Here is a 57,671-nt window from a genome sequence, read left to right on the forward strand (position 1 = left end):
GGGGAGGTAATGATCCAGACTCCAGAAAACCCATGCTTTGGGATGATTTTAGTTATGAAGATGAGGTATTTAATGCCGATGGATCTACTCATGAGCCAGATAAAGTAGCAGTAAATGTAAGTTTATTCAATCATTACAAAAAGCTAATACATATAAGAAATGAGCACCTAGAGTTGCAATTAGGATCTTACAAAACGTTACTTACAGATGATAAGAATAAGGTTTTTGTATTTGAAAGAGCCTATGAAAATCAAAAAATAATAGTTGTCATTAATAATAGCAATAAAGCGCAAACTGTTTCTATTTCAGATTTAAAAGGAAAGTGTTTTAAAGATGTTCTAAATCAAACAACGATAAAACCGAATAATGATATTGTGGTGGCAGAAAAATGGGGATTAATATTAAAAGAATGTCCCTAAAATTACACTTAATTTTTAAAAAAGCAGAAAAAATGAAACTCATTCAAAGTATTTTTTTACTATTTCTCATAGCCTTATTTTCATGTGATAGTGAAAAAACCATAAAAAATATTTCTGAAGTTTCTCTTTCTAATACGTCTTTAGAAAGAGTAGAACCTTCTAATTGGTGGGTTAATTTTAAAGACACTTCGCTTCAACTTTTGGTAAAAGAAGAGAATATTGGTAACGCAACTCCAAAGATTTCTTATGCAGGTGTTACCATTCAAAAAGTAAATAAAGCGAAGAGTAAAAACTACCTATTTATCGATTTAAACATTGATAAAAACACAAAACCAGGAAAGTTTGATATTCTTTTTACTTTTGAAGATGGAAGCAAAAGAACACATACGTATCAACTAAAAGAAAGACAAAAACCTGCAGAAGCTTATAAAGGTTTTGATAGTTCGGATGCTATTTATTTAATCACTCCTGATCGTTTTTCAAATGGGGATGAAACAAATGATATCAACAAAAACTTAAAAGAAACAACGATTGATAGAACGGACGGTTATCAACGACATGGAGGCGATTTACAAGGAATTATCAATCATGTAGATTATATTGCCGACCTCGGTTTTACAGCAGTTTGGCCTACTCCTGTTTTAACAAATGATATGCCCAAAGGTTCTTATCATGGGTATGCAATTACAGATTATTATCAGGTAGATCCTCGTTTCGGGACATTAGAGGATTACAAAAAGTTAGCAGATGATTTAAGAAAAAAAGGAATGAAATTAATCATGGATCAAGTGGCAAATCATTGTGGTTTAGAACATTGGTGGATGAAAGATATTCCTTTTGATGATTGGGTGAATCATCAAAAAAACTTCGAGAAAAATATTGAAAACTGGACGGAAAAAACCAATATTAATTCCAATCATAGAAGAACTACAAATCAAGATCGCTATGCTTCAAAAATTGATAAAAAAGGCAATAATGAAGGTTGGTTTGTGGCTACCATGCCAGATTTAAACCAACGAAATCCATTTATGGCAAAATACATCATTCAGAATAGTATTTGGTGGATCGAAACAATTGGTTTCGGTGGAATTAGACAAGACACCTACCCTTATCCAGACAAGCAATTTATGAGCGATTGGGCGGGCGCGATTATGCAAGAATACCCTAATTTTTCTATTGTTGGTGAAGAATGGAGTTATAATCCGTTATTAATTGGGTATTGGCAAAAAGGCGCTAATAATAGAGATGGTTACGAATCTAATTTAAAATCTACCATGGATTTTGCCATGCAACAAAATGTTGTAGCAGCTTTAAAAGAGGAGGAATCTTGGGATAATGGTTTGGTGAAAATTTATGAGGGCTTGGCAAATGATTTTCATTATGCATCGCCTAAAGATATTATGATTTTTCCAGACAATCATGATATGAGCAGAATTTACACACAATTGAATGGAAATGTTGCAGCTACTAAAATGGCATTGTCTATTTATTTAATGTTGCCAAGAATTCCACAGATTTATTACGGAACAGAAATATTAATGGACGATTTTAAGAATCCTGGAGATCATGGTTTGATTCGGACTGATTTTCCTGGAGGATGGAAAGATGATAAGACCGATGCGTTTTCAGGAAATGGATTGTCTGATGCTCAAAAAGACATGCAATTTTTCATGACCAAGGTATTGAATTATCGTAAAAATTCTAAAGCAATACAAGAGGGTAAAACGATTCATTTTGTGCCTTTTCAAGGAACTTATTTTTTATTCAGAATTTTAGAAGATGAAGTTGTGGTTCATGTTATCAATAAAAATGACCAACCAATAACCATCGATTTAGGACGATATTCAGAAATAGGATTACAAGGAAAAACGCTAAAAAATATAATTACGGATGAAAATTTTATTTGGAACCAGGAAATCACGTTATCAGGAAAAGGTAGCTTTATGTTCACAACAAAAATATAATATGAAAAAGATGCTTCTTTTTTTGGCTGTTTGTAGCTTGTTTAGTTCTTGCGATTTAGCAGGTAAACATGAATTGAAAACTTTGAAATCCGCAGTGGTAAAAAATGCCGTTTTATCATCTGGGAAACTAATCAGAATAGATAGTTTTCCGTCTAAATACATTACGCCAAGACCTGTAGATGTTTGGTTACCAGAAAATTATTCATCAGAAAAAAAATATGCCGTTTTATATATGCATGATGGTCAAATGCTATTTGACTCCACAGCAACTTGGAATAAACAAGAATGGATGATTGATGAGGTAGCTACTTCTTTAATGACACAAAAAATCACGAAAGATTTTATAGTGGTGGGTGTACACAACATAGCAGAAATTAGATGGCAAGATTTATTTCCAGAAAAGGTAGTTAATTTTTTATCAGAAGAAGATAAAAGCACATTAAAAAATATATCAGGAAAACCAAATGCTATAGAAAAACTATTTGGAGATGAATATTTAAAATTTATCGTTTCTGAATTAAAACCTTACATCGACGCTACATATGCCGTGTATGATGATAAAGAAAATACATTTATTGCAGGCTCTTCGATGGGTGGTTTAATGTCTATGTATGCAATTTCAGAATATCCTGACATATTTCAAGGAGCGGCATGCCTTTCTACGCATTGGGTGGGGGCTTTACCAAGGGAAAACAATCCATATCCAAATGCTATTTTTAAGTATATGGAAGCCAATATTCCGGCTTCAAAAAATCATAAAATCTATTTTGATCATGGAGATAAAACGTTAGATCAATATTATCCGAAATACGGCTCTAAGGTGGATGCTATTTTTACTAAAAATGGGTATTCTGTAGCTAATTATAGAAACTTATTTTTTCCAGGTGCAAATCATTCAGAGAAATCTTGGCAATCTAGAATACATATTCCGTTAACGTTTTTATTAAAAAAATAATACTTTATAAAAGATTTAAAATTATTACGAATGATCAGTTCGAGTCATTTCGATTTTTCTACGAAATGGTTTCAAGAACTTTTAAAAACTACACATGAAAAATTATAGAATTCTTTTTTTACTACTTTTTATCTCGGTTTTTTCTTTTGCCCAAAATTCAAATCGAATTTTTAAAAGTGCAAAGCTTCAAAAAGGTACTATTTTAAAAGTAGAAGTAGATGAAGGAATGTATCTAATTAAATTTTACACAAATAAAATTATAGAAACTTCTTTTATTCCAGAAAATGAAACATTTTCAAAATCATCTCACGCAGTTGTATTAGAACCTATAGCTTTAAAACCAACATTTAAAGAAACTGAAAATGATGTATTTTTTTTCTTGGATGATTTGAAATTGACCATTCAAAAATCGCCATTTCAACTTCAATATTTTTATAAAGACCAACTCATTACCTCAGAAAAGAGAGGGTACTTTAAGTCGAAACATGAACCTATGGATTTGGTAAAAGGCAATCTTGTTGCCGACCAAACCGAAAAGATAGAATTTAATTTAACTTCAGATGAAATTTTATATGGGGGAGGAGCAAGAGCTTTAGGCATGAATAGAAGAGGTAATCGATTGCCTTTATATAACAGAGCACATTATGGGTATGAAACACATTCAGAATTAATGAATTTTACCATGCCAATTGTAATATCCTCTAAAAAATACATGCTTCACTTTGACAATTCGCCAATTGGTTATGTAGATTTAGACAGTAAAAAAAAGAACTCTTTAATCTATGAAACCATTTCCGGACGAAAAACTTACCAAGTAATTGTAGGTAATTCTTGGATTGACTTAATTGATAATTATACCGATTTAACAGGGAAACAGCCTTTACCAGCAAGGTGGACTTTAGGTAATTTTTCGAGCAGATTTGGCTATCATTCACAAAAAGAAACAGAAGAAACTATTGAGAAATTTAAAGAAGAAAAAATTCCTGTAGATGCTGTAATTCTTGATTTATATTGGTTTGGTAAAGAATTAAAAGGAACTATGGGAAATCTGGAGGTGTTTACAGATTCTTTTCCTGATATGAAAGGAATGATTTCTCGTTTAAAAAATAAAGGTGTAAAAACAGTTTTAATAACAGAACCATTTGTTTTATCAAATTCTAAAAAATGGACGGAAGCTGTAAAAAATGAGGTTTTGGCTAAAGACTCTATAGGAAACCCTGCAAAATATGATTTTTATTTTGGTAATACAGGCATCGTAGATATTTATAAAAAAGAAGGTAAAAATTGGTTTTGGAACATTTATAAAGACATTTTAAATTTAGGTGTAAAAGGTTTATGGGGAGATTTAGGCGAGCCAGAAGTGTTGCCTTCTTGGGTACGTTTTAATGATCATAAAAAAGCAGATGAAATACACAATATTTATGGACATGATTGGGCAAGATTGATTTTTGAAGGATATCAAAAAGAATTTCCAACGGAAAGACCCTTTATTTTAATGCGAGCAGGATCTTCTGGTTCGCAACGATTTGGTATGATTCCTTGGTCGGGAGATGTAAACAGAACTTGGGGAGGTTTGCAGTCTCAGCCAGAAATTGCCTTACAAATGGGCATGCAAGGTTTGGGCTATATGCATTCTGATTTAGGCGGATTTGCAGGTGCAAATTTAGACGATAATTTGTATACCCGTTGGTTGCAATACGGAGTTTTTCAGCCAATTTATAGACCTCATGCGCAAGAAGATGTGCCAAGTGAACCTGTTTTTAGAAGCGAAAAAGCAAAGATATTAGCAAAGAAATCTATAGAATTACGGTATAAATTATTGCCTTATAATTACAATGTAGCATTCCAAAATAATCAAAAAGGAACACCATTAATGCGCCCTATTTTCTTTGAAGAAGACAATGCAAATTTAATGACAAATTCATCCACTTACTTATGGGGAAAAGATTTTTTAATTACACCCATTTTAAAAGATTCTATCACATCAAAAGAAATGTATTTTCCTAAAACAGCCAATTGGTTTAATTTTTATACGGATGAACAAGTGCAAGGCGGACAAATAAAAACAGTAAAAGTTGAAGAAAATTCCATTCCCACCTTTGTTAGAAGTGGTGCATTTATTTTGATGTCAGAACTCGTACAAACTACAGATGCTTATAAAGCAGATCAATTAGAACTTCATTATTATTTTGATGCTTCGAAAAAAGAAAGTAAAAGACAATTCTATCATGATGACGGAATTACAGCAAATGCTTTTGAAAAAGGAAAATTTGAAATTTTAGAATTCGTAGCAGAATTTTCTAAACGGTATTTAAAAATAAATTTAGAGGCAGCATTGGGCAGTAATTGGAATTCATCAAAAAAAGAAATTACTTTGATACTGCATAATATGAATTGGGACCCCAATAAGATAAAAGTGGATGGAAAAAGACAAAGAATTTCATCAGAAAATAATACGCTTAAAATTCCTATGAAATGGAATACAAAAAGAAACCTTACAGTAAAAATTAGATTAAAATAACCTCCAATTATGAAAAAAATATACATTTTTATATTCGTAGCAATTTTAGCAATTCTCATTGGTTGTGCAACAGAAAAAGCTCCACAAAGGGAATTAACATTAAAAACGGTACACAAAAAAACAGTTGTTTATCAAGTTTTTACACGTTTGTTCGGGAATACAAATACAACGAACAAACTTTGGGGAAGTATTGAAGAAAACGGTGTAGGAAAATTTAACGATTTTACAGATAAGGCACTTTCAGAAATAAAAGATTTAGGAGTTACACATATTTGGTATACAGGTGTTCCGCATCATGATGTAATTCGAGATTACACAGCATATGGTATTTCAAATGACGATCCGGATGTTGTAAAAGGGATTGCAGGTTCTCCTTATGCTGTAAAAGATTATTATAATGTAAATCCTGATTTAGCTGTCAATGTAGCAAATCGTTTGCAAGAATTTGAAGCGCTAATTGAGCGTTCTCATAAAAATGGTTTAAAAGTAATTATTGATATTGTTCCCAATCATGTAGCAAGAAATTATCAAAGTATTTCAAAGCCAGCAGGAACAAAAGATTTTGGGTCAGAAGATGACATATCTAAAGTTTATGATGTAAATAATAACTTTTATTACGTACCGAATGAAGTTTTTGAAGTTCCTGATTTTTTGAATGGTTATTTGCCTTTAGGAGGAAAAAAGCATCCTTTATCCGATAAGAAATTTGATGAAAATCCGGCAAAATGGACAGGCAATGGATCGCGTTCGCCAAAGCCTAACTTTTATGATTGGTATGAAACGGTTAAAGTAAATTATGGAGTTTCTCCTACAGGAAAAAAGGATTTTGATACATTACCACCAGGATTTGAAAATAAAGATTACAAAAAACATTTTGAATTTTGGCAGGATAAAATCATCCCAAATTCTTGGATAAAATTTAGAGATATTGCTTTGTATTGGCTGTCTAAAGGAGTGGATGGTTTTCGTTTTGACATGGCAGAAATGGTTCCTGTAGAATTTTGGAGTTTCATGAATTCATCGATCAAAATGAAAAATCCAAACGCTTTTTTATTGGCAGAGGTTTACAATCCTAATTTGTATAGAGATTACATTAAAAAGGGTAAAATGGATTATTTGTATGACAAGGTTCAATTGTACGATACGCTAAAGAATGTGATGCAAGGCAGAGGTTTCACAGATCATATTCCGCCGATTCTAGAAGATTTAAAAGATATTGAGCACCATATGTTGCATTTTTTAGAAAATCATGATGAACAGAGAATTGCAAGTCTAGATTTTGCAGGCAATCCAGAAAAAGCGAAGCCAGCAATGGTGGTTTCTGCAACGATTTCAACGGCACCTACCATGATTTATTTTGGGCAAGAATTTGGAGAGGATGGTTCTGAAAATGCTGGTTTTGGAAACCCTTCAAGAACATCAATTTTTGATTATGTTGGAGTTCCTTCAGTACAAAGATGGGTAAATAACAAAAAATTTGATGGAGGGCAATCAACTCAAGAAGAATTAAATTTAAGAGATTTTTACAAACGTTTGTTAAACTTTACAATTAATAGTGATGCTTTGATGGGGGAATATCAAGATATCCATCAGTTTAATAGAGAAAATACACTTCATTATAATGCAAAAACGTTGTCTTTTGTAAGATATTCGGAAGATGAAAAATTAATTATTGTTTTAAATTTTGATGCCCAAGATGCCCAAAAATTTGTTTTAGAAATCCCCGAAAATATTATTAAAAAATGGAATTTAAAAGATGGATCCTATCCACTAAAAGACCAGTTATATCAAAAAGAAAATGTTACTTTAGAAGTACATCAATCTAAAGGGTTTGTAGCGATGAAGTTAAAACCATTAGAGTCAGTTATATTAAAACTTCAATAAAATTTTAAGATGAAAAAAATCATATTATTTTTCACTTTTTTAGCTTTTTTAAGTTGTAAAGAAAAAGCACCAGCACAGCTATCTTTGACAGGAAATACACAAAAAGAGTTTGTTTGGGAAGGAGCAAATATCTATTTCTTGCTTACAGACAGGTTTCATAACGGAGATAAAAGCAATGACCTTAATTTTGAAAGAAATAAAGAAGCTGGGGTTTTGCGTGGTTTCGAAGGAGGGGATTTCAAAGGAATTACCCAAAAAATTAAAGAAGGTTATTTTACAGAATTAGGAATTAATGCTATTTGGATGACACCTGTAGTAGAGCAAATTCATGGTGCTACAGATGAAGGTACAGGAGTTTCTTATGGTTACCATGGTTATTGGGCAAAAGACTGGACAAAGATAGACCCCAATTACGGAACGAAAGATGATTTAAAAGAATTGGTTGCCATTGCACATAAAAACGGAATACGAATCTTGTTAGATGCGGTGATTAATCATACCGGACCAAGTACAGAAAAAGATCCTGTTTGGCCCTCTGAATGGGTAAGAACTGAGCCGCAATGTGAATACAATAATTATAAAAATACCATTTCTTGTACATTAGTAAAAAATTTACCAGACATTAAAACTGAAAGTAATGAAGAAGTAGCGTTGCCACCACAATTGGTTAAAAAATGGAAAACAGAAGGTCGTTATGAGCAAGAAGTAAGAGAATTAGACGAGTTTTTTACGAGAACTGGCCATATAAGAGCACCTCGTTTTTATATTATGAAATGGTTAACAGATTATATTACAGAATTCGGAATTGATGGTTACCGAATAGATACCGTAAAACACACAGAAGAATTTGTTTGGCAAGAATTTAAAGAAATATGTGATGCTACTTTTGCGGAGTACAAAAAAGATAATCCTGAAAAAGTTATAGATAATAATGATTTTTATTTGGTAGGTGAAGTGTATAATTATGCAATTTCTAACGGAAAAGCTTTTGATTTTGGGGATAAAAAAGTAAATTATTTTGATAAAGCGTTCCATAGTTTAATCAATTTTGAAATTAAATGGAATGCGAAACAAATGGCAGAAAAGGATATTTTTAATAAATATGATTCCATTTTACGAACAACATTAAAAGGATATGGAATTTTAAATTATATGACCTCTCATGATGATGGTCAGCCTTTTGATAAAGACAGAGAAATGCCCATAAAAACGGCAACCACATTATTATTAACCCCGGGAACCTCGCAGGTTTATTATGGAGATGAATCTGCAAGAGATTTAACAATTAATGGGGCTATTGGAGATGCAACTTTACGTTCTTTTATGAATTGGGATGACATTAATAAGAATAAAAATACACAACATATCTTACAGCATTGGCAAAAATTAGGGCAGTTTCGGGCAAATCACATGGCTATAGGAGCAGGGAAACATCAACTTATTTCTGAGGAAAATGGATTGGTTTTTTCAAGAATTAGAAAAGATGATAAAATAATTGCAGGCATAAATTTACCAAAAGGCAAAAAAGAGCTTACTGTATCATCCATATTTAAAAATGGCGAAAAATTAAATGAGTTCTATTCCAAACAAACATTAGAAGTTAAAGATGGAAAAGTTATTGTAAATTCAGAATTTAATATTGTTTTATTAGAAAAGAATTAACACTATTCTAGCCATCGGTTCAAAAAAAAATTAATTTTTGCCTATTTTATTAAATTCATTGATAAAAACATAGGCCCAAATGAGTACGCATATTCCTACAAAAACCGAAAAATAAAGAACTATATCATTTGCGCTCATTTCTTATCAATTTTAAGTAAATAATAAGGCCTAATAAAGTTGGTGCCCATAGACCAATAAAGATGCCATGTAATTCTTTTCCGGTTAAGAAAAGATACTCTGAAGTCAGTATAATTAGAGCGCATAAGCCTAATATTAAGACATTGGCAATTCCTAATTTTCTAATTAAATTCATATAGTTGTTAAATATTTGGTAAAGTTAATCAAAAAATTTCAGAAAAATAAATGGTTTAAAATCTTATTTGCTAGACTTTTATTCCTTATTTGTATAGGTAAACCTTAATATTGTAACAATACACAACTATTGTAATTTGTTAGTTATAAGTAATTTGCGTAATATTGACAACCAAACATCAATATATATGTCATTTAATTACTTAAGAAAGCTCATATTTGGATTTATGTTTTTTTGTTGTAATAGCATTTTTTCTCAAGAAGTTCCTCCAATAAATATTTTTTCCACGGAAGATTATGGAGCTGAAAATCAAAATTGGGCAATTTCTCAAGATTCAAATAAACTTATTTATATTGCAAATAATAAAGGTTTATTAGAATATAATGGCGCAAACTGGCAATTATATCCTACACCTAATGAAACCATTATGCGTTCTGTGAAATGTCTAGATGATAAAATCTATACAGGATTTTATATGGATTTTGGCTTTTGGACCAAAAATGAATTCGGACTTTTAGATTATACCTCTATTGTTAAAGAGAATGATATTGAAATGCTTGAAGATGAGCAGATTTGGGAAATATTTGAATTAGATGGTTGGTTGCTTTTTAAGTCTTTACAGCGAATTTATCTATACAATTTAACCACTCAATCTTTTAAAATAATAAAGGCAACAAAAAATATTATAAAATTATCTAGAGTAGAAAATGTAATTTATTTTCAAGAATTAGGAAAAGGAGTTTTTCTGATAGAAAATGGAGTTCCTAAATTGGTTTCGGATGATGAAGTTTTAAAACAAAATAAAATTGTCGAAATATTTTTAAAAAATGATAAATTATTTTTTATCACTCAAAAAAAGGGTTTTTTCTTTCTTGATGGTCAAAAGTTAAAAAAATGGAACACTCAGATTGATGAATCGCTGGCAAAAAATACGATTTATAGCGCAAGACAATTAAAAAATGGGAATCTTGTTTTAGGTACAATTTCTAATGGTTTTATAAAATTAGATAAAAACGGAGAAATTAATTACCAAATGACGCAAGGTTTAGGGTTAAGTAATAACACAGTTTTGTCTATTTTTGAAGATATAGATGAAAATATTTGGTTAGGTTTAGATAACGGAATTAATGTTATAAACCTTTCATCTCCTTTTAGGCGTTTTGTGAATAAAACAAGTTATTGGGGTACAATTTATGCATCCATAGTTCACAAAGATTATTTATACATAGGCACCAACCAAGGTTTATTTTATAAGGAAAAAACATCTGAAGACGATTTTAAATTTATAGACAATACCCAAGGGCAGGTATGGAATATACAAGAAATAGACGGTGCTCTTTTTTGCAGTCATGATTCGGGTACATTTGTTATTGAAAACAAGAAAGCAAAATTTATTGAAGGTACTCAAGGAACTTGGGGCGTAAAAAAAATAGACGAAAAAACTTTAATACAAGGAAGTTATGATGGATTGTATGTTTTAACAAATGATGGTACATCTTGGAAATTAAAAAATAAGCTACAAGGATTTTCTAATTCTAGTAAGTATTTTATTGTAAAAGAAAACCATAAAATTTTTGTAAATCATGAATATAAAGGTGTTTTTAAATTAGAAATTGATAAAGAGTTTCAAAACGTAACAAAAATTAGCAAAGATAATTCGGTCGCAAAAGGCATTCACTCAAGTTTAATTGAGTATAATAATAACATTTTTTATGCCTGTAAAAGAGGAGTGTATCGCTATATTGATGAAAAAGATTATTTTGAATTAGACACTATATACAGTAAATTAATTCCAAAAGATAAATTTCTTTCTGCAAAATTATTGTTAGATACCTCTAGTAATAAATTATGGTCCTTTACAAAAGATGATATCCGCTATTATGCGCCTGGCAAATTAAGTTTAAAACCAAATTTAGAAATTATTCCAATAAAGGGAGATATTTATAAAGGCGCTTCGGGTTATGAAAATATAATGTTTTTAGAAGATAAAAAGTACTTGATAGGTACTTCTGACGGTTATGTAATATTAGACTTAAATAGCATCACCGAACCTAAAAATTTTAATACAACCATCAATAGCGTTTTTTATAATAAACTAGATGGAATACAAAATAAGGTCAGTTTGTTAAAAAAGAGGTTATTTCAAAAAGATGAAAATAATTTAGGCTTTGTGTATAGCATCTCTAATTATAATAAAACTTCTTCTATTAAATATCAATATAAATTAGATGGGCTTCATGAGAAGTGGAGTAAGCTTTCTAAAAATAATTCTTTTTTGTTTGAAAATTTACCTTCTGGTGAATACATCTTTAAGGTAAGAGGATCTATAGATAATAAATTAAGTGACAATATTGCAGAATACGCCTTTAAAATATCCAAGCCATGGTATCTTTCAAATGTATTTATTTTTATATATGCTCTTGTTTTTATCATTTTATTTTTTACCATCCACTATGCTTCAAAAGTGTACTACAGAAAACAAAGAAAAAATTTATTAGAAAAAACGCAACGAGATTTAGAGTTAAAAGAACTTGAGAGTTCCCAGAAAATTATAAAATTAAATAATGATAAATTAAGAAGTGATATTGAAAGTAAAAATCGAGAATTAGCGACTTCTACAATGAGTATTATCAAGAAAAACGAATTTTTAAATTCAATTAAAACAGAACTTATTTCAAAAGGAAAAGAAGGTATCGAAAAAGTGGTTAAGATAATTGACCAAAACTTAAACAATACGGATGATTGGAAATTGTTTCAAGAAGCATTTAACAACGCAGATAAAAATTTTCTTAAAAAAATAAAATCCAAACACTCAGAATTAACCCCGAATGATTTAAGATTATGTGCATATCTTCGACTTAATCTATCTTCAAAAGAAATAGCACCATTATTAAATATTTCACCTAGAAGTGTAGAAGTAAAACGATACAGACTTCGTAAAAAAATGAATTTACCTCATAACACCAATTTAACCAATTACATATTAGAAGTTTAAAAGTAGTAAAATGGGACTCTAAAATCCTAAAGAAAGGTTAAAAAAGTTTAATAAAGGGTAAAAAAGCCATACATAACTACAACATTTCCACAACAGGATCATTATAATAGCTTTTTTTTAGTATTTGGTCTGTTTAGTTTAGCAAAGGCTTTCCTTTAATTTACAGTGTTTTGTATTGCTTTCTTGCGATGTATGTTTTTTGTTCAGGCTTTTTTGTTAATTTAACAAAATATTAGCGGTATTTTTGTTAAAATTATAATCCAAAAAAAACTTTATTCATGAGAAAAAAAATGATGTTGCTACTCTTTTTACTCGCTGGTTTTTGCTTAAATGCACAAACTATAGATGTAAAAGGTGTTGTTAAAGATGCTAAAACTGGAGATCCACTTCCAGGAGTTAGTGTAAGTATTAAAGGAACTATTTCAGGAACAGAAACTGATTTTGATGGACTTTTTATTCTTTCAAAAGTAGAAAAAGGAGCTGTATTAGTATTTAATTACTTAGGGTATGCCCAAAAAGAAGTAACTGTAAATCAACCAAACCTAGAGGTTACATTAGAAGAGTCGGCAGAGTCTTTAGATGAAATTGTAGTGGTTGGTTATGGTTCGCAGAAAAGAAAGGATGTAACAGGTTCTGTATCTATTGTAGGTGAAGCAACTTTAGAGGCTTTAAGGCCAGTAGATGCAACAAGTGCATTGCAAGGAACAACCTCGGGTGTTGCTGTAAACCTTTCATCAGGTGCACCTGGTGCTAAAGTAAATATTTTAATTAGGGGTGTTAGTTCTAACACAAACAATCAACCTTTAACAATTGTTGATGGTTATGAAGGAGATTTAAATAGTATAAATCCGAATGACATTGAAACTATTACTGTTTTAAAAGATGCACAAGCTGCAATTTACGGTATTAAAGGTGCAAACGGGGTGGTTTTAGTTACTACTAAAATTGGTAGAAAGAATAAAAAACCAACTGTTAAATATGATACTTATGCAGCTGTACAACAAACGACTAGGAAATTAGACTATTTAAATGCAACTGAGTACGCGTTGGTTTTAAATGAAGCGTATGCTTCAAGTGGTCAAACATTGCCGTTTAATAATGTAGGGCAATTAGGTAGAGGTACCAATTGGCAAGATCAACTATTTAATGATGCTATTTTAATGAATCATAACATTAGTTTATCTGGCGGTGGAGAAAATGTAAGATATTTTGTAAGTGCTTCTCGTACCGAGCAAGATGGTATTATCGCTAAAGAGAAATCTAATTTTGTTAGAAATAATATCAAATTAAATTTAGCAGTAGATATCAATGAAAAACTTAATTTTTCTTTAATTGCAAACTATTTTACTAGTCAATCTCAAGGTTTTGACGGTTCACTATTATTTAATGGTTTAAATTATGCACCAACTTTTGGTTTAAACGAAGATGATACAAATAACTTTTTAGGAATAGAAGTTGTGAATCCTTTATCATTATTAGACAATACATTTGGTCAAAATAATGGAAACGGAATTGAAGGGAATTTTAAGTTGGAATATAAACCAATTGAAGGTTTAAATGTTGTATCCCGTGTTGGATATAAGATTTACAATGAAAAGCAACGTTCATTTACACCGATCCAGGAGTATGGTTTGGCAAAAGTATACAACCAAACACAAAGTTCTGTGTATCAATTTAAAGCTACATCAACAAGAGTAGTTTGGGAAACTTTTGCTACCTATGCTAAAACTTTTAATGAAGACCATAATGCTACTTTTACGGCAGGTACAAGTGTTCAGAATGATTTATTTGATGGTATTTATGCTACAGGTTTTGATGTACCAAATAATTCTTATGCCTTTGCAGATATTAGCTTAACAAATTCTCAAAGTGAGCAAAGAAGCATAAATACTGGTAATGGTGATATTAGACTTACTTCTTTTTTTGGTAGAGCTCAATATGATTATAAAGGAAAATATTTATTTTCTGGATTAGTTAGAAGAGACGGCGCTTCAGTTTTTGCTGAAGACCAAAGAGTAGATAATTTCTGGTCGGTAACAACAGGTTGGAAAATTTCTGACGAAGACTTTTTAAAAGATAATAAAACCATTAGCTTTTTAAAATTAAGAGGAAGTTATGGTACGCTAGGAAACCTTGTTGGAGATAATTTATTTAGATCCTTATTAAATGGTGAAGCAGAATATGTATTTGATGGAAGTCTTGTTGATGGTACTGCTCAAGGAGGTTTACCAAACCCGATTGCAACTTGGGAAACAGCTGAGAAATTAGATATTGGTTTAGATATTAATTTATTTGATGACAAGTTATCTTTCGTAGCAGATTATTTTGTAGAAACTAGAAAAGATTTATTAATTCAAAATTTTCCAGTCTCTGGTTTATTAGGTTCTGGAGCTCCTGGAGGAGCAAATCCAACTGTAAATGCAGGTACATCTAGAAATACGGGTGGGGAATTGGCCATTAATTATAGAGCTTATTCATCTGAAGATACTTCTTTAAACTTCTCGTATAACGTTACCTATGTAAAAAATGAAGTTACTGACGTTTTAGACAACGCTTTTGTAGAAGGTGGAGCCTTTGCTATTGGAAACTTACCTCCATCAAGAATGGAAGTTGGTCAACCAATTGGGTACTTTTTAGGGTTACAAACCGATGGTATTTTCCAATCACAAGCAGAAATAGATGCGCATCCTTCTCAGTCAGGATTAGGGGCTTCTAGCACTGCTCCTGGTGATATCAGATATAAAGATACGAATGGAGATGGTGTTTTAAACTTTGAAGATAGAGTGAATATTGGAAATCCACAAGCAGATTTTTATATGGGCTTTAATATTTCTGGTACCTATAAAAATTGGGATTTTGCAACCTACTTATATGCTGAATTAGGGAAAGACATGGTTAGAAATTTTGAACGTTTTTTACCAAATGTTAATAAACCAGCTTCTTATTTAGGAAGATGGACCGGACCAGGAACAAGTAATTCTATTCCTAGATTAACAAATGATGCAACAAATAATCAACTATTTTCTGATTTCTTTGTAGAGGATGCATCATTCTTACGTTTACAAAATATTCAAATCGGATATAACTTTTCTCCAGAAACCCTGAAAAAAGTAGGTTTGGCCAAAGTGAGATTGTATACATCAATCAACAATTTATTTACATTAACTGAATACACTGGATTTGATCCAACAGTGAATGGAGGTGCAATTGGTGCTGGTATAGATGGAGGTACTTATCCATCAGCAAGACAATTTTTATTAGGTTTAAATGTTGAATTTTAATACATAAAAAGATGAGAAATTACAAACAAAAAATAAAATTAGGATTCATCTTTATGGCAAGTTTATTTGTTATAACTTCATGTTCAGATGAATACTTAGACAATTCTAAACTTTATGCAGAAGATTCTGAATCTTTTTTCAATTCAGAAACCGATTATTACAATGCGTTAGTAGCAGCGTATGATCCTTTACAATCTTCATATATAAATGTATTGATGGGAGAAATAGCTTCTAATAATACCTTATGTGGTGGTGAAAGTGCAACAGACGTTCCTGGATTTCAGCAGATTGATGATATGATTCATACTCCGGTGAACGCTCAACTACAAGCTCTTTGGAGCTGGATGTACGGAGGTGTTAACAGAGCTGCATACATTATAGAGTTTCAAGATAAAACAGAATTTGCTGGCAATGAGATCATCATTGCGGAAGCTCATTTTTTAAGAGCCTACTATAATTTCGAATTGGTAAAATGGTTTGGAGACATTCCTATTAAACCAGAAGGTCGTTTTGTTTTAGGGGATGAAAAATCAATTCCAAGATCGCCTAAGGCAGAAGTTTATGCTTTAATAGAACAAGATTTAAAAAATGCAGTCGATAATTTGTCTTATACAGCTCCTCAAATTGGGAGAGCAACAAAAGGATCTGCACAAGCTTTATTAGGTAAAGTATATTTATTTCAAGATAAATTTTCTGATGCAGCTACTGTATTAGAAGATTTAATTCAGAATGGTCCTTACATGTTAGAGCCGGATTATAACAAAATTTTTGAATTTGCAGGTGAAAACGGAGTAGGTTCTGTGTTTGAAATTCAGTATACAGACATTCAAGGTGCTGGTTTTGGTTGTTTACAATGTAGTGAAGGTAATGTTGCTGTAGGTTTTCAAGGAGTTAGAGGGTATAAAGGAGACTTGTTTACATCAGGATTTAGTTTTAACGTGCCAACGCAAGATGTAGTAGATGAATTTGAACCTGGAGATATTCGTAAAGACGTAGCTATTTTAGATATAGATGCTTGGGCTGCATCAACAGGAGCTGAATTTACAACAGGCTTTGAGCACACTGGTTATTTTAATAGAAAATACATTCCAAGAGTTCGAAGTGAAAATGCTGCAGGAGATTTAAACTTAACAAACCCAAATAATTACAGAGCAATTCGTTTTGCAGATGTGTTATTAATGGCAGCAGAATCTCTTAATAGAAAACCGAGTCCAGATGATGCACAGGCATTGATATATTTAAACTTGGTAAGAGAAAGAGCGTTTGGTAATACAGACAATAACATTACAACAACGGGTACTAATTTAACAGCTGTAATTTATAAAGAGCGTAGAGTTGAATTAGTTGGAGAAGGTCATCACTTTTTTGACTTGGTAAGAACAGGAAGAGGAACACAAATACCAGGGTTTACAGCAGGCAAAAATGATGTATTTCCTATTCCTTTAGAAGAAATACAATTTTCTCAAGGAAATTGGTCACAAAATCAAGGATATTAATTTATAGAAATATGAAAAAATTGAAAACAATATATAAAGCATTGATAATTTTTTTAGTGATCAATGCATGTACAGAAGATAGGTCGTTAGACTTTATCAATAACATTGCAGCCCCTTCAAATGTAGCTGCTGTGTATAATTTAACGCAAGATAACTCAGGGATGGTAACAATTTCACCAACTGCAGAGGGAGCAATATCCTTTGATGTTGATTTTGGAGATTCTTCTGAGACACAAACAGGAATTGAACAAGGTAAGAGCGTTCAACATACATACGTAGAAGGTACGTACCAGGTGAAAGTTGTAGCGTACAACTCTAAAGGAGATGCTACAGAAGTAACGCAAGCATTAGTAGTTTCATTTAATGCACCAGAAAATTTAGTAGTAACTATAGAAAATGATGCCGCCAAATCAAAACAAGTAAACATAACGGCGATAGCTGATTTTGCTGCGACCTATGAATTTTATTCAGGTGAAGAGGGAGTAGATCAACCAGTAGCAACGGCTAATATTGGAGATCCAATAAATTATCAGTATGCAGTTGCAGGCAGTTACGCTGTAAAAGTAGTGGCTAAAGGAGCTGCGATTGCTACAACAGAATATGCAGTAGATTTTGAAGTTACTGAAATTTTAGCACCTATACAATCGGCAATTACACCGTCTGCTAGGAATGCTGAAGATGTAGTTTCTATTTATACCAGTGTATACACGAATATAAACGCTGATATTTTACCAGATTGGGGACAAAGCCAATTTGGAAGTAGTTATGCGGAATTTGACTTAAATGGAGATAAAATGTTACAATACATTAATCTTTCTTATCAAGGTCTTGCTTTTGATGGAGATATTCAAGATGTTTCAGATATGGAATTTTTACATTTAGATGTTTGGACTCCAGATTTAACGAAGCTAAAAACTTTTCTAATTAACGCTTCAGGAGAGGCATCAATAGAAACTGAATTAAAAGTAAATCAATGGAATAGCATTACTATTCCGCTTTCTGCATTTTCAGATCAAGGTTTAACATTAGATACAATTCGTCAGTTTAAGTTTGAGTCCGAAGGACCATGGCCAAGAGAAGGTTCGGTATTTGTAGATAATATTTATTTCTATAAATCGCCAACTCCAACAGGTACTCCAATAATTTTTGATGATTTTGAAGGAAATGGAAACATTACTACTTGGGCAGGAGATGATTGTGGGATTAATACAGCCTTTGCAAATCCTTTTAAAGGGGCGTTAAATGATTCTGATACGGTATTAGAGTATAATGATACTGGAGGACAATATGCAAACATCCGTTTTGATAAAGATTCTAATTTTGATTTAACAGGCGGTAATAGCACTTTTAAATTAAAAATTTATATGCCTTCTTCAAGTATCACAGGAAGTCAAACGAATCAGATTTCTTTAAAATTACAAGACGGTACAGCTGCTGAACCTTGGGCCTTGCAATCAGAAATTGTAAAAACGGTTGCATTAGATACTTGGCAAGAAGTTAGTTTCGATTTTGCAAATGATGTAGTAGGTGGGCAACAAAATCCTTTAGATAGAACAGATTTTAACAGAGTTGTTTTACAATTAAATTCAGAGAATAATAACGATGCTGTAATCGCTTATATAGATGATTTAACCTATGGTACTATGGCAGCGGTAGACACTGCTCCTTTTGTTAAGGATGATTTTGAAGGAAATGGCACGATTACAACTTGGGCTGGAGATGACTGTGGAATAAACACTGCGTTAGCAAACCCTGTTAGTGGTGCACTAAATAGTTCAGCAACAGTTCTAGAATATAATGATACTGGAGGACAGTATGCAAACATTCGTTTTGATGTAGATCCTGATTTCGATTTAACAGCGAAATCCAAGTTTTCATTAAAAATTTATGTTCCTTCATCAAGTGTTTCAGGAAGTCAACCCAACCAGATTTCTCTAAAATTACAAGATGCAAATGCGAATCCTTGGGAAAGACAGTCAGAGATTATAAAAGAAATTGCCTTAGATACTTGGCAAGAAGTTACGTTTGATTTTGCAGTTGATACGGTATTAGGACAAAGTGATCCATTAAGTATTACAAACTTTAGTAGAGTTGTTTTACAGGTGAATTCTGAGAATAATAACGACACTGTAATTGCATATATTGATGACATTAATTATTTTAAATAAAAAATGATAAAAATGAAAAAAACAAGAAATATTTATTTAATGTTATTTTCTGTGATTTTAACCTTTTTAGGTTGTCAAGAAAATGATTATAAGTTTGGAGACATCGTAACTCCAACGAATATTACAATTACTGCAGACGTAGTCGGAGCAGATGCTGATAATCCTTTCGGAGATGGAAGTGGTACCGTTAACTTTACGGTATCAGCTGCTAATAGTTCTTCTTATGTGTTTTATTTTGATGGAGCTCCAGAGGCTGCACCATCTGGTACCATCACAAAAAGATTTTCTAAAGTAGGTGTAAACACCTATACCGTTATTGTGAAGGCAAATGGTACAGGTGGTGTATCATCCACAAAGTCAATAGATGTAGAGGTTTTTAGTTCTTTTTCTGATGTAGAAGCCGAAGACTTTTTAAGTGGGGCTAATGTGGGCGACAGTAAAAAGTGGTACTGGCAAGCGGATCAAGATTTGCATGTTGGTTTAGGACCCGTTGCTGATGATTATGGTAATGGTGAGTTTGCTTACGAAGCTTGGTGGAATGGAATTAGAGCTTGGGATGCAGAAAAATCATGTATGTATGATAATGAGTTTGTTTTTACAAGAACAGCTAATGGTCTTACTTTTGAGCAAACTACTGGACCCGCTTTTGTACCTGGTACCTATGCAGGATATCTAGGTGTTGATGGAGATCAATGTCATGATGAATCGGTTACACCTAATATTTACGGTGTAAAAACAGTATCTTTTGGGCCTTCTACTTCAAAAGCAGCTTTAGAAGGATCGTATAACGAAAATCCATATAGAGGTACAACATTTGATATTTCTGAAGGTGGTTTTATGGGATGGTTTGTAGGTTCTGGAACGTATGATATTATTTCAGTTTCTAGTACAGAATTAATCGTTAGAGTAATAGAAGATCCATCTTCTGGAACTGGCGCTGCATGGTATCATAAATTTACATCGACAAAACCAACTCAAAGTGCAGGTTATACTTTTAATGATTTAGCTTGGGAAGATGATTTTAATACTGATGGAGCACCAGATGCAACAAAATGGACGTATGACCTTGGTGCAGGTGGCTGGGGTAATGGAGAGCTACAAACGTATACAAATGAATCAGAAAATGTTATCGTAGAAAACGGTTCCTTAAAGATAATAGCAAAAGCCAATGGCGCAGCGTATACCTCTGCAAGATTAAAATCTCAAGGTTTATACGAGTTTACTTATGGTAGAGTAGAAGTAAGAGCTAAACTACCGGCAAGTCAAGGTACTTGGCCTGCAATTTGGATGTTAGGGTCTAATTTTACAACAGTAGGTTGGCCAGAATCTGGAGAAATAGACATTATGGAGCAAAAAGGACAGGATAAAAATACTGTTTTAAGCACGATACATTATCCAGAAAATTCTGCTGGTAATGGTCCATCTCAATCAATAGAATTGTCTACTTCAACTACAGAATTTCATAATTATTCGGTAGAATGGACAGATACTAAAATAGAATTCTATGTAGATGATGTATCCTATCACGTATTAAGCAATGACGAGTCATTACCTTTTAACGCAGATTTCTTTTTAATATTAAATGTTGCCATGGGAGGTACTTTAGGTGGAGATGTAGATCCTGGTTTTACAGAGGATTTAATGGAAATAGATTACGTTAAAGTATTTCAATAAAAGACTCATAATTTATGATATTAAAAAGGTCGAGCTTTATGCTCGACCTTTTTTTATGCAATGCCACAAGTAAAATTTGATTGTATACCAATTCTGTATTGAAATGACCGCAATAAAACGCTATTTTTTCTCTCTATGTCAACAGAAATAGAAACTGTAACGAATGTGATGCTTTATTTTTCTATTTTCTATAAAGAAAAAAAATCATCATTTAAGGTTACAGTAATTTCAAAACAGAATTGGAATTATTAAATACATAATTCCAATTTGATTAATTGTACTAGTATTTCTTATAATGCGATGTAACTAAATTGATTTTTTTTTGATTCATTTAAATTATAACAGAATGAACATAAGCTTTGTTACCGTCATTTTTTAATACAAATAGACGGAAAAGAAACGATTTGTAGCTGTTTTATAGGTTTATAAAGTTAAACAGTATTCAAGCTATTAAATTTAGTCTAAATATTGATATATTATCTTAATTTAAATCTATTTTTATAGGATGCAATAAGAATTGTACTAATGACAATTTACGGGTATTTAACCATCTCCAAATTTAAATTTCATTGCCTCTTATGAGCAAGTTTTTAAAAAAATCTATCTAAATGGAAGGTAATTTTCATCCCTTAATGAAAGGTTTTTTTGTTTGGGAATTAAACTATTGATACAACTATATTTGAATTCTACATACAAATGTTCGCATAAACATCAAATAAATTAGTGTTGTCCGATAAAAGATAAAAAGACCGCTTTCGCTGTTAGAATCAAGAACAAAGACTTGAATGTAACTAACTGAAAAACAAAATTATTACGAGTTTAAATTTTTCGATACATCATAAATTCTAAAGCGGTTTTAATAGCAAGGTATACTACTTTAAAAACTCTTTAAAATCAAGACTATCAATACTTTAAAACACTTTAGCTAATTTTAATCGGACAACACTACAAATAAATATAAAATTTTGACTCTGCACAAGATTGATTTTATTCAAAAAAAAAGTAAGTCTATATTTTAATTTGATATCGTAAGAACTGCAAATCTCATATCTATAGGGATAAAAATATGATACTCATGATACATATTCATATCTCAAAATACTATTTTAAATGCACGTAATTCTAAAAGTAGGTATGCGCTTTACTTTTATTATTGATTCATTTTATAATAAGTTTAATGCCCAAAATACATCTGATAAAGTATTTTCTGTATTATGATTAACAATCCATTGTATTTATAGAAAAATGAATTTAAGATATACAATGATCTAAATCAATAATTCCGAATTTTTACAATCTAACAATATTGTTAAAAAAAGCAATAATTCTGTTAAATTAGACTATAATATTTCGAAATTAACTATACAATACCACTACATTTTATTTTATTGAAATAAAAAACATATAGTAATTATGGCCTTAAGTCCTTTATTTGCAACAAATATTGGTGTAATTTGTTTTGTATAACTTTTGTTGAGGTTGCTTTTATCAAATTCGTAAAAAAATTGAATTAGTTTTATCAAAAATATATTAATTAAACTTATCCAGTCAATTTTGCTTGCCGTAAGACATAATCGTTGAGCACAATTTTTAATTCTAAAAAGAAAATTATGAAGAACACTTTTTTGAGATTATTACTTTTGTTATTTACTTTTAGCTTTTATGCACAAGGGCCAAAGGTTTCTGTAATGAAAGATTCTAATGGTATGAAATTAATTATTGATGGAAAACCAACAATGATTAATGGTATAAATTGGGATTACGTTCCAATCGGCTACAATGTATTAGACGCTAAATTTTGGGAAAAACCAGATGACATTATCAAAGCCGGTTTAGATGGTGAAATGCCTTTATGGCAAAATATGGGGGTTAATGCGATTAGAACATATATAGGAATGCCTCCTAAATGGATCACATATATTTACGAAAACTTTGGTATTTATACCATGATAAACCATCAATTTGGGGCTTATGGTTTAACCTTAGATGGTGTTTGGTATCCACAAACTGACTATGCAGACCCTAAAGTACGTAAGCACTTACTGGATGCAACTTTAGAGATGGCTAAAACCTATGAAAATACGCCAGGTTTATTACTATTTATGTTGGGTAACGAAAACAACTATCACTTAACATGGGAAGGCGCAGAAACTGATGAAGGTGTAATTATAAGTGATGACGATCCAGCAAAAAGAGCACAGGCAAGAGCGATGTATAAGTTATTTAACGATGCCACTGTAGCGATGAAAACAATTGTAAAAAATCATCCTATTGGTATTTGTAATGGGGACTTGTTGTATTTAGATATAGTTGCAGAAGAATGTAAGGATATAGATATTTATGGTACAAATATGTATCGTGGAGAATCTTTTTATGATGCTTTCGATAAAGTTAGTGCAGTGTTTAATAAGCCAATTTTGTTTACAGAGTTTGGTTCAGATGCTTTTAACGCAAGAGACAATAAAGAAGACCAATTAATGCAAGCGTATTATATGGTGAACAACTGGAAAGAAATTTATGCAAATGCCTATGGATTAGGTAAGGCAGAAAATTCTATTGGTGGTTTTACTTTCCAATCTAGTGATGGTTGGTTTAAAGCTGGTTTTAATGAAAGAAAAAATGCAGATGTACACGATACGAAAGCTTCTTGGCCAAGTAATGGGTATAATAGAGATCAAGCAAAGCAGGATGACAAAAATATGAATGAAGAGTGGTTTGGTATTGCTGCAAAAGGCCCAACCGATGTTAGGGGTCTATATACTTTATACCCTAGAGCTGCGTACTATGCTTTAAAACAAGCACATTCTTTAAACACTTTTAACACTACAAAAGAATCTGTAGAAAATCACTTCAAAAATATTAATTTAATGGATGCTGTTCTTAAGGCTAGAGGCGATAAAGCAGCAATGGGAAGTGAGAAAAAAATTGAAATAAGTAATTTAAGAGCAGAGTTTACAACCTTTAATACGGGAGGCTCTTTAGTAACAACACCAGAATTTGCAGATGGTTCAGGAGATGTTTATCCGGATAGAATAGGGTTCGATCATATGCAATCTTATTTTGTAGGTGTTAAAGGGCAACCTTCTGCTAATATTAAAGCCGAAGTTAATTTTAATATTCTAGGTAATGTCGCGGGCAATCCTATAGATGATATTTTCTATGAAAATGTAGGTAGACCAATTCAGGTTGATTCTCCTAACGGAATTTTAACGCTAGTGGACAATAATAGATTAAGAGTTTATAATGCAGAATTCGAATGGAATGCCGAGGATTTTGATATGAGAGGTTTTTACAGAACGGGTCACTATCACTGGGGTTATGAAGGAGATTTTTTCGGAATTTATCCTGAAGCATATTATGGACCGAATTTAGATATTTACAACGGTGAAATTTTAGGAGTTGAAGTAGATGGTAAAGGGGCTTTATCTGGATTAAAAGCTGCCTTTGGACCACAACTTTGGTGGGGAGCAAACCCTGCGGTATTATTAAAATATCAAAATAGCTTTAAAGGTTATGACTTCTCTGCTGTTTATCATAAAGATATCGTGTCAGGTGGTGGTTTTGACGAAAATGGAAATAGGGTATTAGACCCAACTCAATTAAGAACAGGGGTGATACCTGCAATACCTACTGAAAGGGCTACTGTAGCAGTGCAAAGAAAAGGAGATCACTTTGGTTTTCAGCTTGGTGCAATTTTTGGAGGTAGACCTTTAAATGGAAGTGCTTACCAAGATATAGATGATAATGGTCAGGTGGTGACAGATAAAATTCAATCAAAAGACAATTGGGGTGGTAAGGCAAAAATTACGTATAGTAATGGAGGTTTTAACTGGTATGCTCAGGGTTCTGTTATGGGCTTAGTTGCCAATGGTGGAGGAGATCCAACATTAACTTTTACTGGTTGGAAATTGAAAGATTCTGGAAGTGGGAACATGCAAAACATTTTATCAGGTATATCATATAATTTCGGGGGTAAATTTCAAATTGCACCAAATTTTATGTATCAAAAACCATTGGTTGCAGCAATGCCAAATGGAGGTGCTGCTCCAGGTAGATTAAGAAATTTTGTTGATGATCCTTTTGTAGTAAGAGCAGGAAATAGAGAAATGACAGCAGGAGAAATCTTATTCACATTCGATCCAACTCCGGCTACATATATGTATGAGTTTGATAATGATATGGCAGAAGATGCTAAATTTGCAATGAATTTAGGTTTTGTATATCGTAGTTTACCAACTACGCAAGATGCAGCAATTGGTTTCTTAGCAAATCGTTCTTCTTTTGCATTTGCACAATCGGCTCCAGCGGCAGACTTGTGGGAAATTAATTCAAGAATAGTCTCTAAGGCTAGACCAAGTTTAGGATTAATTGCAAATCTTTACTATGGTACAGGTCAAGCAAATGGAGATAGCGAGAGATTAATTTATAGAGGTGGTGCAGATTTAAGAATGATTTACAACAAGATGAAAATTATGGGTATGGTAAAAGTTAATGATTGGGGTCCTTTTGATTATCATAGAGATTTCAACTTAACATTTCCATTACAATTAATGTTAGATATTTCTACATCTGTAGGTAAACCAAATTGGCTTATTTTACCAGATACTAAAGTTGGTCTTAGAGGTACATGGAGATCCTTAAACGAGTTTTCACCAAGGTATTCACCAACCCAAACGGCAGATGCCTTTGCGACAGAAACTAGATTAAGTCCTGTAGGTTTTCCAAATGGTTCTGAATGGGAAATTAGAACTTATATTCATATTAATATAGGAAAATAGAAAATTTCAGTAAATGAAAACAAAAATAGAAACATATTTAAAGTCCTCGTTTTTTATAATGTTGATGATAAGTTTATCTAGTTGCGAAAGAGATATTTCAGTAGATGCAACGATAGCTTCTTATCCCTCAACGGCAGAAGTCTTTATAGATGGTTTTAGTGGAGGCTTGGAATATTATCCGTATGCTGATTCTAAATTTACTGCTTTTTCAGTCGATACTGAAACTAAATACCTAGGAGCTGCTTCTATGCGTTTTGATGTACCAAATGTAGATGATCCGGAAGGAGCATACGCAGGTGCAATCTTTAGGGATGATAATGGTGGTAGAGATTTATCTAATTATGATGCACTTACTTTTTGGGCAAAGGCAACAACAGCAGCGACTATTAACGATATAGGTTTTGGTCAAGATTTTGGAGAGAACAAATTTCAAGTAAGTAAAAGGGGTTTGCGGTTAACTACAAACTGGGTCAAATATACGATCCCAATTCCAATACCTTCTAAACTTACCAAAGAAAGTGGTATGATGTGGTTTGCGGAAGGTCCTGAAAACGGAGATGGCTATACTTTTTGGATAGATGAATTGAAATTCGAGAAGCTAGGAACTATTGGGCAGCCAAGACCTGCAATTCAGAATGGTCAAGATATTATTACGGATTCTTTTATAGGAGTAAATGTAACGGTTGCAGACTTAGTGCAAACCTTCAATTTAGGTTCGGGCATAAATGAAACGATAGCAATAGCGCCTAGTTATTTTGAATTTTCATCGTCAGATTCAAGCGTTGCAGAAGTAAGTTCATCGGGTTCTATACAAGTACTTTCGGATGGTTTAACAGTAATTAGTGCTACTTTAGATGGGTTAGATGCTTTAGGTTCTTTAACCATAAATTCAAGCGGTGCTTTTGTTTTAGCACCAACTCCAGAAAGAGATCCAGATAAGGTTACTTCTATTTTTAGTGACTACTATGAAAATACTACAGTAGATTTTTATAATGGATATTGGCAACCCTACCAAGAAACTTTATCAGCTGATTTTAGCATTGATGGTGATCATATTTTAAATTATACAAACTTCAATTTTGTTGGAATTCAATTTGCCAACCCAACGATAGATACAACGGTAAAGTCTAATTTACACTTTAATATGTATATTCCAGGAGAGGTTCCATCTAATTTTGACTTTTTAATATCCATCGTAGATTTTGGTCCCGATCAGGTTGGTGGTGGAGGCGATGACAGCAGAGAGCAATTATTTATAAGAAGGTCTTCTAGGGTTGTCGCAAATGAATGGATGACTTTTGAATTTCCTTTAACCTCAGGAAATAGATCAAATGTTGGACAAATAATTTTTGAAAATATTAATTTTTCATCATTAAGAAATATTTATTTAGATAATATTTATTTTTATGAGTAATCAATATTATGCTGTTTTTAAGCATAATTTTAACATACAAAATATATAAAACATAAAAAAAAATGAAAAAAACGAAATTTATAAATGCGAAAATAACTCTTTTATTGGGGTTGGGTTTTATACTTTTTACAAGTTGTGAAAGAGAGATTTCAGATCAAGCCCTTCCTGCAACATTTAACTCTTCAGGTGAAATATTTGGAGATGCTCCTTCTGGCTTAACAGACGATTTCTTTATTTCTTTCGATCCTGCGGGTGGCGCAAATACAGAAGGATTTGGAACGGATGAGACTATATTTTATGAAGGTACAAGTTCTATCAAAATAGCTGTACCAGCACCAAATGACCCAAATGGAGGTTTTATTGGTGGAATTTTTAGAGATAGAGGAGAGGGTAGAGATTTATCTGGTTATGATGCATTAACATTTTACGCCAAAGGTTCTACAACAGGTACCATTGGTCAAGTTGGTTTTGGAACAGATTTCTTAGACGGTCAATATCCTGTTACTCGTTCTAATATTCAATTAACAACAGATTGGAAAAAATATGTAATTCCAATACCAGATCCAAGCAAATTGACTCAAGAAAAAGGAATGTTTCTATTTGCAGCAGGTGGATTAGATATCATCGATAACGTTCCTAATGGAAATGAAATTGGTTGGACTTTTTGGTTAGACGAAATCAGATTCGAAAAATTAGGTACAATAGGTCAAGCAAGACCAATGATTTATAATGGTCAAGACGTGGCTGAAGATGTTTTTACAGGCTCTCAAATATTCTTAAATGATTTAAAAGAATCATTTCAGTTAGGTACAGGAGAAGTAGTTACTGTGAATCCTTCTTATAATTATTTTACATTCAGTTCTTCTGATTCTAATATCATAAACACAGATAATTTATTATTCGACCCATCAGGTAATCCCTATGTAGAAGTACTTGATGCAGGGAGTACTACTATTTCAGCAACGTTAAACAATGTGGCTGCAGAAGGTTCGTTTACAGCCAATTCTTTAGGGGAATTTGTGACAGCTCCAGATCCAACAAGGCCACAAGAAGATGTAATTTCGATATTTAGTGATGCTTATCCAGGAGGAGTAACAAATTTAAATATTGCCGCGTATAACGATAGTAACATTACTATTAGTGCTCCCATAGCTAACGGTAACCAATATATAAATTATGAAAACTTAAACTTTGTTGGTTTGGGTTGGGATGGAACTGTAAACGCATCTCAAATGACACATTTACATGTAGATGTGCAAATAACGAGTTCAAATGCTAAAAACTTTATAGTAGAAATTATTGATTTTGGACCGAATAATGAAAATAATGGTTTTGGAGGTACGGATGATTCTGCAGGAGGCTTTTTAGTCTCAAGTAATCAGTTAATTGAAGGTCAGTGGATAAGTTTAGACATACCTTTAACTTCTTTTACAAGAAGTACTGGTGGCGGTGGCGGTGGTAGACCCAATGTGAGTAACATAGGGCATGTTGGTTTTGTATCACTTTCTTTAGATTCTTTTTTAATCGATAATGTATATTTCTACAAATAATAACGGACTCTTGCTTATTTATAATTAAGTAAATTTAATTTAAAACAAATGAAAATAAAAAATATAATATTTAAAGTATCGGCAATATTTTCAATAGCGTTATTGATGAGTTGTGATACAGACGAAACGCAAACAGTAGCAACGCTTAATACGTTGGTTTGGGCAGATGAGTTTGATTCAAATGGAACTCCAGATGCAGCAAATTGGAATCTTTTAACTGGTGATGGCACGGCACAAGGTATTCCTGGCTGGGGTAATAATGAATTACAGAGCTATACGGATAGAGCGGATAATGTTACAGTTCAAGACGGAGTTTTAATTATTACAGCAAAAGAAGAAAATTATGAAGGTAAAAACTATACTTCTGCAAGAATTACTACCAAAGGAAAACTCGATCAACAATATGGAAGATTCGAAGCAAGAATAAAATTACCTACAGGTAAAGGTATTTTTCCAGCATTTTGGCTTTTAGGTGATGATGCTAATGGAAGTCTTGTTTGGCCTCAAATAGGTGAAATTGATATTATGGAATATTTAGGTGATGAACCTACTTCTGTTTTCGGTACCATTCATGGACCAGGTTATTCTGGAGGAAATTCCATTACAAAGAAATATGATATCTTAAATGATAGGTTTGATAATGGCTTTCATGTATTTGGTGTAGAGTGGACTCCAAACAGAATTAATTGGTATGTAGATGGAGATTTGTATCAATCAATTACGCCTGCAGATGTTGATAAAGAAACAGGAGGAGCAGAATGGGTGTTTAACAGACCCTTTCACATCATACTAAACGTTGCAGTTGGTGGTAATTTACCAGGTTCACCAGATTCAAATACCATTTTTCCACAAAGAATGTTAGTGGACTATGTAAGAGTTTATAATTAATAAAAAAAGATATGAAGGATATATTCAAAAAAATAAGTGTGTATACACTGTCAATTTTGTCGTTTTTTGTAATGGTATCATGTGAAAATAACGACGATGGTGTTACCAATCCTGGAGAAATAGGATCTGCAGTTACAGCTAGATTTACATTGGCAAAAGAAGGTAAAACAGTAACCTTTATCAATATTTCAGAAAATGCTACAAATTATATGTGGAATCTAGGAGATGGTACAACATCAACCTTAATAAACCCTGAACGAAGATACGATAATGGCACTTATACAGTTACTTTAACAGCTTCTAATGATCATGGCGAGTCGAGTACAGCAAGTAGTTCTTTTGTAGTGGATGGTTGTATAGATGAAACATCCGAAAATGTCGATCCAGCTAATGGGGATTTAAATATGACTTTTTTAAATGCCAATGGAAATGGGGCGTTTGGTGCTTTTGGAAATATTGGAGGCGGTATTGTTAGTAATCCAGTTTTAGATGCTGTAAATTCAAGTTGCAATGTTTTTCAGTATGTAAAAGCTGCTGGGTGCGAAACTTGGTCAGGTGCAGGTTATGCATTAAATACGGCCCTAGATTTTTCAACCATGACCAACAAGGTGTTTAAAATTAAAGTGTTGGCACAAACTCAAATTACAGAGGTTACTTTGCTTTTAGAAAGAGAACCTTTTCCAAATAATAATCCATTTGTTCAACGTGTAGCTAGTATCACTCAAGTTGGCGAATGGCAAGAGTTAACATTCGATTTTTCTGATGTAAATTCGGGTGCATTTAAAAATATGATTATCTATTTCGAAAGAGATGCAGCTTGTGATGGAGATGTTTACTATTTTGATGATCTCATTCAAGCACAATAAAAAATCAATATAGAATAGAATATCGTTAATTTTCATTAGGGGTATTCTATTTTTTAAAAATATTTTCGCTAAAAATTTTTATTTAAGTCTTTTTTTAAGTTGCTTAAATTTAATTCTTTTATAAAAAAATAGTTCTTAAAAATTTCATTAGAACTACTTTCAAAGGGAAAAATATTAATATAATTAAGATAAAATACATGAGTAAAACTGTTTCTTACCAAGACAATGTATCCTCTAAAAGTGTCGATGGGATTACTGGGGAGTTAGTGAATTATCAAAACGAATCTTATTACAAAATATCCAATAGCCATGCAATGCGGCCGTTTTTTATGAGCGTTGTATCAGATTCCAATCACTGGATGTTTATTTCTAGTAATGGAGGTCTTACGGCAGGAAGAAAAAATGCAGATTTTGCACTTTTTCCATACTATACGGATGATAAACTAACTGAACTAGCAGAAACTACAGGGTGTAAATCTATTTTTAGAATTCAAAAAAATGATAAAACATATCTATGGGAACCTTTTTCAGAAAGGCAAGCTGGTTTGTATACTATCAGAAGAAATTTATACAAGAATATTTACGGAAATAAAATTGTTTTTGAAGAAATAAATGAAGATTTAAACTTAATCTTTAAATATCAATGGAACTCTAGTGACGAATTTGGTTTTGTTAGAAAAGCTACATTGATTAATAATGCAGATGAAGATTTAGAGATCTCTTTAATAGACGGATTACAAAATCTTTTACCTTATGGAGTAGGTTCTGATATTCAAGGCATTCGAAGTAATTTAGTAGATGCCTACAAAAAATGTGAGTTAGAAGCAGATTCTGGTGTTGGTATTTACGCATTAAGTGCAATTATTGTTGATAAAGCAGAGCCAAGTGAGGCTCTAAAAGCAAATTTGGTTTGGTCTTTAGGATTAGAAAATCCTACCTATCTGCTATCTTCTTTGCAATTAGATAATTTTAGAAGAGGAATTGACATACATCAAGAGGTAGATATAAAAGCAGAAAAAGGTGCTTACCTTTTAAATGCTACCATTCAATTGCCGTCTAAACAAGAAAAAACTTGGTCGCAAGTGGCAAATGTAAATCAAACAGTTTCTGATGTTGTCAGTATTTCTGAAATGATTAAAAGTAATAATCATGTAGAAGAAACTTTGAACAAAAGTATACAAGAAGGGACTAAAAAATTAATCAATTTAGTAGCCGCTTCAGATGGTTTACAATTATCAAATGACGAGTTAGTTAATACAAGACATTTTTCAAATACACTTTTTAATATTATGAGAGGTGGTATTTTTGATGATAATTATAACATTGGTAAACAAGATTTTATTACATACGTATCAAAAGCAAACAAAAAATTATTTACAAAAATAAAAGCATCTTTACAGAATCTACCAAATGAATTTACGGTAGAATTTATTAAAGATTTAGCAGATAAAGATGAAGACAAAGACTTTAAAAGATTGTGTTTAGAGTATTTGCCATTAAAATTTAGTAGAAGACATGGAGATCCGAGTAGACCTTGGAACAAGTTTTCTATCAACACAAAAAGTGAAGTTGATGGTTCTAAACTATTAGATTATGAAGGGAATTGGAGAGATATTTTTCAAAACTGGGAAGTATTAGCAAATTCATATCCTCAATTTATTGAGAGTATGATTCATAAGTTTTTGAACGCAACAACTTTTGAAGGATATAATCCTTATAGAGTTACGAAAGATGGTTTCGATTGGGAAATTATAGAAGAACATGACCCCTGGTCTTACATTGGGTATTGGGGAGATCACCAGATTATTTATTTATTAAAGTTTTTAGAGTTTATCGAAAAACATTACCCGTCTAAGTTAGCAGAATTATTTAATGACGACATTTTTGTATATGCAAACGTGCCGTATAAAATAAAATCATATGCAGACATTGTTAAGAACTCGAAAGATACCATTGATTTTGACCATCAACTAAATGCTAAGATTGATGAGAGAAGAGCAAATATTGGTGCAGATGGTTCTTTGTTAACAGATAAAAACGATAATGTCTATAAAGTAAATCTTATTGAAAAATTATTAGTAACTGTTTTGGCAAAAGTGGCCAACTTTATTCCTGAAGGCGGAATTTGGTTAAACACGCAACGTCCGGAATGGAATGATGCCAACAATGCTTTAGTGGGTAATGGGGTTTCTATGGTAACCTTATATTACTTAAGACGCTTTATCAATTTCTTTGAGGGTATCGTAGAAAATTCTGATGTTAATGATATTGAAATTTCTGCTGAAGTTGCTTCTTTATTCAAAGAAATCTTAAAAACATTAGATGATAATGCTGCTATTTTATCTAAAAAAGTATCAGATAAAGATAGAAAAACGGTTTTAGATGGTTTGGGAAATCCTTCAAGTGACTACCGAGAATTTATTTATGAAAACGGCTTTTCAACAGATAAAACTTCTGTGACCAAATCTTCATTGTTACACTTTTTTGCCATCACTAAAAATTATTTAGATCATAGTATTAGAGCCAACAAGCGTGCTGATAATATGTATCACGCTTATAATTTAATGACGATTGAAAATGAGGATGAAGTTTCTATTTCATACTTATCAGAAATGTTAGAAGGGCAGGTTTCAGCATTAAGTTCCGGATATTTAACGCCTCAACAAGCGTTAGATTTATTAGACGGTTTAAAAGCATCGGCTTTATTCAGACCAGATCAATATAGTTATATCTTATATCCAAATAAAAATTTACCAAGATTTACAGATAAAAACAATATTCCTTCAGATAAAGTAGAAAATTCTGAACTATTACAAAAATTGGTAGAAGATGGAAACCGTACGATTATAGAAAAAGATATTTTAGGAAATTATCATTTTAATGGGAATTTCAATAATGCAGAGAGCGTTAAAGTAGCTTTGCATACTCTTTCAGATGAATACGATTCTTTAGTGAAAACCGGATCAAAAACGGTATTGGATATTTTTGAAGAAATCTTTGATCATAAATCTTTTACAGGCCGTTCAGGTACTTTCTTTGGTTATGAAGGTTTAGGTTCTATTTATTGGCATATGGTATCTAAACTGTTATTGGCAGTGCAAGAAAACTGTTTATTAGCCATAAATTCTAATGAAAATGAAGTGGTTATTGGTAAGCTTTTAGACCACTATTACGAGATATATGCCGGAGTTGGTTTACATAAATCACCTGAATTGTATGGTGCTTTTCCTACAGATGCATATTCTCATACTCCTGCTACAAAAGGAGCACAACAGCCAGGAATGACAGGTCAAGTAAAAGAAGATTTGTTAAGCAGATTTGGAGAATTAGGTATCTTTGTAGAAGATGGTAAAGTGGTTTTTAAACCCCGATTATTAAAAATATCTGAGTTTTTAGAAGAAGCAAAAGTCTTTGATTACATCGACGTGTATAACAACAAACAACAATTAAATGTTGATAAAAATCAGTTATGTTATACCTATTGTCAAGTACCAATTATTTATAGTTTATCGAATGAAGAAAAGGTTGAAGTAGCTTTCAATGATGGTTCAAATATAGTGTTTGATTCCTTAATTTTAGATGAAGCAACCAGTACAAATCTGTTTAATAGAAACCATAAAATAAACCACATAAAAGTTTCAATCATAAAATAAAATTGATGCAAAACAACTATACCAAGTGCGTAGTCTGTTGTTTTTTGTTGGTTTTTTTATCCTGTAATAAAGAAATGAACGTAAGTAAAGAGGTTCAAATAGAACAAAAGGTAGATGCTCTTCTAAAGTTAATGACTTTAGAAGAGAAAATCGGACAAATGTCTCAAATAAGACATTTTGAAGAATCTGCAGACGAACATATTACTGAAAAATTGATAGGTTCTATAATTCATACAGAAGGTCCTACTCCCGGAAAAACTGCTTTAGATTGGCAAAAGCGCTTTACAGAATTGCAAAAGAAAGCACTTGCGACAAGATTGGGTATTCCTTTATTATTTGCTGTAGATGCTGTTCATGGTCAAAACACCTATGAAGGTGCTACCATTTTTCCGCATAATATAGGTTTAGGAGCTACTCAAAATGAAGAATTGGTAGAGAAAATTGCTTCAATTACAGCCTTAGAAAGCCAAGCAACAGGTTTTAATTGGGTTTTTTCTCCTTGTATTGCAATTCCTTTTAATGAAAAATGGGGAAGAGTTTATGAAGCTTTTTCAGAAAGTACCGAATTAACAGAAAAATTAACCAAAGCTTCGGTAAAAGGACATCAAGGTAATTTATCTGATCCAACTACGGTAATGGCAACAGCGAAACATTTTATCGGGGATGGTGCTACCGATTTTGGGGTTGAAGGAGGAGAAACTTCTTTAGATTCAAAACAAATTCAAAATCGTCTTTTAGCACCGTATAAAATTGCTGTTAAAGAAAATATTGGTGCAGTTATGGCGTCTTTTAATACGGTATCAGGTATTTCAATGCATGCGCATAAAGCATTAATTACGGATACATTAAAAGTTGGGATGAACTTTGATGGTATTGTAGTTTCTGATTGGAAAGGATATTCTCGTTTTGGAGAAAATGATATTATCAATGCAGGGATAGACGTGATTATGGCTGTCGATGGCGATTTAGAAGATTTTCAAGATGGATTAAAGGCCGGAGTTGAAAATAAAACTGTTAAAATGTCTAGAATTGATGATGCGGTAAAAAGAATTTTACGTCAGAAATTTAGGTTAGGACTTTTTGAAAATCCTTTTCCTGAGGCAAGTTTAATTTCTAAAATAGGGATTAAAGAGCACAGAGATATCGCAAGGCAAGCGGTAAGAGAATCCTTGGTTTTGTTAAAAAATGAAAAGAATGTTTTGCCTTTATCAAAAGAAATCAAGAAAATTGTAGTGGTTGGCGAACATGCGAATTCTTCAGGATTACAATCTGGAGGTTGGACGATACATTGGCAAGGAACTAAAGAAAATTATAAAGGAGCAACTACAATTTTAGACGGAATTAAAAAGCAGGCTAAAGGCCAGGTCGTGTACGATAAAGATGCTACTAAAAAATATTTTGATGCAGATATCGCTATTATCGTTGTGGGTGAACTGCCTTATGCAGAGTTTTTTGGCGATATAGACCATGAATCTAATCAACTAAAATTAACATTAACAGAAACGCATCAAAAATATATAAAAACCTATCAAGAAAAAGGCATAAAAACAGTCGTTGTTTTAGTTTCAGGAAGACCATTGGTAGTTACTGATGAAATAGCACAATCAGATGCTTTTATTGCAGCTTGGTTATTAGGTTCTGAAGGAGATGGAGTTGCAGAAGTACTTTTCGGAGATTTTAATTTCTCGGGGAAATTACCGCACTCTTGGCCAAAAGGAATCAAAGATTATCAAAGTAAATATGGTCCTAATTTTTGGGACAATACAAAAGAACCATTATTTAAATTTGGTTACGGCTTAAAATATTAAAAATAGAATTAGCTTAAATTATTATAGATTATTTAGCAGATTTTATCATACATTAAATAAGACAAAAATGAAAAATAAAATACAAACATTTCTAGTTATTGGATTCTTAATTTTTATGATATCATGTGTAAAAACAGAAAAAAAAGACGATAAAATTTTGAATACAAAGAAAGAATTAACAGCAGCAGATATTTTAGGAAATCCTGATTATTTAGCTATTTCTTATGGTGGTTACAGAGAAAAATCGAGAGAAGAAGGGCAACCTACTATTGCTCAATTGAAAGAAGATTTAAAGTTGATGCATACCATGGGTATTAGAATTATTCGTACGTACAATGTACAACCTAAATTGCCTCATGCCGCAAATATTTTAGAAGCAATTTCTCAATTAAAGAAAGAAGATACAAGCTTTGAAATGTATGTAATGTTAGGTGCATGGATAGACTGCTTAAATGCTTGGACAGATAAAACTCCAAATCATGATGTAGAAAGTCCACAAAATGAAGGGGAAATCGCAAGAGCCGTTGCTTTAGCGAATAAATACCCAGGTATTGTAAAGGTTATTGCTGTAGGTAATGAAGCTATGGTAAAATGGGCAACTAGTTATTTTGTACAGCCAGATGTAATTTTAAAATGGGTAAACCATCTACAAAACCTTAAAAAAGAAGGAAAGCTTTCTAAAGATTTATGGATTACTTCATCAGATGATTTTTCTTCTTGGGGTGGAGGTGATGAAAACTATAGAGTTCCAGCTTTAAAGGAGTTAATAAAGGCTGTAGACTATGTTTCTATGCATACATATCCTTATCACTATTCGCATTATATGCCAGGTTTTTGGAGAGTTCCTGAGAACGAACAAAACCTTACTGATATAGAAAAAGTGGACAAAGCTATGTTGCGTGCAGCTGCGAAAGCGAAACAATTATATCAAAAGGTGGTTGATTATGTGCATTCTATTGATGCTTCAAAAACTATCCATATTGGCGAAACTGGTTGGGCAACAACTTCAAGTGGTCATTATGGAGTCAATGGATCTAGAGCTACGGATGAGTATAAGCAAGCCTTATATTATAAGCATTTAAGAGAATGGACTAATAAAGAAGGTATTTCTTGTTTCTATTTTGAGGCTTTTGATGAGCAATGGAAAGATGCACAAAACCCAAAAGGTTCAGAAAACCACTTTGGATTATTTACGTTAAATGGAGAAGCTAAATATCCTATTTGGGATTTAGTGGATAAAGGTATCTTTAATGGTTTAACAAGAGATGGTCATAAAATTAAAAAAACGTTTGAAGGAGATAAAGAAGCTTTAATGAAAACAGTTTTAGTTCCCAATACAGAATATCCAAGATAAAGATTATTAAACATGAAGTACATTACTTTCATACTACTTTTTGCTTTCACTTTTACGGCTTGTAAAAGTGAACTAAAAAATGATGTCGTTTCCATTTCTGGCAGAAAACTTATGGTAAATGAAAAACCGTATTTAATAAAAGGAATCTGTTATCATCCTGTACCGAAAGGAAGTGATAAAGTTAGTTTTGACAATCTATCGAAAGATTTAGCTTTAATGACTGAAGCTGGTATCAATACAATTAGAGTGTATGCTCCAATCGAAGATGCAAAAGTTTTAGATCAAATAAGCGATGCAGGAATCAAAGTAGTGCTTGGTTTTGGCTATAACCAAGGAGGTAAAAATGATATTCTCTCAGGTTCCTTTATCAACTATGTAAACAAGTTTAAGAATCATAAGGCAATTCTGATGTGGGAGCTAGGAAACGAGTATAATTATCATCCTGAATGGTTTGATGGCGATATTAAGAATTGGTATAAAGCCATGAATAGTGCCGCAGATTTAATCCATCAAAATGATTCAAATCATCCCACAACAACTGCTCACGGAGAGTTACCAGATTCCCTCGCACTGTCAATGAGTCCAAATATAGATGTTTGGGGAATGAATGTATATCGATGGGACAATCCAGAAGAAATTTTTCAACAGTGGAAATCCATTAGTGAAAAACCTATGTATTTGTCTGAAGCTGGCGGCGATAGTTATATGACCATTGCAAAAGCTGGTTTTGAAAAAGGAAGGAATGAAAAAGCGCAAGCTGCTGCTACTTCTAAAATTTTAACGAAAACTTTTGCGAATACCAATATCAATTCTGGTGTAACACTATTTTCATTTACAGACGGATGGTGGAAAGCAGGAAACAATACCACACAAGATGTTGGTGGATGGGCGCCAAATAGTTCAGGGGTTCCTTATGATGGAGCTCCGAATGAAGAGTTTTGGGGAATTGTAGATATTGATAGAAATAAGAAGGAAGCATATACGATTCTTAAAGAACAATATTTGAATTTAAATAAAAAGGATTATTAAAAAAAGTATATTATGAAAATACCTACAAATTACATATATTTTTTTTTACTATTTTTAATTATGAGTTGCACAAAAGATATAGTACAATTATCTGTGGAAGTTTATGAAACTTCCGCTAGTGGAAATAATTTAATGAAATTAGATGATTTTTCTTCGGATGTAAATCAGCAAGAAATTATTCAAATAAAATTATTGCCAGAGCAAAAACGCCAAACAATTTCGGGTTTTGGAGGCTCTTTTACAGAATCATCCGCTTATTTGTTGAACAAGCTAAGCAAAAAAAATAGAGATGTTATTATCGAAGCCTATTTTGGAGAAAGCGGTGCTAAATACTCGCTAACCAGAACACACATGAATTCTTGCGATTTTTCTTTAGGGCAATATTCCTATGCACCTATAGCGGGCGATAAAGAATTAGAACATTTTACAATTGAAGAAGATAAGGATGATATTATCCCATTTATTAAAGATGCCATGGCGGTATCTAAAGACGGATTTAAAATTTTATCCTCTCCTTGGACAGCTTCTCCTTGGATGAAAGATAATAGTGCTTGGACCGGTGGAAAATTATTACCAGAATATTATGATACTTGGGCATTATTTTTCTCTAAATATGTAACCGCCTACAAAAATGAAGGCATTGATATTTGGGGTTTTACGGTAGAAAATGAACCTTTGGGTAATGACAGCAACTGGGAAAGTATGCATTATTCGCCAGATGAAATGACCAATTTTGTTCAACATCACCTGGGTCCAAAATTAGAAGCCGATTATCCAAACATTAAAATCTTAGGATATGATCAAAACAGAGAACATTTAAAAGAATGGGTAGATTCTCAATTTAAAAATGAACAAACCTCGAAATATTTTGATGGAACCGCAATTCATTGGTATGCGAGTACGTTTGATTATTTTCCGGAAGAATTGCAATATGCACATCATAAAGCACCAAATAAATATTTAATACAGTCAGAAGCTTGCATCGATGCTCAGGTTCCCGTTTGGAAAGACGATGCTTGGTATTGGAAAAAAGAAGCGACCGATTGGGGATGGGATTGGGCTCCTGAAAAGGACAAACATATGCATCCTAAATATGCTCCGGTAAATAGATATGCTAGAGATATTATTGGTTGTTTAAATAATTATGTAGATGGTTGGATCGATTGGAACATGGTGTTAGATACACAAGGCGGACCAAACTGGTTTAAGAATTGGTGTATCGCCCCAGTAATCGTAAATCCTGAAACAGATGAAGTTTATTTTACACCACTATATTATACCCTTGCTCATTTTAGCAGATATATAAGACCAGAAGCTAAAGTAATTACTTTAGAAAATTCTGATAAAGAATTAATGGTAACTGCGGCTGAAAATCCTGATGGATCTATTGCAGTAGTGGTTTTTAACGAACAAGAAGTGCCAAAAAATATAAGTTTAAATCTAAATGATAAAAGCGTAGATATCAAAATAAAGGGGCAATCTATTCAAACGATTATGATTGAGAATACTAATTACTAACTAATAACTAATAAATACCAGAATTATATGAAAAATTATGTTACGCCATTAAAAGATAAAGTGCCATTAGGTCAAAAGGCTGCTTTCGGAGCAGGTCATTTAGTTTTAAATTTACTTCCTGGCGCATTAGGGGTTTTTATGTTTTTTCTATTAACAGCCTTTGGAATGGATCCTTTTTTAGCTGGTTTATTAGGAGGACTTCCTCGAATTTTTGATGCAATAACAGATCCAATTATGGGTTTTATTACGGATAATACAAAATCTAAATGGGGACGTAGAAGACCTTATATTTTTGTAGGTGCTATTTTAAGTGGACTTTTATTTGCCTTATTATGGCAATTAGATCCAGAAAATACGCAAGATTATAATTTTTGGTATTTCCTAATTATGTCGATGGTATTTTTAATTGGTAATACCATGTTTGCAACACCATTGGTTGGTTTAGGATATGAAATGACTTCAGATTACAATGAAAGAACTAGATTGATGGCATTTTCTCAAACGATTGGTCAAATAGCTTGGATGATAGTTCCTTGGTTTTGGGTAATTATTAGTGATCCAGATATGCTACCTATTTCTGCAGAAGAAATAAGTAGAATCGCAGCATTAGGCTTAAACGATGCGGATGCAGCAAAAACAACTTTAGAGGCGGTGCAAGCAAATGGGGTTAGAAAACTTTCCATACTTGTAGGTATTGCTTGTATCATTTTAGGTGTTTTACCAGCTTTTTTCTGTAAAGGTATGGACTCTGGAAATATGGAGAACAGAAAAGAAATATCGCTAAAATCTTTAGGTTCTAACTTAATGGATCTTTTTAGAGGGATAGCTCAAGTTGCTAAAAATAAACCTTTTACAAGACTTTGTGGCGCTACATTTTTAGTTTTTAACGGATTTCAAATGGTTGCTGCCTTTAGTGTATACATTATCGTTTTTTACATGTACAATGGTAGTTACGCAGATGCAGGTACATTACCAGCTTGGTTTTCTACAATAACGGCATTAATTACAGCATTTGGAGTAATTCCTATTGTTTCTTGGATGGCTGGTAAATGGGGGAAACGAAGAGCGTTTATATACTCTACAGCAATTTCAATTGTAGGATATGGTCTAAAATGGTGGGCATTTGATCCTGAAAATGTGTATTTATTATTCATGCCAATTCCATTTATGGCTTTTGGTTTAGGAGGTTTGTTTACATTAATGATGTCTATGACAGCAGATGTTTGTGATTTAGATGAATTAGAAAACGGAATGCCAAGAAAAGAAGGTACTTTCGGAGCAATTTACTGGTGGATGGTAAAATTAGGGCAAGCTTTAGCCTTGGTATTAGGGGGTGCAGTTTTAAAATTGGTAGGTTTTGATGGTGCGGCAATTCAGCAATCTGCAGAAACCATGACGAGTTTAAGACTTGCAGACGTTTTTATCCCAGCGACTACGGCGGGTATTGCAATTTGGATTATGTGGAAATATAGTCTAAACGAAGATAGAGCAAGAAAAATTAAAGAACAATTAATAGAACGAAGAGGAGAATTATAATAATTAAAAGAATAACAAATGTCATATAGAGAAGAACGTAAGTTTTCATTAGATAAAGCTAATTTTAGTGGAAGCGCAGGAGTAGATTTTAGTAAATATGAATCTATTGAAGATTTAAAAGAGTTATGGAATGATACCTTAGAAAAGGGTATGCACGGAATTTGTTTTAGTATGTATGAAGATGGTCAAGAGCCAGGAGATACCATTACTGAAGAACAGGTGGAAAGAAGAGTTAAAATTTTAAAACCTTATACAAAATGGATACGTTCTTTTTCTTGTATAGAAGGTAATGAGCACATTCCTAGAATGGCAAAAAAACACGGAATTAAAAATCTTGCTGGTGCTTGGTTAGGAGACGATTTTGAAAAAAATGAGCTAGAGATAGCAGGTCTAATTCAATTAGCTAAAGAAGGTTGCGTAGATATTGCCGCTGTGGGTAATGAGGTGATGTATCGTAAAGATTTAACAGAAGATCAATTGTTAGAATACATATATCGAGTTAAAGATGCTTTAAAAGGTATGGATATTCCGGTAGGTTATGTAGATGCTTATTATGAATTTTCACACAGACCAAGAATTACAGAGGCTTGTGATGTTATTTTATCGAACTGTTATCCTTATTGGGAAGGTTGTAGCATAGAACATTCATTAAGTCATATGCAACAAATGTTTGGGCAAGCTGCTGCTGCAGGAAATGGAAAAAAAATAATTATTACCGAAACAGGTTGGCCAAGTAAAGGCGAAAGTTTAAGAGGTGCACATTCTACCGAAGAAAATGCAATGAAATACTTTATAAACGCGCAGGCATGGTCCGCCAAAGACAACGTAGATATTTTCTATTTTTCTTCTTTTGATGAATCTTGGAAAGTAGGAGCAGAAGGAGTCGTTGGGGCTTACTGGGGACTTTGGGATAAGCACGAAAAATTAAAATTTTAAGAAATAATTAAAATTTTTCTCTAAAAGCTTCTGTACTAGTACAGAAGCTTTTTAATTGAAAAGAATTCCTCGATGGGCTGCGTTGGGGTTTCCGTTGAAATTGTTATTCCCGTGAAAACGGGAATCTAAATAATAGAATTTTGGTTTTTGACTTTTTTAGGTTAAAATTTGTGCTCAACTTGATTGCGTAACAAACGAGCGAAACCGGCCTGCAGGCAGGCAGGGTAACTCTATGGGGCTGCCTCGAGCATCGTTCGTTTCAAGAAATACTTTTTTTTTGAAACCTATTTACTACCTATACAAATCTAAAAGAACCTATACATAAACCATACACGATAAAATTGATAGATGAATCTTTCATTAAAGTATGTAAATAATAATTTTTAGTAAAGTGCATTAAATCAAAGTATACATTAAAAAATGATGAAATAATTTCGTTGTATATAGTTTGTTGTGGTCTTTTTTATGGATTATTTAAAAAAAACATTTAAATTTGAATATAATTAATTTAAAACAATATAACATGAAAAAAATTACCTTATTAGTAGCTTTATTGATTTCGTCAATTGGCTTTTCTCAAGAAGTTTTACAAGACTTCGAAAACGGAGGGTTAGGAGATCCTTTTGGTGATGCTGCAGCATCTTTAGTAGCTGATCCAGAAACTGGTGGATCAAGAGGAACTGTTGCAATGTTATCTTCAAATCCAAATGGTACAGTTTGGCAAGGTATCAACATTTCTTTAACAAAAAATGTTGATTTAACAAGCGAATTAACAATGACTATGGATGTTTACTCAACTGTTGCCATCACAATTGCACCAAAAGTAGTAAATGGTAGTGGAGCTCCAGATTCTACTACATCAGTTTCTCACACAGGTTCTGGTTGGGAGACTTTAACGATGACTTTTGATCAAGGTTTAGACGCAACTGGTCCTGCAAATGGAAAGTATTCAGGTTTTGTAATTTATTACAACTGGAATTCGGGTACTAACGGTTTTGGAGCGCAAGATAGTAGAGTTTTTTATGTTGATAATATTTCCGGTATTGGAGCCGATCCTGTGGTTTCGGCAGCTCCTACGGATGCACCACCAACTCCACCAAGTTATGACGCAGAAAATGTGATTTCTTTATTTAGTGATGCTTATGCAGATGTGAGTAATATTACTTGGGGAACTTCTTGGGATACAGCAGATATTGATGATGAAGTAGCCGCTGGCAATAATGTGAAAAAAGTTAATATTAGTGGTTTTTTAGGTGTTGATTTTAGCTCAACTCCATTAAATTTAAATGATTTCACGCATTTTCACATAGATGTTTGGACTGAGGCTGAAACATTAGATAAAAGTCTTAATCATAAATTATCTAACCACGCTGCAGGTGCAGGGGAAACTAGTGCTATAGAGTTTACAACAACAAATGTAAGTACCCCAGCTTTGCCAGATCCTAATCCTGGTACTTGGATCTCTTATGATATTCCTTTAGCAAGTTTTACTATTGCTGGTGCTAGCTTGGATAGAGAGGCAATTGCACAATACCTTTTAACTTCTAATTTAGGTATAGTTTACATAGATAATGTATATTTTTATAAAGAAGGTACTGCAAGTGTAGCAAACAATGAATTATTAGGGTTCTCTATGTATCCAAACCCAACAAAAAATTTATTAAATATTTCTGCTAAGGAAACTATTCAAAAAGCAGATATCTTTAACGTATTGGGTAAAAAAGTAATGAGTGTTAATGTAAATGATACTCAAGCTTCTGTAGACGTTTCTAATTTATCATCTGGTATTTACTTAATTAAATACAACGTAAATGATGCAGTAGGTACTGCAAAATTTGTAAAAGAATAAGTTTAAAAATAGTTTAAACGAATTCCATAATATAAAGAACCGAACAGCAATGTTCGGTTCTTTTTTGTGGTTATAATTCCTGTAATTCTTTAGTGTAGGATGAACTATGAATTATCTTTATAGAGGTCAGTAGATAAACACTTATAAATTTAATTTTTAGGTAATTTTAAGTCAGTTGTTAATAAAGTGTTGGTTGTCAGTTCGAGACCCAAGAAAAAAATTTTTACAAGCGTAGAAGATGACGTAAATTTGTTTTAAATATACTGAATTGCAAAATAATTGTAAAAATACAAGTAACTTTAATCGATCTTTAAATCACTGAAAAACAATTATTTAATAAAGACGTCAATGATAATCCAGGTGTCAGTTCGAGTGATTTCAATTTTTCATTGAAATTGTATCGAGAACTCATTGAAATTGTATCGAGAACTCATTGAAATTGTATCGAGAACCTATATACCAAAAAACAATCTTTTGATTTAGCATATCCAAAAAAGAGATAGCTTCGTTATTAGCAATGACGGTTCTAGGGACAGCACGTCATTGCGAAAGATGCACGATTGAAGCAATCTTTTAGTTTAAAAAACCCTAATAATGTTTTTACATAAACTAGTTAAAAGTATATTTTTCTTTTATTCTTCTTTTCTTTTCCATTGATGAATACTGAATCCAGTTCAGCACAGGCTTCACCAAAAATCTAGACTTACTTTTTCGCTATGCGAGTTACCTACAACCAAAATATATTTTGGTTTTGGTAGTCTTGAATTCTACAAGCGATTTCACTTTCGTGTCCAGACTCATTATTGAGTTCCCCAATCAAGTTGAGGACAAGCTTTGGACACTTAGCCGTTGCATCCCTTTTCAATTCCTACGAAAAATAAAATAGGTCGAGTTTAGATTTCGATTTTTAAAGTAAATCCAGGTGTCAGTTCGAGTGATTTCAATTTTTCATTGAAATTGTATCGAGAACTCATTCAAATTGTATCGAGAACATTTTAGAAGTAAAGAAGTAAATAGAAATTAAAAGCTTCTCGATACAAAATTTCTGAAAAATAAATTTCACTCGAAGTGACAATCGGTTTATTAAGAATGATCATATTCTTTGTCAGTTCGAGACCCAAGAAAAAAATTTTTACAAGCGTAGAAGATGACGTAAATTGGTTTTAAATATACTGAATTGCAAAATAATCGTAAAAATACAAGTAACTTTAACCCACCTTTAAATCACTGAAAAACAATTATTTAATAAAAATGTCAATGGTAGCGCAGTCGAGAACCATTTGAGCACTTTCAATAGGTTCCGATTATGCTCAAGTTGACATTTTTTAAACGAGTATGTTTAGTTCTTATGAACTAACTACTGGCTACTTATAATATTTATTTGACAAGTCATTGAATCGCTTAAAACATTTGGTTATGTCAGTGTGTGTCTATATTAATCTTCTGTAAAACATTTTCCACAAGTCAAGGTTGACATATTAATTTTTTTAATTTGGGAATATTATCGATTACCTTAATAAAATATAAAATTCCTAAACATCGACTAGGTTACTATCCGCTAAAGCTAATACCAAATTATTCTTGGGAATTAAAAAAAAATAGATAAACCTTCGTTACTGTCATTCCCGTGAAAATGGGAATCTAAATAATAGAATTTTGGTTTTTGACCTTTTTAGTTCAAAGCTTGTGCTCAACTTGATTGGTTATGAAACGATTGAAACCTGCCTGGCGGTAGGCAGATACCTCTATGGCTCTGCCGCGAGGATAGTTCGTTTCAAGAAATTCTTTAATTAAAAGTAAGTAAGCCTAAAAGAAACGATTTATTCCGGTATTTTAGTTCTAAAATGGTCATAGAAAAAAAGGACCTAATTAAAATTAAGTCCTTTATTCGTATTATGGTAATCTTTTAGAATCTTTATTCTTTTACTTCAGCTTCAGCTTTCTTAATATTATCTAGATACTCTTGAAAGCGTTTTCCGTAAAAAGAATTTTTAGCTCTTGGAGACAAAGAGTTGTTTACAGTATCTAACATTTTTAAACTTGCATCGTACATTTCTGTTAAAGCAATGTAAGGAGCCACTTCTAAATCTGCATTTGTAATGGCAAAATTTGTTGTAAATAAAACTCTTCTTCTAACCATTTTTTTATAATCGTTCTCTAGTTGTTGCACCAAATCGTCATCTTTTGCTCTTTTCGCATCAAAGTCTTTTTTAATAAAATCTAAACGGTCATTCTGAAATCTTCTACCAATAACATTGTATTTATCTAAAACCTCTTGATTTTTAGAACCGGTAATTATAGGTTGGTTTCCAAATTTATCAACATGATCGTTGATGGTAATAATTCCTTCTTCACCAAAAAATAAAATTCTTTTATCCGTTGTATTTCCATCAAAAGTTAAATAATAAAGAACAGGCGAATCTACATTATCCGTTAAAGTAAAAGTATCATTTCCTAATAGCGCAATAGAATCTACTGAAACTAGAACAGTATCTACCATTTTTTGAAGATATAATTTTCCTTTTTTCAAGCCTTTAATTTGTCCTTGAACAATCATATTGCCTTCTTTTTTAGAGGAACAAGAATGTAGAACTACGGCGAGTAGGAGTATTGAAAGAATTTTTTTCATTTTGACTAAAATTTAAGTGTGCAAATATGCATTTTTATTAAGATAAAGGCTACAAAAAGTTTTAAAATTAACTGACCCATTTCATCATTAAAGCGCAAAAGAATGCGCCATAAGTTCCTACGGCATAACCTAAAACTGCCAATAAAACACCCACCGGAGCTAAAGAAGGATGAAAGGCACCAGCAACCACAGGAGCAGAGGCAGCACCTCCAATATTTGCCTTAGAACCAACGGCTAAAAAGAAATAGGGAGCTTTTATAATTTTGGCAACTAAAAATAATAAACCGACATGAATAATCATCCAAACAAAACCGATAGCAAATAAACTGATGTTTTCTACGATAGCATTTAAATTCATTTTCATTCCAATAGAGGCTACTAGAATATAAATAAAAACAGTTCCTATTTTACTAGCGCCAGCCCCTTCATAACTTTTAATTTTTGTAAATGATAAAAAGATACCCACGGTTGTAGTGGTAATAATCAACCAAAAGAAAGAGCTTCCTAAACCAAAATCAACTAAAAAAGGAACATTATGGGTAATATAACTTCCAAGATAATCGCCTATAATATGCCCTACGGAAGTAACGCCAAAACCAATTCCTAATAGCATAATTAAATCATTAAAAGATGGAATTCTTGCCGTTTCTAATGTAAACTTTTCCATCTTGTTTTTAAGTTCTGTGATCGATGAATTATCAGCTTTAAACCATTTATCTATGGCATCAGATTTTGCTACACCAATTAGTAAAAATGCCATCCAAACTTCGGCAACTAAAACATCAACTACCGCCATAATACTAAATAAACTATCGGAAACTTCCCATTGTTCTTTCATCGCTAATTGATTGGCTCCGCCGCCAATCCAACTTCCCGCAACGGTAGAGAGTCCTTTCCAAAGTTCGGTTCCTTCTACTTGCGTTAAAATATCTGGAGCCACATATTTAAAGAAAATAATAGCTAACGGTCCTCCGATCATAACGCCAATAGTCGCGGTAAAAAACATAATTAATGCTTTGGGACCTAGTTTAAAAACACCTTTTAGATCGATGCTTAAGGTTAATAGAACCAATGAAGCTGGAAGTAAAAAACGAGACGAAATATAATATAATTTACTGCCTCCGGTAAATTGAGCATAGATAGTACTGTCAATATTATTCGTGGAAATATAGGCTTTTAAAGAAGCTAAATTTGTGACATTTTCTAAATTTCCATAAAGTGATTGCAAATGTGTTATGGTTGCGTTTACATCAATCCATTTATCAGCAATAATTCCCAAGGAACTAAAAATAGAAGGGATAAAATAGCAGAGTAGAAGTGCAGGGACAATTTTATAAAATTTAGAGAAAGCTTCTTTTTTTGAAGTGTAAAAAATTCCTGCAAGAATTACACATAAGATTCCGAATATTACGGTATCATTTGGAAATAAAGGAATGTCATTGTTAATTTCTGAAATACTCATAAGTATTTAATATTTTATTTTATGAATGATTTGTGTTGATTATGATTCCTAATTGAATTCTATGAAGCTCCAAATTCGTAAATTGGTTGTAAAAGTAGCCTAAACGAAGTTTTAAAGTCCTATCGATTTTTTTCAGAATGCCTGTGCCTATTCTATTTTGTTCAAAAACTTGCGATTTAAATCGTAAAAACACTTCGTTGAAAGCATAAAGTTCCAAGTTTTTTTTTAGAGGATATTTTAGAAACAAACCATATCTAATTCTATGTTGAATTTCATTAGTAAAGTTTGGTCTTTTAAATCTTTGTGCCAAACGTATTCGATGTTTAAACCTAATTTTATTCCAATATTTTTCTAAATGTAAATCCTGATAAAATCGATATTCATATAAATTGGGGACCACTTTTTTGTAGGATGTGTCTGTAATTGAATAAACAAAACCTGTTGTAAAATTTATATTTTTAGTAAAAGCATAGTTGAAACCCAATCTATATATTTCTTGCTGATATTCCGAAGCTAATTCAAAATACCTAACATGCGCACTCGTCATTATTTTAATTTTTTCTGATAATCGATGCGTACCGTTATACATATACCAGGCTCCAACTTGGTTTTCAGCCAATTCTTGTCCTTGAGTTTTTAAAAAGATAAAGCTCAAGCATAAAAAGAAAATTTTTTTCTTCATTTAATTTTTACTCCACAGCATATATTTTAGTTTGCTTAAAAGGAGAAATTTGAATGTTTTCCACCAACTTTTTATAAGCAAGCCAATCGTTATTAAAGAAGGTATTCGTTTCAGCAACCACTTTTTTGAATTCTTCTTTAAATTGATTCATTAATGTTTTTTCTGTATCAGTTTGTTTTCCGAATCGTGATCGAATATAACGACTCGCTAAACCAAAACGTTGATTTACCGTAATTTCTGGATTTCTTGTAATTCCTTGTCTTTTATCGATTGAACCTAAGTACTTGGCAATTAAACTATCAATTTTTTTGTTAGTTTCCGTAGATGCTTTTATTTCGGTTTTATATTTTTCTTTATCTTCTTTAGATAAATTTTCTTTAATTTTAGTTACTGCATTTTTACTTTCAACCAATTGTTTTACAATGTTTGCAATTTTCTCTTGATAGGTTTCAAGCACTTTACTTGCCTTGTATTTCTGATTGATGGCATCCTCTGAAATTTGTAATCTTGGGTCGAACTCCACTTTTATAGTTTGTTCAGAAACGGCATCTCCAAAAGTCATTTTTAATTGATAAATTCCTGGTTTAACAGTAACACCAGAGGGTTCTCTTGACGATTTTCTAATGCTTCTAGAGGCTCTGTCTACACCTTTTTCTCTTAAATACCAAGTAGTTTTGTGCACGCCATTTTCTTTTGGGGTTTTAAACTTTAAAGTTCTTATGTGTCTTTCTCCATCAAAAATTTCTAGTTTTATAGAATCATATTGAACCATATTTTTCTTTTGATCCTTAACTTTTTCGGAAGTCTTGCTTTCTTCTTTCTTTTTTTCTTCTGGTTTGTTGATGTAGTAAGAAATTAAAGCGCCGCTTCTTCTGTTTTCTCCTTGGTATAAAGCATCAGCACCAAATCGACTTCCTGTAGGTTGTTGGGTAGCTGTTTGATAGGCAGTTGGTGGTGCAAATAATACTAGTTTTTCTTCAACTACATTTTTGGCAGCCATGGTTCTTAGCGGACGAATATCATCTAAAACCCAAGCAGCACGACCAAAAGTTCCAATAATTAAATCATGTTCTCTTGGGTGAATCACCAAATCCTTTACCGGAACTGTTGGGAAACCTTCGGTCCATTTGGTCCATTTTCCTCCAGCATCGATCGAAATGTAGAGACCATCATCGGTTCCTAAAAATAATAGATTCGCATTTTCAGGATCTTCTATAATACACAACGTATAACTTTGCACATCATTTTCATCAACAATACGTTCCCAAGATTTTCCGTAATTTTTGGTTCTATAGGCATATGGAGTGTAGTTGAAACGTCTATAATCATTGGCAATTAATAAAGCTTCTCCTTTATTTTTATTGGATGCTTTAATTTGTGTAATCCAACTATTTTCTGGTAAACCTTTTATGTTTTTCGCAACATTAGTCCAAGTTTCGCCACCATTTTTGGTGATATGAACTTGGCCATCATCTGTAGCAGCCCATAAAACATCTTTTTCTAAAGAAGTTGGTTCTACGACCAAAACTGTACAATGATTTTCTGCACCCGTTGCATCCATGGTTAAACCACCACTTTCAGATTGTTTCAATTTTTCAGGATTATTGGTTGATAAATCGGGTGAAATAACTTCCCATGTTAATCCTTTATCGGTTGATTTATGAACAAACTGACTTCCGAAATACAAGGTATTTGTATCAAAAGGATCTATATTAATTGCCGCATTCCAATTAAAACGTAATTTTACATTCGGGTCTTTATGCGTTGGTTTTACAGAATAATTATTCCCAGTAATATAATCATATCTTAACACAGAACCTTGCTGACTCATAGACCATCCATAGCGAGAATCTTCTTTATCTGGCACCACATCAAAACCATCGCCAAAACTAATTTCTTGCCAATAAGAGTTTCTGATTCCTTGTGCTTTCCATACATAAGCAGGTCCTCTCCACGAACCATTGTCTTGCATTCCGCCATAAACATTATACGGGAATTCGTTATCAACATTAATATGATAAAATTGTGCAACAGGAATGTTGCCTATAAATCGCCATGATTTTCCGCCGTCTCTTGTGATATTTAAACCACCATCATTTCCATCAATCATAAATTTTCCATTGGTTGGATGAATCCACCAAGCATGATGATCTGGATGCACTCCATTATCAACACCATAAGCTGGCATTAATTCCGTAAAGTTTTTTCCACCATCTTGAGAAACATTGATATAGGTAAAAACGGTATACAGTCTGTTTTCATTCTGTGGATCTACATAAATTTCTGAATAATAGAAAGGACGATTTCCAATACCTGGTTTGTCATTTACTTTTTTCCATTTAAAACCACCATCTTCACTTTTGTATAAAGCGTTCTTTTTTGCTTCAACTAACGCATAAATAACATTCGGTTCACTTGGTGCAATTGCAACACCAATTCTACCTAATTCTCCTTTTGGGAAACCTTCTTTTTCTGTGATTTCTTTCCAATTTTCTCCTCCATCATGGGTAATGTATAAACCACTTCCTTCTCCACCAGATTTAAAAAACCAAGGATCACGTTTGTGTTCCCACATTGCCGCAATAATTTTATTAGGATTTGTAGGATCCATAATTAAATCGGCAGCGCCTGTTTTGTTATTATTATATAAAATTTGTTTCCAAGTTTTACCGCCATCAATAGTTTTATAAACACCGCGTTCTTTGTGTTCTCCCCAAGGCGAACCAATGGCACCAACATAAACGATATCAGGATTTGTAGGATGAACAAGTATTCTATGAATATGTCTTGTTTTTTCTAAACCCATCGCTTTCCAAGTTTTTCCAGCATCTAAAGATTTGTAAATTCCGAAGCCACCATTTAAACTATTTCTTGGATTTCCTTCTCCGGTGCCTGCCCAAATTACACTTGGATTCGATTGTTGAATGGCAACTGCACCAATAGAAGCAGTCAATTCTTTTTCGAAAATTGGTTCCCATTTAACACCTCCAGAAGTAGATTTCCAAATTCCACCAGAAGCAGTACCTACATACATTATTTCTGGGTTGCTTTCTACAACATCAATGGACGTTACACGTCCAGACATGCCTCCAGGACCAATATTTCGTGGTTTCATGTTTTTTACCAAATCCATAGAAAATTCCTGTGAAAAGACTAGGGTAGAAGTACATAAAAAAAGTAAGGTGAGTAATTTTTTCATTTTATGTGTTTTGAATATTTGAATTTACAGCCACCAATATACAAAATAGAAAACGCTCAATAAAAATTGAGCGTTTTTTTAACAATATTATTTTTGTTTTATAGTAAGGGAGCATGCTCCCTTGCAAAAAAATTATTCTTCTTTCTTTTTAGGTTCGCGTTTAGCATCTTTTAAAGCCTGCATGAGCATCCATTCTATTTGCCCGTTTGTAGAGCGAAATTCATCAGCAGCCCATTTTTCAATAGCTTTGATCATATCTTCATTAACTCGCAACGCGAAAGCTTTTTTCTTCGCCATTTCTTCTACTTTTTTACAAATGAAACAATAGTTTCTGTAAGTTTTGTGGATAAAGGATATTCTGCAGAGAAGTATGATTTTAAATTGTCTTCCTCTTTTTGAATATCTTTTAATACATGATTCATATTTTCTATAATTACCAATTCTGATGTTGGTTTTGCTGCATGCAAGGCTTTAGCATCATCAACTTTTACTTGCATGTCTTTCGTTCCGTTAATAATCAAAATAGGAATATTTATTTTTTTTATTTCTTCTAGCGGGTTTAGCGCCATCCACGAAGCAAAAAAAGGTTGATTTGGTTTTGATAGAAGAGCTAATAAATTTGGATTTACTTCTTTAATATCTCCTGTTTCTTTTAGTTCTTTAAATTGCTCTTCAGCAATTTTACCAATCTCAATACTTTGTTTGTTTATTTGTTTTACTAAGGTTTTATTTACACTTTCTCCTGCACCAGCAATAGAAATGTATTTGTCTACATTTTCTATAGCCAACATTGCAATTAAAGAACCTTGACTGTGACCGACTAAAATAATTTCAGAAAAGCGCTCATCATTTTTAAAATAATTGACCACTTCTTTGGCATCTAGAATGAAATCTGTAATTAAAATACCATCGCTTAAAAAAGGAGTATTTTTTGAATTTGCAGTTCTCTTATCATAACTAAAAAAAGCAATTCCTTCATTATTTACAGCATCTCTAAATTGCTTAATATAATTGGCTTTTACATTTTGTGCAGGTTGATTTCCATTTCTATCAACAGGACCAGAGCCATGTACCCAAATTATTAAAGGTTGATTTTCTGATGAATAGGTTAAAGTTCCTGGCAACTGAATTGCCATATTATTGATATTGATTTCTTCGGATTTTACTTGTGCAAAAGTAATTGCAATGCTAAAAATTGATAAACATAAAGAAGTTAAAATACGTATCATTTTAGTTAATTTTTGATTTATAGGTTTCTAAAACACTTTTTGCTTCATTTTCTTTTTGAGTACCAATTAATAATTTCTTTCCACTTTTAAGAATTAATTGAATACCAATATTTCCAGAAATATTTACCGCTTCTTCTTTGCCTTTATTAAAAAAAAAGCCACCTCTTAATCCCCAGCCACCAAATTCACTAATAGGTAAATAAGTTCTAACACCTACTTTTTCAATTTTATCCCAAGAGATTTTTTTCATAGAAAAATGAAACGGATAAAATTGATATTGAATACCTTCTTGATCAATTCTGGTGGAAAGTTTCATAAAGAAAATAAGAAGTGTTAACAAGAACATACTGACTGTAAAAATTATCAATCCTACATCTGACATTGGTTTCTGTCCTAAAGGTATTTTATAAATGACCTGTTGAATAATTCCATAAACACCAAACAAGAACGGAACACCAATGGCAACTATTAGAATAATAATTAGCCAAGATTGTGTAAAACGTTGTTCTTCTTTAAAAACTTTCATAATTATCGGTTTTTATCTTTTTCTAAAAGAGCGTAAACACCACCATTCGTATTACAGTATACATTTATGACACGCCAACCTTGTTTTGCATGGGAATTGATTTCATCTTCAAAATTATTTTGACTATTGGACCAGCTCATTTTTTGTTTCAAAAATTTATATTCTTTCATTCTTATCGGTTTTTCTCTCTTTCTAAAATCATACTATTCCAACCATGAGGAATTTCTTTAAAAATCCAACCTTCTCTGGCATGCAGATTTAGTAAGTCTTCAAAATTTTGTGATCTATTTCTAAACCCTAGTTTTAATTCAACTATTTTATATTCTTTCATATGAATTGATATGCTTAATTTTTATTCTTGAATTTCTTTTTTTTAGATTCTCCAAAACTCCGTTTTCCAATTGATATTTTTTAAGAGTATTCAACTTGATATTTTATTTTATGAACCTTGAGTTTCTTCCCTTAGGCAAGATTAAGATGGGTTAATTAATGACTTAATGTACCGGCATTTACCACAGGACTCGCTTCTTTATCACCACATAAAATAACCAATAAGTTGCTAACCATTGCTGCTTTTCGCTCATCATCTAACTCAACAATTTGTTTTCTATTTAGTTCATTCAAAGCCATTTCTACCATTTCAACTGCACCTTGTACAATTTTATGTCTTGCTGCTACAATAGCTGTAGCTTGCTGTCTTTTTAACATTGCAGAAGCAATTTCTTGTGCATAAGCTAAATATCCAATTCTAGCTTCTAAAACCTCTATACCCGCAATGGATAAACGTTCTTCTATTTCTTTTTCTAAAGCTTCAGAAACTTCATTAACACTAGAACGTAATGTAATATCTTCATCATGGCCTTCATCCGCAAAATTGTCATAAGGATACATACTTGCTAACTTTCTAACCGCTGCATCCGTTTGTACACGGACAAAATTTTCATAATTATCAACATCAAAAGCAGCTTTGTAGGTATTGGTTACTCGCCAAACCAAAATGGTCGAAATCATAATTGGGTTTCCTAGTTTGTCATTTACCTTTAAACGCTCACTGTCAAAGTTACTAGCTCTTAAAGAAATTTTCTTTTTCGTAAAAAATGGATTTGCCCAATACAAACCGTTTTCTTTGATAGTACCTACATACTTACCAAAAAGTAGAATAACTTTAGAAGTATTGGGGTTCACTAAAATAAAACCAAAAAATCCGATAAAACCAAGCAATATTGCTGGTATATACATAGGAGTTTGTTGTATAAAGGACATGGCTATGCCTCCAAAAAATAATACTAAAACAACTACTAACATTAGGTAACCATTTGCTAGCTTAATAATTTTTTCTGCTTTCATTTTTATTTGTTTTTATTATGATATTAAATTGATATCACAAATATATCAAATTATTTTCTTGTTTTCCAAATTTCTTGGTAAATATTTTCTTAAATTTGCCCGAACCTAAATTTATAAGCTACACATGAAAATTAAATTATTGTTATTAATTCCTTTCTTTTTCTTTGCAAAATCTTCTGAAGAGGATGCTATTTTTTGGGGACAGAATGGACATAGAGTTACTGGAAAAATTGCAGAGAAACATTTAACAAAAAAAGCTAAAAGAAATATTGATAAAATTTTAAAAGGTGAAAGTTTGGCTTTTGTGTCTACGTTTGCTGATGAAATAAAGTCGGAGAGAAAGTATAGAGAATTTTCTCCTTGGCATTATGTAAACATGAAATTAGATCAAACCTATGCAGAGGCAGAAAAAAATCCAAAAGGAGATTTAGTTACCGCAATTGATAAATGCATCACCGTATTAAAAGACGAGAATAGTAGTGAAGAAGACCGTGTTTTTTATCTAAAATTATTGATTCATTTTGTGGGTGATTTGCATCAACCTATGCATATCGGACAAAAAGAAGACAAAGGAGGAAATGATTTTCAGGTGCAATGGTTTGGAGAAGGAACAAATATGCATTCAGTTTGGGACACCAAAATGATTGAAGCATGGAATATGAGTTATATAGAACTAGCGGATAATGCCAAATACTTATCAAAAAAACAGATAGAAAGTATTGAAAAAGGTTCTGTTTTAGATTGGGTTGAAGAAATACATCAGATCACAAAAAAAGTATATGCATCTGCAAAAAGTGGCGAAAATTTGAGATATAGATATTCTTATGATCACTTTGCTATTGTAAGATCGCAGTTGCAAAAAGGAGGAATTCGTTTGGCTAAAATTCTAAATGATATTTACGGATAATTAGTTCAATCTTTTCATAGCATAAAGCTCCACAAGTATTTACTTTTGGAGCTTTTTTGTTAATAATGAGTTAATTATTTTATCGCATCTTTTTATTGATGTAATTTTATAACTTATGAAAACTCAATATTATTTTATTTTACTTGCTTGTTTTTTACTTGCCTGTAATAAGCAAACAAAGAATACTAATTCAACAGGTAAAAAAGTAGAAACTTCCCTGAATATTACTACTGTAAAATCTTACAATTACAATCAGTTAAAACCTTTATTAGAAAAAGAAGATGATCAAATTTATGTTGTTAATTTTTGGGCAACTTGGTGTGCACCTTGCGTTAAAGAATTACCTTATTTTGAAAGAATTAAAAAAGAGTATGCTTCTAAAAATGTAAATGTGTTATTAGTAAGTTTAGATTTTCCGAAACAAGTAGAAAAAAAATTGATTCCTTTTATAAATAAGAAAAACATACAATCTGAAGTAGTCTTGTTAGATGATATAAACGAAGATTTTTGGATAAAAGCGATCGATAAAGAGTGGAGTGGAGCCTTGCCTGCAACCTTAATTTACAACAAGAATAAAAGAAAATTTTACGAAAAATCCTTTGATTTTGAAACTTTAGAAAATGAATTAAAAACCTTTTTAAATCCATAAATTATGAAAACAATCAAACGAATTTTATTAATGGCAGTTGTTTTAATAGCTACAGCAGCCTTTACAACCAAATCAGAGAATGGTTATGCTGTTGGAGATACAGTAGAAGATTTTAGTTTAAAAAACATAGATGACCGTATGGTATCTTTATCAGATTACAAAGATGCCAAAGGTTTTATCGTGGTGTTTACGTGTAATATGTGTCCGTATTCAGTTGCGAATGAAGATAGAATCATCGCTTTAGACAATAAATACAAGGCAAAAGGATACCCTGTGATTGCTATCAACCCAAATGACCCAGCGGCATCAAAAGGAGATGGTTTTGAAGACATGAAAGTAAGAGCTACTGAAAAAGGTTTTACTTTTCCTTATTTGTTTGATGAAGGGCAAAATGTGTATCCAAAATTCGGAGCATCAAAAACGCCTCATGTCTATATCATTACAAAAAATGACATGAAAGTGCAATATATAGGGGCTATTGATAATAGTTCTAGAAACCCGGATGCCGTTACAGAAAAATATGTTGAAAA

The 57,671-nt window shown here is 32.3% G+C and carries 37 protein-coding genes (2 of these 37 cut by a window edge); 27 read left to right on the forward strand and 10 right to left on the reverse strand.

Features of this window, described 5'->3' with window-relative positions; genetic code table 11:
- From K8354_RS04925 to K8354_RS05040, 24 genes are all read left to right on the forward strand, one after another.
- Positions 1–419 carry the end of a glycoside hydrolase family 13 protein gene (locus tag K8354_RS04925; RefSeq protein WP_223445881.1) on the forward strand. The gene continues 1,453 nt to the left of window position 1, outside the view, so 419 of the gene's 1,872 nt are visible here — the last part of the coding sequence; its start codon lies off the left edge, out of view; its stop codon occupies positions 417–419.
- A gap of 32 nt (positions 420–451) precedes the next feature.
- A complete protein-coding gene (locus K8354_RS04930) occupies positions 452–2,383 on the forward strand; it encodes a glycoside hydrolase family 13 protein (protein WP_223445883.1) in 1,932 nt (643 codons plus the stop codon).
- 1 nt (position 2,384) lies between these two features.
- The gene (locus K8354_RS04935; protein ID WP_223445886.1) at positions 2,385–3,338 is read left to right on the forward strand and encodes an alpha/beta hydrolase; all 954 of its coding nucleotides are present in this window, start codon (positions 2,385–2,387) and stop codon (positions 3,336–3,338) included.
- 94 nt (positions 3,339–3,432) lie between these two features.
- Positions 3,433–5,859: a TIM-barrel domain-containing protein gene (locus K8354_RS04940; RefSeq protein ID WP_223445888.1), complete on the forward strand. Its 2,427-nt coding sequence runs from the start codon at positions 3,433–3,435 to the stop codon at positions 5,857–5,859.
- A 9-nt stretch (positions 5,860–5,868) separates the two neighbouring features.
- Positions 5,869–7,743: an alpha-amylase family glycosyl hydrolase gene (locus K8354_RS04945; RefSeq protein WP_223445890.1), complete on the forward strand. Its 1,875-nt coding sequence runs from the start codon at positions 5,869–5,871 to the stop codon at positions 7,741–7,743.
- Between the two features lie 9 nt (positions 7,744–7,752).
- Positions 7,753–9,405 (forward strand): alpha-amylase family glycosyl hydrolase, encoded by a 1,653-nt coding sequence (locus K8354_RS04950; protein ID WP_223445892.1) that lies wholly within the window; start codon positions 7,753–7,755, stop codon positions 9,403–9,405.
- Positions 9,406–9,905: 500 nt separating this feature from the next.
- Positions 9,906–12,713: a helix-turn-helix and ligand-binding sensor domain-containing protein gene (locus K8354_RS04955; RefSeq protein ID WP_223445894.1), complete on the forward strand. Its 2,808-nt coding sequence runs from the start codon at positions 9,906–9,908 to the stop codon at positions 12,711–12,713.
- A gap of 278 nt (positions 12,714–12,991) precedes the next feature.
- The gene (locus tag K8354_RS04960; RefSeq protein ID WP_223445896.1) at positions 12,992–15,994 is read left to right on the forward strand and encodes a SusC/RagA family TonB-linked outer membrane protein; all 3,003 of its coding nucleotides are present in this window, start codon (positions 12,992–12,994) and stop codon (positions 15,992–15,994) included.
- Between the two features lie 11 nt (positions 15,995–16,005).
- Positions 16,006–17,490, forward strand: coding sequence for a RagB/SusD family nutrient uptake outer membrane protein (locus K8354_RS04965; protein ID WP_437440119.1), 1,485 nt, complete (start codon positions 16,006–16,008; stop codon positions 17,488–17,490).
- Between the two features lie 11 nt (positions 17,491–17,501).
- Entirely contained in the window at positions 17,502–19,658 is a 2,157-nt protein-coding gene (locus tag K8354_RS04970; RefSeq protein WP_223445899.1) for a hypothetical protein, read from the forward strand.
- Positions 19,659–19,670: 12 nt separating this feature from the next.
- Positions 19,671–21,332, forward strand: coding sequence for a family 16 glycosylhydrolase (locus K8354_RS04975; protein WP_223445901.1), 1,662 nt, complete (start codon positions 19,671–19,673; stop codon positions 21,330–21,332).
- A gap of 1,610 nt (positions 21,333–22,942) precedes the next feature.
- Positions 22,943–26,110, forward strand: a complete 3,168-nt coding sequence (locus K8354_RS04980) for a glycoside hydrolase 5 family protein (protein WP_223445904.1) — start codon at positions 22,943–22,945, stop codon at positions 26,108–26,110.
- 13 nt (positions 26,111–26,123) lie between these two features.
- On the forward strand, positions 26,124–27,524 hold the full coding sequence (locus K8354_RS04985; protein WP_223445906.1) for an Ig-like domain-containing protein: 1,401 nt from the start codon (positions 26,124–26,126) through the stop codon (positions 27,522–27,524).
- Positions 27,525–27,586: 62 nt separating this feature from the next.
- Complete coding sequence (locus tag K8354_RS04990; RefSeq protein ID WP_223445908.1) at positions 27,587–29,074, forward strand: glycosyl hydrolase family 16; 1,488 nt, start codon at positions 27,587–27,589, stop codon at positions 29,072–29,074.
- A gap of 48 nt (positions 29,075–29,122) precedes the next feature.
- Positions 29,123–29,962, forward strand: coding sequence for a glycoside hydrolase family 16 protein (locus K8354_RS04995; RefSeq protein WP_223445909.1), 840 nt, complete (start codon positions 29,123–29,125; stop codon positions 29,960–29,962).
- Positions 29,963–29,973: 11 nt separating this feature from the next.
- Positions 29,974–30,828, forward strand: coding sequence for a PKD domain-containing protein (locus tag K8354_RS18655; RefSeq protein WP_302850524.1), 855 nt, complete (start codon positions 29,974–29,976; stop codon positions 30,826–30,828).
- A 197-nt stretch (positions 30,829–31,025) separates the two neighbouring features.
- Positions 31,026–34,481: a 1,3-beta-D-glucan phosphorylase, GH149 family gene (locus tag K8354_RS05005; RefSeq protein ID WP_223445911.1), complete on the forward strand. Its 3,456-nt coding sequence runs from the start codon at positions 31,026–31,028 to the stop codon at positions 34,479–34,481.
- 74 nt (positions 34,482–34,555) lie between these two features.
- The gene (locus K8354_RS05010; RefSeq protein WP_223445913.1) at positions 34,556–36,289 is read left to right on the forward strand and encodes a glycoside hydrolase family 3 protein; all 1,734 of its coding nucleotides are present in this window, start codon (positions 34,556–34,558) and stop codon (positions 36,287–36,289) included.
- A gap of 67 nt (positions 36,290–36,356) precedes the next feature.
- A complete protein-coding gene (locus K8354_RS05015; protein WP_223445915.1) occupies positions 36,357–37,643 on the forward strand; it encodes a glycosyl hydrolase family 17 protein in 1,287 nt (428 codons plus the stop codon).
- Positions 37,644–37,655: 12 nt separating this feature from the next.
- Positions 37,656–38,672 carry a glycoside hydrolase family 2 TIM barrel-domain containing protein gene (locus K8354_RS05020; RefSeq protein ID WP_223445917.1) on the forward strand — a complete coding sequence of 339 codons (1,017 nt, stop codon included), beginning with the start codon at positions 37,656–37,658 and terminating at the stop codon, positions 38,670–38,672.
- 12 nt (positions 38,673–38,684) lie between these two features.
- Positions 38,685–40,190, forward strand: coding sequence for a glycoside hydrolase family 30 protein (locus tag K8354_RS05025; RefSeq protein WP_437440120.1), 1,506 nt, complete (start codon positions 38,685–38,687; stop codon positions 40,188–40,190).
- Between the two features lie 27 nt (positions 40,191–40,217).
- Complete coding sequence (locus K8354_RS05030) at positions 40,218–41,726, forward strand: MFS transporter (protein WP_223445919.1); 1,509 nt, start codon at positions 40,218–40,220, stop codon at positions 41,724–41,726.
- A gap of 18 nt (positions 41,727–41,744) precedes the next feature.
- Complete coding sequence (locus K8354_RS05035) at positions 41,745–42,662, forward strand: glycoside hydrolase family 17 protein (protein ID WP_223445921.1); 918 nt, start codon at positions 41,745–41,747, stop codon at positions 42,660–42,662.
- A gap of 523 nt (positions 42,663–43,185) precedes the next feature.
- Positions 43,186–44,511 (forward strand): T9SS type A sorting domain-containing protein, encoded by a 1,326-nt coding sequence (locus tag K8354_RS05040; RefSeq protein ID WP_223445923.1) that lies wholly within the window; start codon positions 43,186–43,188, stop codon positions 44,509–44,511.
- 1,915 nt (positions 44,512–46,426) lie between these two features.
- On the opposite strand, the gene K8354_RS05045 is transcribed toward K8354_RS05040, so the two are convergent.
- The 10 genes from K8354_RS05045 to K8354_RS05090 form a co-directional block, all read right to left on the reverse strand.
- Positions 46,427–47,140, reverse strand: a complete 714-nt coding sequence (locus K8354_RS05045; RefSeq protein ID WP_223445926.1) for a DUF4369 domain-containing protein — start codon at positions 47,138–47,140, stop codon at positions 46,427–46,429.
- Between the two features lie 67 nt (positions 47,141–47,207).
- A complete protein-coding gene (locus K8354_RS05050) occupies positions 47,208–48,602 on the reverse strand; it encodes a DUF819 family protein (protein ID WP_223445929.1) in 1,395 nt (464 codons plus the stop codon).
- Between the two features lie 19 nt (positions 48,603–48,621).
- The gene (locus K8354_RS05055; protein WP_223445931.1) at positions 48,622–49,284 is read right to left on the reverse strand and encodes a DUF2490 domain-containing protein; all 663 of its coding nucleotides are present in this window, start codon (positions 49,282–49,284) and stop codon (positions 48,622–48,624) included.
- 7 nt (positions 49,285–49,291) lie between these two features.
- Positions 49,292–52,483 (reverse strand): WD40/YVTN/BNR-like repeat-containing protein, encoded by a 3,192-nt coding sequence (locus K8354_RS05060; protein WP_223445933.1) that lies wholly within the window; start codon positions 52,481–52,483, stop codon positions 49,292–49,294.
- 132 nt (positions 52,484–52,615) lie between these two features.
- Positions 52,616–52,780, reverse strand: a complete 165-nt coding sequence (locus K8354_RS05065) for a type II toxin-antitoxin system antitoxin (RefSeq protein ID WP_081817061.1) — start codon at positions 52,778–52,780, stop codon at positions 52,616–52,618.
- A gap of 5 nt (positions 52,781–52,785) precedes the next feature.
- Entirely contained in the window at positions 52,786–53,712 is a 927-nt protein-coding gene (locus K8354_RS05070; protein WP_223445935.1) for an alpha/beta hydrolase family protein, read from the reverse strand.
- Between the two features lies 1 nt (position 53,713).
- Positions 53,714–54,238, reverse strand: a complete 525-nt coding sequence (locus tag K8354_RS05075) for a hypothetical protein (RefSeq protein ID WP_223445937.1) — start codon at positions 54,236–54,238, stop codon at positions 53,714–53,716.
- Between the two features lie 2 nt (positions 54,239–54,240).
- The gene (locus K8354_RS05080) at positions 54,241–54,408 is read right to left on the reverse strand and encodes a DUF4177 domain-containing protein (RefSeq protein WP_081817060.1); all 168 of its coding nucleotides are present in this window, start codon (positions 54,406–54,408) and stop codon (positions 54,241–54,243) included.
- Between the two features lie 2 nt (positions 54,409–54,410).
- Entirely contained in the window at positions 54,411–54,569 is a 159-nt protein-coding gene (locus tag K8354_RS05085; RefSeq protein ID WP_223445939.1) for a DUF4177 domain-containing protein, read from the reverse strand.
- A gap of 155 nt (positions 54,570–54,724) precedes the next feature.
- Complete coding sequence (locus K8354_RS05090) at positions 54,725–55,585, reverse strand: SPFH domain-containing protein (RefSeq protein ID WP_223445941.1); 861 nt, start codon at positions 55,583–55,585, stop codon at positions 54,725–54,727.
- Between the two features lie 124 nt (positions 55,586–55,709).
- On the opposite strand from K8354_RS05090, the gene K8354_RS05095 reads away from it, so the two are divergent.
- The 3 genes from K8354_RS05095 to K8354_RS05105 form a co-directional block, all read left to right on the forward strand.
- Positions 55,710–56,492 (forward strand): S1/P1 nuclease, encoded by a 783-nt coding sequence (locus K8354_RS05095; RefSeq protein ID WP_223445944.1) that lies wholly within the window; start codon positions 55,710–55,712, stop codon positions 56,490–56,492.
- A gap of 115 nt (positions 56,493–56,607) precedes the next feature.
- A complete protein-coding gene (locus K8354_RS05100; protein ID WP_223445946.1) occupies positions 56,608–57,141 on the forward strand; it encodes a TlpA disulfide reductase family protein in 534 nt (177 codons plus the stop codon).
- A gap of 3 nt (positions 57,142–57,144) precedes the next feature.
- On the forward strand, positions 57,145–57,671 hold the 5' portion of the coding sequence (locus K8354_RS05105; protein ID WP_223445948.1) for a thioredoxin family protein. Its footprint extends 82 nt past the window's final position; 527 of the gene's 609 nt are visible here — the first part of the coding sequence; it begins with the start codon at positions 57,145–57,147; its stop codon lies off the right edge, out of view.

Origin of the sequence: Polaribacter litorisediminis (assembly GCF_019968605.1) — a bacterium.
Lineage (GTDB): Bacteria > Bacteroidota > Bacteroidia > Flavobacteriales > Flavobacteriaceae > Polaribacter > Polaribacter litorisediminis.

Bases quoted from the DNA above. Each gene is read 5' to 3' on its own strand.
- K8354_RS05020 (WP_223445917.1), top strand. From the start codon at position 37,656: ATGAAGTACATTACTTTCATACTACTTTTTGCTTTCACTTTTACGGCT.
- K8354_RS04945 (WP_223445890.1), top strand. From the start codon at position 5,869: ATGAAAAAAATATACATTTTTATATTCGTAGCAATTTTAGCAATTCTC.
- K8354_RS04975 (WP_223445901.1), top strand. From the start codon at position 19,671: ATGAAAAAAACAAGAAATATTTATTTAATGTTATTTTCTGTGATTTTA.
- K8354_RS05090 (WP_223445941.1), bottom strand. From the start codon at position 55,585: ATGAAAGCAGAAAAAATTATTAAGCTAGCAAATGGTTACCTAATGTTA.
- K8354_RS05085 (WP_223445939.1), bottom strand. From the start codon at position 54,569: ATGAAAGAATATAAAATAGTTGAATTAAAACTAGGGTTTAGAAATAGA.
- K8354_RS05005 (WP_223445911.1), top strand. From the start codon at position 31,026: ATGAGTAAAACTGTTTCTTACCAAGACAATGTATCCTCTAAAAGTGTC.
- K8354_RS04950 (WP_223445892.1), top strand. From the start codon at position 7,753: ATGAAAAAAATCATATTATTTTTCACTTTTTTAGCTTTTTTAAGTTGT.
- K8354_RS05040 (WP_223445923.1), top strand. From the start codon at position 43,186: ATGAAAAAAATTACCTTATTAGTAGCTTTATTGATTTCGTCAATTGGC.
- K8354_RS04935 (WP_223445886.1), top strand. From the start codon at position 2,385: ATGAAAAAGATGCTTCTTTTTTTGGCTGTTTGTAGCTTGTTTAGTTCT.
- K8354_RS05015 (WP_223445915.1), top strand. From the start codon at position 36,357: ATGAAAAATAAAATACAAACATTTCTAGTTATTGGATTCTTAATTTTT.
- K8354_RS05065 (WP_081817061.1), bottom strand. From the start codon at position 52,780: ATGGCGAAGAAAAAAGCTTTCGCGTTGCGAGTTAATGAAGATATGATC.
- K8354_RS04930 (WP_223445883.1), top strand. From the start codon at position 452: ATGAAACTCATTCAAAGTATTTTTTTACTATTTCTCATAGCCTTATTT.
- K8354_RS05100 (WP_223445946.1), top strand. From the start codon at position 56,608: ATGAAAACTCAATATTATTTTATTTTACTTGCTTGTTTTTTACTTGCC.
- K8354_RS05075 (WP_223445937.1), bottom strand. From the start codon at position 54,238: ATGAAAGTTTTTAAAGAAGAACAACGTTTTACACAATCTTGGCTAATT.
- K8354_RS05060 (WP_223445933.1), bottom strand. From the start codon at position 52,483: ATGAAAAAATTACTCACCTTACTTTTTTTATGTACTTCTACCCTAGTC.
- K8354_RS05045 (WP_223445926.1), bottom strand. From the start codon at position 47,140: ATGAAAAAAATTCTTTCAATACTCCTACTCGCCGTAGTTCTACATTCT.
- K8354_RS05055 (WP_223445931.1), bottom strand. From the start codon at position 49,284: ATGAAGAAAAAAATTTTCTTTTTATGCTTGAGCTTTATCTTTTTAAAA.
- K8354_RS04990 (WP_223445908.1), top strand. From the start codon at position 27,587: ATGAAAAAAACGAAATTTATAAATGCGAAAATAACTCTTTTATTGGGG.
- K8354_RS04985 (WP_223445906.1), top strand. From the start codon at position 26,124: ATGAAAACAAAAATAGAAACATATTTAAAGTCCTCGTTTTTTATAATG.
- K8354_RS04960 (WP_223445896.1), top strand. From the start codon at position 12,992: ATGAGAAAAAAAATGATGTTGCTACTCTTTTTACTCGCTGGTTTTTGC.
- K8354_RS05030 (WP_223445919.1), top strand. From the start codon at position 40,218: ATGAAAAATTATGTTACGCCATTAAAAGATAAAGTGCCATTAGGTCAA.
- K8354_RS04995 (WP_223445909.1), top strand. From the start codon at position 29,123: ATGAAAATAAAAAATATAATATTTAAAGTATCGGCAATATTTTCAATA.
- K8354_RS05095 (WP_223445944.1), top strand. From the start codon at position 55,710: ATGAAAATTAAATTATTGTTATTAATTCCTTTCTTTTTCTTTGCAAAA.
- K8354_RS05010 (WP_223445913.1), top strand. From the start codon at position 34,556: ATGAACGTAAGTAAAGAGGTTCAAATAGAACAAAAGGTAGATGCTCTT.
- K8354_RS05070 (WP_223445935.1), bottom strand. From the start codon at position 53,712: ATGATACGTATTTTAACTTCTTTATGTTTATCAATTTTTAGCATTGCA.
- K8354_RS05050 (WP_223445929.1), bottom strand. From the start codon at position 48,602: ATGAGTATTTCAGAAATTAACAATGACATTCCTTTATTTCCAAATGAT.
- K8354_RS04940 (WP_223445888.1), top strand. From the start codon at position 3,433: ATGAAAAATTATAGAATTCTTTTTTTACTACTTTTTATCTCGGTTTTT.
- K8354_RS04955 (WP_223445894.1), top strand. From the start codon at position 9,906: ATGTCATTTAATTACTTAAGAAAGCTCATATTTGGATTTATGTTTTTT.
- K8354_RS05080 (WP_081817060.1), bottom strand. From the start codon at position 54,408: ATGAAAGAATATAAATTTTTGAAACAAAAAATGAGCTGGTCCAATAGT.
- K8354_RS05035 (WP_223445921.1), top strand. From the start codon at position 41,745: ATGTCATATAGAGAAGAACGTAAGTTTTCATTAGATAAAGCTAATTTT.
- K8354_RS05025 (WP_437440120.1), top strand. From the start codon at position 38,685: ATGAAAATACCTACAAATTACATATATTTTTTTTTACTATTTTTAATT.
- K8354_RS18655 (WP_302850524.1), top strand. From the start codon at position 29,974: ATGAAGGATATATTCAAAAAAATAAGTGTGTATACACTGTCAATTTTG.
- K8354_RS04970 (WP_223445899.1), top strand. From the start codon at position 17,502: ATGAAAAAATTGAAAACAATATATAAAGCATTGATAATTTTTTTAGTG.
- K8354_RS04980 (WP_223445904.1), top strand. From the start codon at position 22,943: ATGAAGAACACTTTTTTGAGATTATTACTTTTGTTATTTACTTTTAGC.
- K8354_RS04965 (WP_437440119.1), top strand. From the start codon at position 16,006: ATGAGAAATTACAAACAAAAAATAAAATTAGGATTCATCTTTATGGCA.